Annotated in this window: 54 protein-coding genes and 2 tRNA genes; 21 read left to right on the forward strand and 35 right to left on the reverse strand. The window is 71.9% G+C overall.

All coding sequences use genetic code 11. The features are described from left to right. Window positions 1-123: 123 nt before the first annotated feature. The 16 genes from C4T42_RS10265 to C4T42_RS10340 form a co-directional block, all read right to left on the reverse strand. Complete coding sequence (locus C4T42_RS10265) at window positions 124-1,797, reverse strand: ribonuclease J (RefSeq protein WP_012319023.1); 1,674 nt, start codon at window positions 1,795-1,797, stop codon at window positions 124-126. A gap of 16 nt (window positions 1,798-1,813) precedes the next feature. Continuing rightward, on the reverse strand, window positions 1,814-2,617 hold the full coding sequence (locus C4T42_RS10270; RefSeq protein WP_020092245.1) for a biotin--[acetyl-CoA-carboxylase] ligase: 804 nt from the start codon (window positions 2,615-2,617) through the stop codon (window positions 1,814-1,816). A gap of 7 nt (window positions 2,618-2,624) precedes the next feature. Beyond that, a complete protein-coding gene (gene nuoN / locus C4T42_RS10275; protein WP_020092244.1) occupies window positions 2,625-4,070 on the reverse strand; it encodes an NADH-quinone oxidoreductase subunit NuoN in 1,446 nt (481 codons plus the stop codon). A 10-nt stretch (window positions 4,071-4,080) separates the two neighbouring features. Next, window positions 4,081-5,601: an NADH-quinone oxidoreductase subunit M gene (locus C4T42_RS10280; protein ID WP_020092243.1), complete on the reverse strand. Its 1,521-nt coding sequence runs from the start codon at window positions 5,599-5,601 to the stop codon at window positions 4,081-4,083. A 1-nt stretch (window position 5,602) separates the two neighbouring features. Continuing rightward, a complete protein-coding gene (nuoL, locus tag C4T42_RS10285; protein ID WP_020092242.1) occupies window positions 5,603-7,726 on the reverse strand; it encodes an NADH-quinone oxidoreductase subunit L in 2,124 nt (707 codons plus the stop codon). Window positions 7,727-7,808: 82 nt separating this feature from the next. Then, on the reverse strand, window positions 7,809-8,114 hold the full coding sequence (gene nuoK, locus C4T42_RS10290) for an NADH-quinone oxidoreductase subunit NuoK (RefSeq protein ID WP_010686008.1): 306 nt from the start codon (window positions 8,112-8,114) through the stop codon (window positions 7,809-7,811). Window positions 8,115-8,148: 34 nt separating this feature from the next. Then, window positions 8,149-8,769, reverse strand: coding sequence for an NADH-quinone oxidoreductase subunit J (locus tag C4T42_RS10295; protein ID WP_020092241.1), 621 nt, complete (start codon window positions 8,767-8,769; stop codon window positions 8,149-8,151). Between the two features lie 222 nt (window positions 8,770-8,991). Then, window positions 8,992-9,480, reverse strand: coding sequence for an NADH-quinone oxidoreductase subunit NuoI (nuoI, locus tag C4T42_RS10300; protein ID WP_007560744.1), 489 nt, complete (start codon window positions 9,478-9,480; stop codon window positions 8,992-8,994). 27 nt (window positions 9,481-9,507) lie between these two features. Next, on the reverse strand, window positions 9,508-10,530 hold the full coding sequence (gene nuoH / locus C4T42_RS10305) for an NADH-quinone oxidoreductase subunit NuoH (RefSeq protein ID WP_020092240.1): 1,023 nt from the start codon (window positions 10,528-10,530) through the stop codon (window positions 9,508-9,510). A 13-nt stretch (window positions 10,531-10,543) separates the two neighbouring features. Continuing rightward, window positions 10,544-12,625, reverse strand: a complete 2,082-nt coding sequence (nuoG, locus tag C4T42_RS10310; protein ID WP_020092239.1) for an NADH-quinone oxidoreductase subunit NuoG — start codon at window positions 12,623-12,625, stop codon at window positions 10,544-10,546. A gap of 192 nt (window positions 12,626-12,817) precedes the next feature. Beyond that, a complete protein-coding gene (gene nuoF / locus C4T42_RS10315) occupies window positions 12,818-14,119 on the reverse strand; it encodes an NADH-quinone oxidoreductase subunit NuoF (protein ID WP_012319032.1) in 1,302 nt (433 codons plus the stop codon). Between the two features lie 9 nt (window positions 14,120-14,128). After that, entirely contained in the window at window positions 14,129-15,490 is a 1,362-nt protein-coding gene (gene nuoE, locus C4T42_RS10320; protein WP_103985079.1) for an NADH-quinone oxidoreductase subunit NuoE, read from the reverse strand. Window positions 15,491-15,500: 10 nt separating this feature from the next. Next, on the reverse strand, window positions 15,501-16,691 hold the full coding sequence (locus tag C4T42_RS10325) for an NADH-quinone oxidoreductase subunit D (RefSeq protein ID WP_020092237.1): 1,191 nt from the start codon (window positions 16,689-16,691) through the stop codon (window positions 15,501-15,503). Window positions 16,692-16,707: 16 nt separating this feature from the next. Continuing rightward, window positions 16,708-17,355, reverse strand: a complete 648-nt coding sequence (locus tag C4T42_RS10330) for an NADH-quinone oxidoreductase subunit C (protein WP_020092236.1) — start codon at window positions 17,353-17,355, stop codon at window positions 16,708-16,710. Window positions 17,356-17,364: 9 nt separating this feature from the next. After that, window positions 17,365-17,952, reverse strand: a complete 588-nt coding sequence (locus C4T42_RS10335; RefSeq protein WP_010686017.1) for an NADH-quinone oxidoreductase subunit B — start codon at window positions 17,950-17,952, stop codon at window positions 17,365-17,367. A 42-nt stretch (window positions 17,953-17,994) separates the two neighbouring features. Beyond that, window positions 17,995-18,360: an NADH-quinone oxidoreductase subunit A gene (locus C4T42_RS10340; RefSeq protein ID WP_007560754.1), complete on the reverse strand. Its 366-nt coding sequence runs from the start codon at window positions 18,358-18,360 to the stop codon at window positions 17,995-17,997. Between the two features lie 384 nt (window positions 18,361-18,744). Between C4T42_RS10340 and C4T42_RS10345 the strand changes: the two genes are divergently transcribed. Next, window positions 18,745-18,821 (forward strand) — tRNA-Asp (locus tag C4T42_RS10345). Between the two features lie 101 nt (window positions 18,822-18,922). On the opposite strand, the gene C4T42_RS10350 is transcribed toward C4T42_RS10345, so the two are convergent. After that, entirely contained in the window at window positions 18,923-19,825 is a 903-nt protein-coding gene (locus C4T42_RS10350; RefSeq protein ID WP_020092234.1) for an EamA family transporter, read from the reverse strand. A gap of 40 nt (window positions 19,826-19,865) precedes the next feature. Next, entirely contained in the window at window positions 19,866-20,189 is a 324-nt protein-coding gene (locus C4T42_RS10355) for a DUF1127 domain-containing protein (RefSeq protein ID WP_020092233.1), read from the reverse strand. A 114-nt stretch (window positions 20,190-20,303) separates the two neighbouring features. On the opposite strand from C4T42_RS10355, the gene C4T42_RS10360 reads away from it, so the two are divergent. Further along, window positions 20,304-21,695 (forward strand): PLP-dependent aminotransferase family protein, encoded by a 1,392-nt coding sequence (locus C4T42_RS10360; RefSeq protein WP_020092232.1) that lies wholly within the window; start codon window positions 20,304-20,306, stop codon window positions 21,693-21,695. 9 nt (window positions 21,696-21,704) lie between these two features. Here C4T42_RS10360 and C4T42_RS10365 read toward each other — a convergent pair whose 3' ends face one another. Both C4T42_RS10365 and C4T42_RS10370 read right to left on the reverse strand, forming a co-directional pair. Then, window positions 21,705-23,030, reverse strand: coding sequence for an ATP-binding protein (locus C4T42_RS10365; protein WP_103985080.1), 1,326 nt, complete (start codon window positions 23,028-23,030; stop codon window positions 21,705-21,707). Then, window positions 23,030-23,695: a response regulator transcription factor gene (locus tag C4T42_RS10370; RefSeq protein WP_020092230.1), complete on the reverse strand. Its 666-nt coding sequence runs from the start codon at window positions 23,693-23,695 to the stop codon at window positions 23,030-23,032. Before C4T42_RS10370 ends, C4T42_RS10365 begins: the two co-directional genes overlap by 1 nt. A gap of 291 nt (window positions 23,696-23,986) precedes the next feature. Between C4T42_RS10370 and C4T42_RS10375 the strand changes: the two genes are divergently transcribed. The 5 genes from C4T42_RS10375 (at window position 23,987) to C4T42_RS10395 (ending at window position 28,557) form a co-directional block, all read left to right on the forward strand. Further along, window positions 23,987-24,673 carry a DNA-binding protein gene (locus C4T42_RS10375; protein WP_020092229.1) on the forward strand — a complete coding sequence of 229 codons (687 nt, stop codon included), beginning with the start codon at window positions 23,987-23,989 and terminating at the stop codon, window positions 24,671-24,673. 21 nt (window positions 24,674-24,694) lie between these two features. Further along, window positions 24,695-25,063 (forward strand): hypothetical protein, encoded by a 369-nt coding sequence (locus C4T42_RS10380; RefSeq protein WP_234082875.1) that lies wholly within the window; start codon window positions 24,695-24,697, stop codon window positions 25,061-25,063. 79 nt (window positions 25,064-25,142) lie between these two features. Then, the gene (locus C4T42_RS10385; RefSeq protein WP_020092227.1) at window positions 25,143-26,894 is read left to right on the forward strand and encodes an ABC transporter ATP-binding protein; all 1,752 of its coding nucleotides are present in this window, start codon (window positions 25,143-25,145) and stop codon (window positions 26,892-26,894) included. A 76-nt stretch (window positions 26,895-26,970) separates the two neighbouring features. Next, window positions 26,971-27,846, forward strand: coding sequence for an aldose 1-epimerase family protein (locus C4T42_RS10390; RefSeq protein ID WP_020092226.1), 876 nt, complete (start codon window positions 26,971-26,973; stop codon window positions 27,844-27,846). 3 nt (window positions 27,847-27,849) lie between these two features. Further along, on the forward strand, window positions 27,850-28,557 hold the full coding sequence (locus tag C4T42_RS10395) for a uroporphyrinogen-III synthase (protein WP_020092225.1): 708 nt from the start codon (window positions 27,850-27,852) through the stop codon (window positions 28,555-28,557). On the opposite strand, the gene C4T42_RS32380 is transcribed toward C4T42_RS10395, so the two are convergent. Next, the gene (locus C4T42_RS32380) at window positions 28,554-29,132 is read right to left on the reverse strand and encodes a hypothetical protein (protein WP_234082874.1); all 579 of its coding nucleotides are present in this window, start codon (window positions 29,130-29,132) and stop codon (window positions 28,554-28,556) included. The genes C4T42_RS10395 and C4T42_RS32380 overlap by 4 nt on opposite strands. Before the next feature lie 127 nt (window positions 29,133-29,259). Between C4T42_RS32380 and C4T42_RS10400 the strand changes: the two genes are divergently transcribed. The 7 genes from C4T42_RS10400 (at window position 29,260) to C4T42_RS10430 (ending at window position 35,580) form a co-directional block, all read left to right on the forward strand. After that, window positions 29,260-30,861 (forward strand): translation initiation factor 2, encoded by a 1,602-nt coding sequence (locus C4T42_RS10400; protein WP_234082872.1) that lies wholly within the window; start codon window positions 29,260-29,262, stop codon window positions 30,859-30,861. Window positions 30,862-30,986: 125 nt separating this feature from the next. Further along, complete coding sequence (locus tag C4T42_RS10405) at window positions 30,987-32,651, forward strand: heme biosynthesis HemY N-terminal domain-containing protein (RefSeq protein ID WP_020092222.1); 1,665 nt, start codon at window positions 30,987-30,989, stop codon at window positions 32,649-32,651. Window positions 32,652-32,877: 226 nt separating this feature from the next. Next, window positions 32,878-33,312 (forward strand): NUDIX hydrolase, encoded by a 435-nt coding sequence (locus C4T42_RS10410; protein ID WP_020092221.1) that lies wholly within the window; start codon window positions 32,878-32,880, stop codon window positions 33,310-33,312. Window positions 33,313-33,414: 102 nt separating this feature from the next. Continuing rightward, window positions 33,415-33,489 (forward strand) — tRNA-Thr (locus C4T42_RS10415). Between the two features lie 123 nt (window positions 33,490-33,612). Continuing rightward, window positions 33,613-33,894 (forward strand): hypothetical protein, encoded by a 282-nt coding sequence (locus C4T42_RS10420; RefSeq protein WP_020092220.1) that lies wholly within the window; start codon window positions 33,613-33,615, stop codon window positions 33,892-33,894. Between the two features lie 422 nt (window positions 33,895-34,316). Next, window positions 34,317-35,174, forward strand: a complete 858-nt coding sequence (locus C4T42_RS10425; protein ID WP_020092219.1) for a manganese catalase family protein — start codon at window positions 34,317-34,319, stop codon at window positions 35,172-35,174. Window positions 35,175-35,247: 73 nt separating this feature from the next. Continuing rightward, window positions 35,248-35,580 (forward strand): metal-sensitive transcriptional regulator, encoded by a 333-nt coding sequence (locus tag C4T42_RS10430; protein ID WP_244435425.1) that lies wholly within the window; start codon window positions 35,248-35,250, stop codon window positions 35,578-35,580. 36 nt (window positions 35,581-35,616) lie between these two features. On the opposite strand, the gene C4T42_RS10435 is transcribed toward C4T42_RS10430, so the two are convergent. Next, window positions 35,617-35,862: a hypothetical protein gene (locus C4T42_RS10435; RefSeq protein WP_020092217.1), complete on the reverse strand. Its 246-nt coding sequence runs from the start codon at window positions 35,860-35,862 to the stop codon at window positions 35,617-35,619. 299 nt (window positions 35,863-36,161) lie between these two features. Here C4T42_RS10435 and C4T42_RS10440 point away from each other — a divergent pair, with 299 nt between their 5' ends. Further along, entirely contained in the window at window positions 36,162-36,911 is a 750-nt protein-coding gene (locus C4T42_RS10440) for a sigma-70 family RNA polymerase sigma factor (RefSeq protein WP_020092216.1), read from the forward strand. A gap of 87 nt (window positions 36,912-36,998) precedes the next feature. Continuing rightward, window positions 36,999-37,394 (forward strand): TonB family protein, encoded by a 396-nt coding sequence (locus C4T42_RS10445; protein ID WP_020092215.1) that lies wholly within the window; start codon window positions 36,999-37,001, stop codon window positions 37,392-37,394. 60 nt (window positions 37,395-37,454) lie between these two features. On the opposite strand, the gene C4T42_RS10450 is transcribed toward C4T42_RS10445, so the two are convergent. Further along, window positions 37,455-37,622, reverse strand: coding sequence for a hypothetical protein (locus C4T42_RS10450; RefSeq protein WP_020092214.1), 168 nt, complete (start codon window positions 37,620-37,622; stop codon window positions 37,455-37,457). A 455-nt stretch (window positions 37,623-38,077) separates the two neighbouring features. On the opposite strand from C4T42_RS10450, the gene C4T42_RS10455 reads away from it, so the two are divergent. Continuing rightward, window positions 38,078-38,299 (forward strand): hypothetical protein, encoded by a 222-nt coding sequence (locus C4T42_RS10455; RefSeq protein WP_103985081.1) that lies wholly within the window; start codon window positions 38,078-38,080, stop codon window positions 38,297-38,299. 88 nt (window positions 38,300-38,387) lie between these two features. On the opposite strand, the gene C4T42_RS10460 is transcribed toward C4T42_RS10455, so the two are convergent. Beyond that, window positions 38,388-38,975: a TadE/TadG family type IV pilus assembly protein gene (locus tag C4T42_RS10460; RefSeq protein WP_020092212.1), complete on the reverse strand. Its 588-nt coding sequence runs from the start codon at window positions 38,973-38,975 to the stop codon at window positions 38,388-38,390. Further along, window positions 38,969-39,580 (reverse strand): TadE/TadG family type IV pilus assembly protein, encoded by a 612-nt coding sequence (locus C4T42_RS10465; RefSeq protein ID WP_020092211.1) that lies wholly within the window; start codon window positions 39,578-39,580, stop codon window positions 38,969-38,971. The genes C4T42_RS10460 and C4T42_RS10465 overlap by 7 nt, the downstream gene beginning before the upstream one ends. A 428-nt stretch (window positions 39,581-40,008) precedes the next feature. On the opposite strand from C4T42_RS10465, the gene C4T42_RS10470 reads away from it, so the two are divergent. The 3 genes from C4T42_RS10470 to C4T42_RS10480 all read left to right on the forward strand — a co-directional run bounded on the left by C4T42_RS10470 (window position 40,009) and on the right by C4T42_RS10480 (window position 45,300). Further along, window positions 40,009-41,400: a Tad domain-containing protein gene (locus C4T42_RS10470; protein ID WP_020092210.1), complete on the forward strand. Its 1,392-nt coding sequence runs from the start codon at window positions 40,009-40,011 to the stop codon at window positions 41,398-41,400. 53 nt (window positions 41,401-41,453) lie between these two features. Continuing rightward, a complete protein-coding gene (locus C4T42_RS10475) occupies window positions 41,454-42,491 on the forward strand; it encodes an HD domain-containing phosphohydrolase (protein WP_020092209.1) in 1,038 nt (345 codons plus the stop codon). 85 nt (window positions 42,492-42,576) lie between these two features. Then, window positions 42,577-45,300 (forward strand): ATP-binding protein, encoded by a 2,724-nt coding sequence (locus C4T42_RS10480; RefSeq protein WP_103985082.1) that lies wholly within the window; start codon window positions 42,577-42,579, stop codon window positions 45,298-45,300. Between the two features lie 261 nt (window positions 45,301-45,561). Here the strand turns inward: C4T42_RS10480 and C4T42_RS10485 are convergent, their stop codons facing one another. The 8 genes from C4T42_RS10485 to C4T42_RS10520 all read right to left on the reverse strand — a co-directional run bounded on the left by C4T42_RS10485 (window position 45,562) and on the right by C4T42_RS10520 (window position 52,382). Further along, window positions 45,562-46,806 carry a capsule biosynthesis protein gene (locus C4T42_RS10485; protein ID WP_103985083.1) on the reverse strand — a complete coding sequence of 415 codons (1,245 nt, stop codon included), beginning with the start codon at window positions 46,804-46,806 and terminating at the stop codon, window positions 45,562-45,564. 306 nt (window positions 46,807-47,112) lie between these two features. Further along, entirely contained in the window at window positions 47,113-47,307 is a 195-nt protein-coding gene (locus C4T42_RS10490) for a helix-hairpin-helix domain-containing protein (protein WP_020092206.1), read from the reverse strand. A gap of 67 nt (window positions 47,308-47,374) precedes the next feature. After that, window positions 47,375-47,833, reverse strand: coding sequence for a response regulator (locus C4T42_RS10495; RefSeq protein ID WP_020092205.1), 459 nt, complete (start codon window positions 47,831-47,833; stop codon window positions 47,375-47,377). Further along, the gene (locus C4T42_RS10500; protein WP_020092204.1) at window positions 47,830-48,954 is read right to left on the reverse strand and encodes an HWE histidine kinase domain-containing protein; all 1,125 of its coding nucleotides are present in this window, start codon (window positions 48,952-48,954) and stop codon (window positions 47,830-47,832) included. The genes C4T42_RS10495 and C4T42_RS10500 overlap by 4 nt, the downstream gene beginning before the upstream one ends. A 196-nt stretch (window positions 48,955-49,150) precedes the next feature. Beyond that, window positions 49,151-49,918, reverse strand: a complete 768-nt coding sequence (locus C4T42_RS10505) for an FkbM family methyltransferase (RefSeq protein ID WP_020092203.1) — start codon at window positions 49,916-49,918, stop codon at window positions 49,151-49,153. 129 nt (window positions 49,919-50,047) lie between these two features. Continuing rightward, window positions 50,048-50,545 (reverse strand): peptide deformylase, encoded by a 498-nt coding sequence (locus C4T42_RS10510; RefSeq protein WP_020092202.1) that lies wholly within the window; start codon window positions 50,543-50,545, stop codon window positions 50,048-50,050. Window positions 50,546-50,631: 86 nt separating this feature from the next. Further along, a complete protein-coding gene (locus C4T42_RS10515) occupies window positions 50,632-51,570 on the reverse strand; it encodes a sigma-70 family RNA polymerase sigma factor (RefSeq protein WP_020092201.1) in 939 nt (312 codons plus the stop codon). 62 nt (window positions 51,571-51,632) lie between these two features. Next, on the reverse strand, window positions 51,633-52,382 hold the full coding sequence (locus tag C4T42_RS10520; RefSeq protein ID WP_103985084.1) for an NAD(P)H-binding protein: 750 nt from the start codon (window positions 52,380-52,382) through the stop codon (window positions 51,633-51,635). Window positions 52,383-52,620: 238 nt separating this feature from the next. Between C4T42_RS10520 and C4T42_RS10525 the strand changes: the two genes are divergently transcribed. Beyond that, window positions 52,621-54,225 carry an ATP-binding cassette domain-containing protein gene (locus C4T42_RS10525; protein ID WP_103985085.1) on the forward strand — a complete coding sequence of 535 codons (1,605 nt, stop codon included), beginning with the start codon at window positions 52,621-52,623 and terminating at the stop codon, window positions 54,223-54,225. A gap of 77 nt (window positions 54,226-54,302) precedes the next feature. On the opposite strand, the gene C4T42_RS10530 is transcribed toward C4T42_RS10525, so the two are convergent. Continuing rightward, window positions 54,303-55,244, reverse strand: coding sequence for an adenylate/guanylate cyclase domain-containing protein (locus C4T42_RS10530; RefSeq protein WP_020092198.1), 942 nt, complete (start codon window positions 55,242-55,244; stop codon window positions 54,303-54,305). Between the two features lie 8 nt (window positions 55,245-55,252). Then, window positions 55,253-55,498 carry a hypothetical protein gene (locus tag C4T42_RS10535; protein ID WP_020092197.1) on the reverse strand — a complete coding sequence of 82 codons (246 nt, stop codon included), beginning with the start codon at window positions 55,496-55,498 and terminating at the stop codon, window positions 55,253-55,255. Between the last annotated feature and the right edge of the window lie 74 nt (window positions 55,499-55,572).

The raw sequence follows: 55,572 nt of genomic DNA on the forward strand, positions 1-55,572 counted from the left end.
TCCCCCTCACCCTGTCCCTCTCCCGTGCGCGAGAGGGAACCCGGGCCCTGTCCGGCAGCCGATCGGATGATCGGCTGCTTCGGCTCCGTCTAGATTACAGCCAACCGCTATCGGCAGCCAGCTTCACACCTCCACCACCTGCACGTGGCAGGCCGGCTTCTTGCCCCACACCTCGTTGACCGCGGTGCGCACCGCCCGGTCGACCGTCTTCTCGACGCTCTCCGAGTCCTTGAGCTTGCCCCGCGACATCCCCGACAGGGTGCGGGAGACCGCGTCCACCACGGTCTCGATCAGCGGCTCGCCGGACCGGCCGCGGTTCGGCAGGCCGATGATGTCCACCGCCGGCTCGCCGAGCACGACGCCGTCCTCGTCGATAGCGATCGCCACCGAGACCAGGCCGGCCTGCATCAGCTTGCGCCGCTCCGGGATCGCCCGGTCCTTCTCGTCGATCAGGACGTCGCCGTCCTTGAACAGGCGGCCGGCCTTCACGTGGTCGATCACCTCGGGCTTGCCGGGGCTCAGACGGATCAGGCTGCCGTTGCGGGCCTTGACCACGTTCTGCACGCCCTGCGCCCGCGCGAAGCGGGCGTGCTCGTCGAGGTGCAGGGCCTCGCCGTGGACCGGGATCGCGGTGCCCGGGCGGGTCCACCGGTACATCTCGACCATCTCGTCCCGGCGCGGGTGGCCGGAGACGTGGACGAGGTCGGTGCGGTCGGTGATCACCTCGACGCCCTGCTCGATCAGGTCGTTGATGATCGAGCCGACATCGCGCTCGTTGCCCGGGATGGCGCGCGAGGAGAAGATCACCTGGTCACCGGCGGTGAGGCTGATATCCGGGTGGTCGCGGCGGGAGACGCGGGCGAGCGCCGCCCGCGGCTCGCCCTGTGAGCCGGTGAGCAGCGCGACGACGCGCTCCCGCGGCAGGCTCTTCCACGAATCGGAGCGGCGGAACTCGGGCAGGCCGTCGAGGTAGCCGCACTCGCGGGCCACGTCGATCACCCGGTCCATGGCGCGGCCGACCGCGATGACCTCCCGCCCGCAGGCGGCCGCCGCCTCGGCGACCGCGCGGATGCGCGCCACGTTGGACGCGAAGGTCGTCACGGCGACCCGGTGCGGCGCGTCCGCGATCAGCGTCTTCAGCGTCTCGGCGACGGTCTTCTCGCTCGGCGAGAAGCCCTCGCGCACGACGTTGGTCGAGTCGCAGACGATGGCGAGGACGCCCTCGTCCCCGAGCGCCGTGAACGCCTCCGGCGACGTCACCGAGCCGGCCACCGGGGTCGGGTCGATCTTCCAGTCGCCAGTGTGGAGGACGAGGCCCGCCGCGGTGCGGATGGCGATGGCGTTCGATTCCGGGATGGAGTGCGAGACCGGCACGTACTCGAGCTCGAACGGCCCGACGGTCACGCGCCGCCCGGGCTTCACCTCCCGCAGCTCGACCTTCGGGGCGCCGGGCTCGGACAGGCGCCGGGTCTCCAGCAGGTTCTTGGCGAAGCGGGTCGCGTAGACCGGCGCCTTGAGCCGGGGCCACAGCTCCGAGATCGCCCCGATATGGTCCTCGTGCGCGTGGGTGATGAAGATCCCCAGCAGGTCCTTGCGCCGCTCCTCGATGAAGGAGAGGTCGGGGAACATCAGGTCGACGCCCGGCATCTGCTCCTCGCCGGCGAAGCCCATGCCGCAATCGACCATGATCCACTTCCGGCCCTTCTCCGGGCCGAACCCGTAGAGTGCCGCGTTCATCCCGATCTCGCCCACGCCGCCGAGCGGCAGGAAGACCAGCTCCTCCTGTCCCTTAACCATCTGTCGTCGTCCAAACTCAGGCCGCCGTCGCGGCCGATCCGAAATGCACCTCGCCCGCCGTCACGGTATGCCGGTTCCCGTCGGGGGCGAGGATCACGAGCCGCCCCCCCTCGTCGATCGTCTCGAACACGCCCCGCAGGATGTGACCGCCGCTGTGCACCGCGATCTCCGATCCGAGACCCGCGGCCCGCGCGAGCCAGGCCGCGCGCAGGTCAGCGAAATTCCGTCCCCGGTCCCAGGCGCGCGCCCGCGCGGCCACCCGGTCCGAGAGATGTTCCAGTAGCGCCTCGGCGCCGCACGCGTAACCCGCCGCCGCCAGGCTCGCCGCCCCGAAGCCCTCCGGCGCCGCCGCGACGTTCACGCCGAAGCCGATGACCGCGGCGCGCCGCCCGCCCGGGAGCGTCTCCGCCTCCAGGAGCAGGCCGGCGAGCTTCGCCCCGCCGAGCAGCACGTCGTTCGGCCATTTGAGCTGAAAAGATCGGGCCCCGGCGCCGGATCCGGTATCCGGCAGGGTGCCGCAGGCCGCCTCCAGCGCCTCGATCAGGGCGAGGCCGGCCACGAAGCCCAACTCGGCGAGGTGGTCCGGCGCGACCCCGGCGACCGGCCAGAGCACGCTCGCCGCGAGGTTGCCGGGGAGCGAGGACCAGCTGTTGCCCCGCCGACCGCGGCCCGCCTCCTGGCGGTGCGTCACCACCCAGAGCGGGCCTGTCTCGCCGGCGCGCGCGCGCGCCACGGCCTCCGTGTTGGTGGAGCCGAGGGTGTCGTGGACGTGCAGGCGGTGGCCCTCGGCGCGCGCCGAGGGCCCGAGTCGGTAGGTCAAGGCCGTCCTAGAACAGCGACTTCGCGGCCCGGCCGGCGGCGCCGACCAGCGGCCCGGGCAGCAGGAAGAACAGCACCACCACGACGCTCGACAGGGCGAGCACGATGCGCAGGCCCGGGGCCATCGCCTCGTACGGCTCCTTCGGCTCGTCGAAGTACATGATCCGCACGACGCGCAGGTAGTAGTAGGCGCCCACCACGCTGGTCACCACGCCGATCACCGCCAGCGTCACGAGACCCGCCTTGATGGCGGCGGCGAAGACGTAGAACTTCGCGAAGAACCCGGCGAGCGGCGGGATGCCGGCCAGCGAGAACATCATCGCGGCGAGGCAGAAGGCGAGCCACGGATGGGTCCGCGACAGGCCCGACAGGTCCTCGATCTTCTCGAACATCACGTCCCGGCGCCGGAGCGACAGGATGATCGCGAAGGTGCCGAGCGTCATCGCGAGGTAGATGATCATGTAGGTGACGAGCCCGCTGATCCCCTCCTCCGAGCCGGAGGCCAGGCCGATCAGCGCGTAGCCGATATTGCCGATCGACGAGTAGGCCATCAGGCGCTTGATCGAGGTCTGCCCGATCGCCGCGAACGAGCCGAGCGCCATCGACGCGATCGAGACGAAGATGAAGATCTGCTGCCAGATCGCCGTCACGTCCGGCATCGCGCCGATGAACACCCGCACGGTCATCGCCACGGCGGCCATCTTGGGCGCCGAGGCGAAGAAGGCCGTCACCGGGGTCGGCGAGCCCTCGTAGACGTCGGGCGTCCACATGTGGAACGGCACGGCCGCCAGCTTGAAGCACACGCCGGCCGCCAGGAACACGATGCCCAGCACGATGCCGAACCCGGCATTCTCGTTGAGCGCCGAGACGATGCCGGGGAACGAGACGGTGCCGGTGAAGCCGTAGACCAGCGAGGCGCCGTAGAGCAGCATGCCGGAGGAGAGCGCGCCGAGCACGAAGTACTTGAGGCCGGCCTCGGTGGACTTCACGTCGTCGCGGTGGAAGGCGGCGATCACGTAGGCGGCGAGCGACTGCAGCTCCAGGCCCAGGTAGAGCGCGATCAGGTCGTTGGCCGAGACCATGACCATCATGCCGATGGTGCAGAGCACGATCAGGACCGGGAACTCGAACCGGTCGATGCGCTCGCGCTTGAAGAAGTCGTGCGCCAGCAGGATCGTCGCCGCGGATCCGAGCAGCACCAGCGACTTCATCACCTTGGCGAAGGAATCGGACACGAACGCGCCCGACAGGGTCGTGACCCGGCCGTGCACCGGCTGCGAGATCACCACCGACAGGGCGACGAGGAGCAGGGCGAGGGCGCCGATGCTCACGGTCTCGGCGGAGCGGTCGCCGCGCCACGCGCCGTAGAGGATCAGGCCCATGACGCCGACGCCGAGGATCAGCTCGGGCATGAGCGGCGCCAGCGAGGGCAGGACGGAGTGGACGGTTGTCATGGTGTCCGCCTCAGCGCGGGATCGGCAGCGCCGCGGCGGCCGTCTGGGTGTTCGAGAGCGCGGTCTTGATGCTCGCCATCAGCGCGTCGGTCGAGGGCGCGAACACGTCGAGCACGGGGGCCGGGTGAACGCCGTAGTAGATCGTCAGGACGACCAGCGGCGCCAGGATGATCTTCTCGCGGGTGTCGAGATCCAGGATGCCCTGGAGATTCGGCTTCTCCAGCTTCCCGTAGATCACCCGGGCGTAGAGCCACAGGGCGTAGGCCGCCGACAGGATGATGCCGAAGGTCGAGAAGAACGCCACGTTCGGGTTCGCCTTGAAGGCGCCGAGCATGGCCAGGAACTCGCCGACGAAGCCCGAGGTGCCCGGCAGGCCGACATTGGCCATCGTGAACACCATCATGGCCACGGCGTAGAGCGGCATCCGCTTCACGAGGCCGCCATAGGCCGAGATCTCGCGGGTGTGCATCCGGTCGTAGACGACGCCGACGCAGAGGAAGAGCGCCCCCGACACGATGCCGTGGGAGATCATCAGGAACAGCGCGCCCTGGATGCCCTGCTCGTTCAGGGTGAACAGCCCCAGCGTCACGAAGCCCATATGGGCCACCGACGAGTAGGCGATCAGCTTCTTGATGTCGGTCTGCATCATCGCGGTGAGTGACGTGAAGATGATCGCGATCACCGACAGCGCGAACACGAAGGGCGCGAAGTCGTGGCTCGCCACCGGCAGCATCGGCAGCGAGATCCGGATGAAGCCGTAGCCGCCCATCTTCAGGAGGATGCCCGCCAGGATCACCGAGCCGGCGGTGGGCGCCTCCACGTGGGCGTCGGGCAGCCAGGTGTGGACCGGCCACATCGGCATCTTCACCGCGAAGGAGGCGAAGAAGGCGAGCCACAGCCAGGTCTGCATCTGCACCGGGAAGCGGTACTGCAGCAGGGTCGGGATGTCGGTGGTGCCGGCCTGCCAGTACATCGCCATCACGGCGAGCAGCATCAGCACCGAGCCGAGCAGGGTGTAGAGGAAGAACTTGAAGCTGGCGTAGACCCGGCGCGCGCCGCCCCAGATGCCGATGATCAGGAACATCGGGATCAGGCCGGCCTCGAAGAACAGGTAGAACAGCACCAGATCGAGGGCGGCGAAGACGCCGATCATCGTCGTCTCGAGGACGAGGAAGGCGACGAAGTACTCCTTCACCCGGAAGTGGATCGAGTGCCACGAGGCGCCGATGCAGAACGGCATCAGGAACGTGGTCAGCAGGATCAGCGGCATCGAGAAGCCGTCGACGCCGAGCTTGAATCGGATCGTCTCGGTGAGCCACGCGTGGCTCTCCACGAGCTGGAAGCTCGACGAGGCGGTGTCGTAGCGGCTCCACGCCACCAGGGAGAGCAGGAAGGTGACGATCGTGGTGGCGAGCGCGGCCCAGCGGCTGTTGCGCGCGACCGACTCCTCGTCGCCGTTCAGCGTGAGGATGAAGGCCGCGCCGCAGAGCGGCACGATCAGCAGGCCGGAGAGGATGCCGAGGCCGAGCATGTCAGTGTGCACCCTTGGGCAGGCCGGACATCAGGTACCAGCTGATCAGGCCGGCGACGCCGATGAGCATGACGAAGGCGTAGTGGTAGACGTAGCCGGTCTGGAGACGGACCACCCCGCGGGTCACGTCCACGACGCGCGCCGCGATCCCGTTCGGCCCGAGGCCGTCGATGATCCGGCCGTCGCCCTGCTTCCAGAGGAACAGGCCGAAATCCTTGGCCGGGCGGACGAAGATCCGGTCGTAGATCTCGTCGAAGTACCACTTGTTCAGCAGGAACCGGTACAGCGACGGCTGCTGCGCGGCGAGCGCGCCCGGCAGTTCCGGCCGGCGGATGTACATCCAGTAGGCCACGACGAAGCCGAGGATTAGCATGATCAGTGGCGAGTACGAGACCAGCGCCGGGACGTCGTGGATCTCGTGCATGATGTGGTTGTTCGGGCCGTGCGCCAGTGCGTGACCCCAGAATGCCTCCATCCCCTCGCCGATGAAGCGGTTGTGGAAGATGATCCCGGCGAACAGCGCGCCGAAGGCGAGGATCGCCAGCGGGATCGTCATCACCAGCGGGCTCTCGTGGGGCGTGTGGTCGCCGTGGTGGCCGTGCCCGTGGTGGTCGTCGGCGACGAGGTCGCTCTTGTGGGCCGGCTCGATGTCGTGGCCCTTGTCGTCGTGGGCGACGCCCTCGGTGTGCCCGGGCGCGCCGTCGGCCTCGTGGGCCATGGTCGCGTGGGCCGTAGTCGCGTGGGCGACCGCGGGCGCGTGGTGCTGATCGTGGGCGGCGTGGGCGCCCCAGCGGGCCGGGCCCTCGAAGGTCATGAAGAACAGGCGCCAGGAGTAGAACGAGGTGAAGAACGCCGCCACCACGGTGCACAGGAAGGCGAGCGTGTGCCCGGGGCGGGTCGAGGCGTAGGCCGCCTCGATGATCGCGTCCTTCGAGTAGTAGCCGGCCGTGTAGGGGAAGCCGATCAGCGCGAGCGAACCGATCGCCATCATGGCGCTGGTGTAGGGGATGTAGCGGCGCAGGCCGCCCATGTTCCGCATGTCCTGCTCGTGGTGCATCGCGTGGATGACCGAGCCGGCGCCGAGGAACAGCAGCGCCTTGAAGAAGGCGTGGGTGAACAGGTGGAACACGCCGGCCGCGTAGGCGCCGACGCCGAGCGCCACGAACATGTAGCCGAGCTGCGAGCAGGTCGAGTAGGCGATCACCCGCTTGATGTCGTTCTGCACGAGGCCGATCGTGGCCGCGAACAGGGACGTGATGCCGCCGATCACCGTCACGACGATCAGCGCGTTCGGCGCCTCCTCGAAGAGCGGCGACAGGCGGGCGACCATGAACACGCCGGCGGTGACCATCGTGGCGGCATGGATCAGCGCCGAGACCGGGGTCGGGCCCTCCATGGCGTCGGGCAGCCACGTGTGCAGCAGGAACTGCGCCGACTTGCCCATGGCGCCCATGAACAGCAGCAGGCAGGCCAGTGTCAGGGCGTTCCAGTCGTAGCCGAGGAGGTGGAAGCTCAGCGTCTTGATCGCGTCGACCTTGCCGAAGACGGCGTCGAACGCCACCGAGCCGGTCAGCACGAAGACCAGGAAGATGCCGAGCGAGAAGCCGAAATCGCCGACGCGGTTGACGATGAACGCCTTCATGGCGGCGGCGTTGGCCGAGGGCTTCTCGTACCAGAAGCCGATCAGCAGGTACGAGGCGAGGCCCACGCCCTCCCAGCCGAAGAACATCTGGACGAGGTTGTCGGCCGTCACCAGCATCAGCATGGCGAAGGTGAACAGCGACAGGTAGGCGAAGAAGCGCGGCCGGTGCGGATCCTCCTCCATGTAGCCCACGGAGTAGAGGTGCACGAGGGTCGAGACGGTGGTCACGACGACCAGCATCACCCGGGTCAGGGTGTCGACCTTGAAGGCCCAGTCGACCTGGAGGTCGCCGGCCGCGAACCAGGACGCCACCTGCACGCGCTCGGCCGGCCCGCCGTCGATGAACACGCCCCAGGCGATCAGCGCCGTGAAGGCGAGGAAGGACGTGGTGATGTACTCACAGGCCCGCGCCCCGATGTACCGGCCGAACAGGCCGGCGATCAGGAAGCCGATGAGCGGGAAGAAGACGATCGCGTGATACATCGCTCTCTTGCAGTCCGTCCTCCGGGCCGGCCGCGAAGCGGCGGCGTCCGGATGTCACTCGGGGCGCGCGAAGGGGAAGGCCCTAGCCCTTCATCATGCTGACGTCTTCCACCGCGATCGAGCCGCGGTTGCGGAAGAACACCACCAGGATGGCGAGGCCGATCGCCGATTCGGCGGCCGCGACGGTCAGCACGAACAGGGCGAAGACCTGTCCGGTGATGTCGTTCAGCTGCGTCGAGAAGGCGACGAGGTTGATGTTGACCGAGAGCAGGATCAGCTCGACCGACATCAGGATGACGATGATGTTCTTGCGGTTGATGAAGATGCCGAGCACGCCGAGCGTGAACAGGATCGCCGCGACGGTGAGGTAGTGGCTCAGGCCGATCATCGTTCGATTCCTCCGGCTCTCATCAGCGCGCGCATCAGACCTCGACACCTTGGCGCGAGGGGACCTTGCGGGTCTCGACCGCCATGGCCTGGGTGCGGGCGTTCTGGACCGCGATGTTCTGGCGCTTGACGCCCGGCCGGTCGCGCAGCGTCAGCACGATGGCGCCGATCATGGCGACCAGCAGGATCAGGCCGGCGAGCTGGAAGAAGTAGGCGTAGTCCGTGTAGATCACGCGGCCCAGCGCCTGGGCATTGGTGAGGTTCTCGGCCGAGGCGACGTTGCCGAGCGGGGCCTGGACGAGGCCCGGGTCGATGCTCCACGAGCCGACGACCAGCAGGATCTCGACCAAGAAGATCGCGCCGATCAGGGCGCCGATCGGGAGATACTGCTGGAAGCCCTGGCGCAGCTCGGCGAAATCGACGTCGAGCATCATCACCACGAACAGGAACAGCACCGCGACCGCGCCGACGTAGACGACCACGAGGATCATCGCGAGGAACTCGGCGCCCATCAGGACGAACAGTCCGGCGGCGTTCACGAAGGCGAGGATCAGGAACAGCACCGAGGCGACGGGATTGCGCGAGGCGATCACCATGAAGCCCGACGCGACCGTGATGCTCGCGAACAGATAGAAGAAGGCGGCTGCTGCGGTCATGCGCTGATCGGGATCGGCCGCCGGAGCGGCCCCTTCTGCCGTGCGTGGAGACGGTCCGCGGCGGGCGGCCCGTCTATAGAACCCGGTCGACGGGGGCACAACAGCGCCCCCGGCATGGCTCTAGAGCATCCCACCGGAACCGGGAACCGGTGCGACGCTCTAGGGCCTTGTTTTCGCGTCATCTTCTGCCGGGCACCGGCGACCGGTGCCCGGGACGACGGCTCAGCGATACGGCGCGTCCATCGCGATGTTGCGGGCGATCTCGCGCTCCCAGCGGTCACCGTTCAGCAGGAGCTTCTGCTTGTCGTAGAGGAGCTCCTCGCGGGTCTCCACCGAGAACTCGAAGTTCGGCCCTTCCACGATGGCGTCCACCGGGCAGGCCTCCTGGCACATGCCGCAGTAGATGCACTTCACCATGTCGATGTCGTAGCGCGTCGTGCGGCGGGTGCCGTCGTTGCGCCGGGGGCCCGCCTCGATGGTGATCGCCTGCGCCGGGCAGATCGCCTCGCAGAGCTTGCACGCGATGCAGCGCTCCTCGCCGTTCGGGTAGCGGCGCAGCGCGTGCTCGCCCCGGAAGCGCGGACCGCGATGGCCCATCTCGAAGGGGTAGTTGATCGTGGCCTTCGGCTTGAAGAAGTAGCGCATGCCGAGGATCATCCCGGACACGAACTCCTTCAGGAGGAGGCTCTTGGCGACCTGATCGAGCTTCATGCCCGGATCTCCGATGCGAAGGGGGGCTCAGGCGCCCGGCGCGAGGCCGGTCAGCTTGAGCACGAAGGCGACGACGACGACCGAGATCAGGGAGATCGGCAGGAAGACCTTCCAGCCGAGACGCATGAGCTGGTCGTAGCGGTAGCGGGGCACGATGGACTTCACCATCGCGAACAGGAAGAACAGGAAGCTGGCCTTCAGGGTGAACCAGATCACGCCCGGCACCCAGGTGAAGGGCGCGAACGGGATCGGGGACAGCCAGCCGCCCAGGAACAGGATGGTCCCGAGGGCGCACATGCTCATGATGGCGACGTACTCGCCGAGCATGAACAGCAGGTACGGCGTCGAGGAGTACTCGACCATGTAGCCGGCCACGAGCTCCGACTCCGCCTCCGGCAGGTCGAAGGGCGGGCGGTTGGTCTCGGCGAGCGCCGAGACGAAGAACACCACGAACATCGGGAACAGCCACAGCCAGTACCAGCCGAACAGGCCGAGGCTGGTGTCCTGCGCCATCACGATGCGCGAGAGGTTGAGCGAGCCGGCGCAGAGCAGCACGCAGATGATCACGAAGCCGAGCGAGACCTCGTAGGAGATCATCTGGGCCGCGGAGCGGAGGGCGCCGAGGAAGGCGTATTTCGAGTTCGACGCCCATCCGCCCATGATGACGCCGTACACGCCGAGCGACGAGATCGCGAAGATGTAGGTGATGCCGACATTGATGTCGGCGATCGCCCAGCCGTCCGCGAGCGGGATCACCGCCCAGCTCGACAGGGCGAGCATCGCGAAGACCAGCGGCGCCAGCAGGTAGATCGCCTTGTTGGCGCCCGCCGGGATCACCGGCTCCTTGATCACGAACTTGATCAGGTCGGCAAAGGACTGGAACAGGCCGAACGGCCCGACCACGTTCGGGCCGCGGCGGAGCTGCACCGCCGCCCAGATCTTGCGGTCGGCGAGCAGCGCGTAGGCGATGAAGACGAGGAGTGCCGAGAGCAGCACGAAGCTCTTCAGCACGATCAGGAGCACGGTCCCGAGGATTTCGAGCGGCGTCATCGGTCTTGAGCTCCTACTCGGCCGCCGCGAGGGGCTGCGCCTCGGCGGCGCGCTCCCGGGCGAGGCGCGAGCACTCCGCGAGGATCCGCGAGGCGCGGGCGATCGGGTTGGTGAGGTAGAAGTCGGTCACGGGCGACGCGAAGGCCGGACCGGTCGCGGTGCCGCCGAGGCCGGCGAGCCGGTCGACCGCCTCGGTCACGTTGCCCGGCTCGACGGCGCCGACCGCCGCCAGATGCGGGTGGGCGGCGTAGAGCGCGCGGCGCAGCGCGGTCAGCGAGTCGAACGGCAGGCGCTTGCCCAGCACGTCCGAGAGCGCGCGCAGGATCGCCCAGTCCTCGCGGGCGTCGCCCGGCGGGAAGGCGGCGCGGTTGCCCATCTGGACCCGGCCCTCGGTGTTCACCCAGGTCGCCGACTTCTCGCTGTAGGCGGCCCCCGGCAGGATCACGTCGGCGCGGGCGGCGCCGCGGTCGCCGTGGCTGCCCTGGTAGACCACGAAGGCGCCCGGGGCGACGTCGCGCTCGTCGGCGCCGAGGTTGAACAGGACGTCGAGCGCGCCCGGCTCCAGCATCTGCGTGAAGGTCAGGCCGCCCTCCCCCGGCACGAAGCCGAGATCGAGCGCGCCGACCCGGGCCGCGGCCGTGTGCAGCACGCCGAAGCCGTTCCCCTCGGCCGAGACCGCGCCGATCTCCTTCGCGAGGGAGGCGGCAGCGGCCAGGATGCCCGGCGCCGCATTGGCGCCGACGATGACGAGCGGCGCCTTCGCCTCCTTGAGGATCTCGAGGAAGCTGTGCTCGCCGCGGGCGAGCGCCGCGAGTGAGTCGGGGCCGGCGCCGATGTAGTGGCTCGGGTAGGTCAGGTCGACCGGCTCGCCGATCACGCCCACCGCCAGCGGGGCCATGCGCCAGCGCTTGCGGATACGGACGTTCAGCAGCGAGGCCTCGGTGCGCGGGTTGGCGCCGACGATCAGGATCGCGTCCGCCGCCTCGATGCCCGGGATGGTCGGGTTGAAGATGTAGGAGGCGCGGCCGAGCGCCGGGTCGAGGCCGGCATCGGTCTGGCGGCAGTCGAGGTTCGGCGAGCCGAGGCTCCTGACCAGCTCGCGGAGTGCGAAGATCTCCTCGACGCCCGCGAGGTCGCCGACGACCGCGCCGACGCGCTTCGGATCCGTGCCCTTCACCTTCGCGGCGATGGCCTGGAACGCCTCACCCCAGGAGGCGGGCCGCAGCCGGCCGTTCTCGCGCAGGTACGGCCGGTCGAGGCGCTGCATCCGCAGCCCGTCGATGTGGTAGCGGGTCTTGTCGGAGATCCACTCCTCGTTGATCTCCTCGCTGATCCGCGGCTCGATCTGCATGACCTCGCGGCCGCGTGTGTCGATGCGGATCGACGAGCCGACCGCGTCCATCACGTCGACCGACTCGGTCTTGTTCAGCTCCCACGGCCGGACGTTGTAGCTCTGCGGCCGGTGCACGAGGGCGCCCACCGGGCAGAGGTCGGCGACGTTGCCCTGCAGCTCCGAGGCCATCGACTGCTCGAGGTAGCTCGTGATCTCCATGTCCTCGCCGCGGCCGATGGCGCCGAGGTCGGGCACGCCCGCCACCTCGGCGAGGAAGCGCACGCAGCGGGTGCAGTGGATGCAGCGGTTCATCGCGGTCCGCACCAGCGGGCCGATATGCTTCTCCTCGACCGCCCGCTTGTTCTCCGTGTAGCGGGTCGAATCGACCCCGTAGGCCATGGCCTGGTCCTGCAGGTCGCAGTGGCCGCCCTGGTCGCAGATCGGGCAGTCGAGCGGGTGGTTGATGAGGAGGAACTCCATCACCCCCTCGCGGGCCTTCTTGGTGCCCTGCGAGCGCGTCAGCACCTCAGGCGGCTCGCCGTTCGGGCCGGGGCGGCAATCCTTCACCGCGTAGGCGCAGGAGGCCACCGGCTTCGGCGCGCCCTTCAGCTCGACGAGGCACATGCGGCAATTGCCGGCGATCGACAGGCGCTCGTGGAAGCAGAAGCGCGGGATCTCGGCCCCCGCGGCCTCGCAGGCCTGGAGCAGCGTGTAATCGGCGGGGACGTCGACCTCGGTGCCGTCGACGAGGATTTTTGTCATCGGATCGTCTCGTAAACTGGCCCAAACGCGCGAGGCCGGATCCCACCCACGCCCTCATCCTGAGGTGCGAGGCGCAGCCGAGCCTCGAAGGAGATGTCCAGCCCGCCTCGCGATCTCTGGAGGACTCCTTCGAGGCCCGCTGACGCAGGCACCTCAGGATGAGGCTGTGGGTTGGACACCGGCATAGCGCCCTTACTCGGCGGCCATCGGCACAGGCTCGCTGTGCGGGTTGGCGGTGTAGCGGTCGATGCGCTTCTCGATCTCGGGGCGGAAGTGCCGGATCAGGCCCTGGATCGGCCAGGCCGCCGCGTCGCCCAGCGCGCAGATCGTGTGCCCCTCGATCTGCTTGGTGACCTCGAACAGCATGTCGATCTCGCGCTTCTGCGCGCGGCCCTCGGTCATGCGCTGCATGACGCGCCACATCCAGCCGGTGCCCTCGCGGCAGGGCGTGCACTGGCCGCAGGATTCGTGCTTGTAGAAGTACGAGATCCGGGTGATCGCCGCGACGATGTCGGTGGACTTGTCGAGCACGATCACCGCCGCGGTGCCGAGGCCGGAGCCCAGGTTGCGCAGGGTGTCGAAGTCCATCTTGGCGTCGACGATCTGCTCGGCCGGCACCAGCGGCACCGACGAGCCGCCCGGGATCGAGCACAGCAGGTTGTCCCAGCCGCCGCGCATGCCGCCGCAATGGCGGTCGATGAGCTCGCGGAAGGTGATGCCGAGCTCCTCCTCGACGTTGCACGGCTTGTTGACGTGCCCGGAGACGCAGAAGAGCTTGGTGCCGGTGTTGTTCTTGCCGCCGAGGCCGGCGAACCACGCGCCGCCCCGGCGCAGGATCGTGCCGGCGACCGCGATCGACTCGACGTTGTTCACGGTCGTGGGGCAGCCGTAGAGGCCCATATTGGCCGGGAACGGCGGCTTCAGCCGCGGCATGCCCTTCTTGCCCTCGAGGCTCTCGATGAGCGCCGTCTCCTCGCCGCAGATATAGGCGCCGGCGCCGTGGTGGACGTAGATGTCGAACGGGTAGTCGTGGACGTTCGACTGGCCGACGAGGCGGGCCGCGTAGGCCTCGTCCACGGCCTTCTGGAGGGCGTGCTTCTCGGCGACGTACTCACCGCGGATGTAGATGTAGCAGGCATGCGCGTTCATCGCGAAGCAGGCCAGCATGCAGCCCTCGATCAGGAGATGCGGGTCGTGCCGCATGATCTCCCGGTCCTTGCAGGTGCCCGGCTCCGACTCGTCGGCGTTGACCACGAGGTAGTGCGGGCGCCCGTCTGACTTCTTGGGCATGAACGACCATTTGAGGCCGGTGGGGAAGCCCGCGCCGCCGCGGCCGCGCAGGCCCGAGGCCTTCATCTCCTCGATGATCCAGTCGCGGCCCTGCTCCAGCAGGAACTTGGTCCCGTCCCACGCGCCGCGCTTCTTGGCGGCCTCCAGGCCCGGCGAGTGCAGGCCGTAGAGGTTGGTGAAGATGCGATCCTGATCCGACAGCATGTCAGGTCCTCACTGAGCCGGCGCCGACAGGGCCTTGGCCTGCCCCACCCAGTTCTCCCGGTCGATGCGACCCGGGAACGCGAGGTAGGTGCCGACCCAGGCGATCTCGTCGCGGGACCAGGCGGCGATCTGGTCGAAATGGTAGATGCCGAGCCCGTTCAGGCGCTGGCTGTTACCCGGGCCGATGCCCTTGATGCGCGTCAGCTCGTCCGGCTTGCCGGCGCGGGCGGCCTCCAGCCCCGGCGGCCGCTTGCCCACGGCGTCGGCCTTCTGCTCGGGGCTCGCGTCCTTCGGCAGGGCCGCGAGCGCGCCGGCGATGCGCGCCTCCTCGGTCTCGGCCGCCACCTCGCCCTCGCTGGCGCCGGAGGCCTCCGGCTGCTGCGGGACGGCGTCGCGGTTCGGCACCGCCTGGTGGCCCTGCTCGCCGGCGGCGGGCTCGCCCTCGGCGACGCGCTTGGCCGGCGTGTCGAGCACGTCCGCGTCGCCCGGCCGGGCGGCGCCGTGCTTGGCGGTGGAGCGGCCGCGCTCGGCCGCGTCGGCGCGATCCTCGGGCTTCACCGGGCTCTCGCCGTTGGCGGCGCGCTGGGCCGGAGCGTCGCTCACGGGACGCTCGACCGGGCGGCCGGCGTCGGGCCGGGCCGGCTTCGGGTTCTCGGCGGCCTGCTGCGTGCTGGACGCGGCTTCACCGGTCTGGGCGGCCGGTTCCTCCGCCTTGCCGGCCTCCTCGAAGCGCTTGCGCCACGCGCCGACCCGCGAGCCGTCGAACAGCGTCGGGTCGGTGAGGGTGTTCACGGCGTCCCGGGGCTCGGACGAGACGCGCCCGGTCTGCGAGCCGACCTTCACGGGCCGGCCGGCGGCGAGGTCGTCCATCAGCTGGCCGAGGGACTCGGGCGTCAGGTCCTCGTAGTAATCCTGGTTGATCTGCACCATCGGCGCGTTGCAGCAGGCGCCGAGGCACTCGACCTCGAGCCACGAGAAATTGCCGTCGGCCGAGACGTGTCCGGCCGGGCCCAGACGGGCCTGGAGCATCTCCTTGAGGCCCCGCGCGCCGCAGGAATCGCACGGGACCGTGCCGCAGACCTGGATCCAGAAGCGGCCCACGGGCTCGAGGGCGAACATCGTGTAGAAGGTCGCGACCTCCAGCACGCGGATGTTCGGCATGCCGAGCTCGACCGCCACCGCCTCGATGGCCGCCCGCGGCAGCCAGCCGCCGTTCTGCTCCTGCGCCCGCCACAGGAGCGAGATCACCGCCGAGGCCTGGCGGCCTTCGGGGTACTTGGCGATCTGGGTCTTGGCCCACTCGGCATTCTCAGGGGAGAACGCGAAGCTCTCGGGCTGCTCCGAGGCCGGGGCGAGTCTGCGGTTTGCCATCGCTTCTGTCTTACCGATCCACTTCGCCGAACACGATGTCGAGCGTGCCGAGCACGCAGGACACGTCGGCTAAGAGGTGCCCGCGGCACATCCAGTCCATCGCCTGCAGGTGCGCGAAGCCCGGCGCGCGGATCTTGCAGCGATACGGCTTGTTGGTCCCGTCGGACACCAGGTACACGCCGAACTCGCCCTTCGGCGCCTCGACCGCGGCGTAGACCTCGCCCTCGGGCACGTGGAAGCCCTCGGTGTAGAGCTTGAAGTGGTGGATGAGCGCCTCCATCGAGCGCTTCATCTCCCGGCGCGGCGGCGGCGCGAACTTGCCGTCGACGGAGGCGATCGGACCCTGGCCGGCGGGCTCGCGCAGCTTGGCGACGCACTGCTTCATGATGCGCACGGATTCGCGCATCTCCTCCATGCGGATCACCTGGCGATCGTAGGTGTCGCCGTTCTTCCCGACGGGGATGTCGAACTCCATCTCCTCGTAGCACTCGTAGGGCTGCGCCTTGCGCAGGTCCCACGGGATGCCCGAGCCGCGCACCATCACGCCCGAGAAGCCCCACTCCATCGCCTCGTCGACCGACACGATGCCGATATCGACGTTGCGCTGCTTGAAGATGCGGTTGGCCATGACGAGGTCGTCGAGGTCCTGGACGACCTGCAGGAACGGGTCGCAGAACGCGTCGATGTCGTCGATGAGCTTCGGCGGCAGATCCTGGTGGACGCCGCCGGGCCGGAAGTAGTTGGCGTGGAGCCGGGCGCCGGAGGCCCGCTCGTAGAAGATCATCAGCTTCTCGCGCTCCTCGAAGCCCCAGAGCGGGGGCGTGAGGGCGCCGACGTCCATCGCCTGCGTGGTGACGTTGAGCAGGTGCGACAGCAGGCGGCCGATCTCGCAGAACAGCACGCGGATCAGCTGCGCGCGGCGCGGCACCTCGATCCCGGCGAGCTTCTCGATCGCCAGGCAGAAGGCGTGCTCCTGGTTCATCGGCGACACGTAGTCGAGCCGGTCGAAATAGGGCGTCGCCTGCAGGTAGGTCTTGTACTCGATCAGCTTCTCGGTGCCGCGGTGGAGCAGCCCGATATGCGGGTCGACCCGCTCGACCACCTCGCCGTCGAGTTCCAGCACGAGGCGCAGCACGCCGTGCGCCGCCGGGTGCTGCGGGCCGAAGTTGATCGCGAAGTTGCGGATGTTGTGTTCGGTCACGGACGCTCTCCGCGGCTCAAGGCGACGTCTTCTCGTCGCCGGGGAGCACGTAGTCGGTGCCTTCCCACGGGGACAAGAAGTCGAAGTTCCGGAATTCCTGCGTCAGCTGCACCGGCTCGTAGACGACCCGCGCCTGGTCCTGGTCGTAGCGGACCTCGACGAAGCCGGTGAGCGGGAAGTCCTTGCGCAGGGGGTGCCCCTCGAAGCCGTAATCGGTGAGCAGGCGGCGCAGGTCGGGATGGCCCGAGAACAGGATCCCGTAGAGGTCGTAGGTCTCGCGCTCGTACCAGTTGGCCGCCGGGAAGACCTCGATCACGGAGGGGACCGGCGTCACCTCGTCGGTCTGCACCTTCACCCGGATGCGCAGGTTATGGCGCAGGGAGAGCAGGTGGTAGACCACGTCGAAGCGCTTCTCGCGCTGCGGGTAGTCCACGCCGCATATGTCGATGAAGTTGCGGAACGCGCAGGCCGGATCGTCGCGCAGGTAGGTCAGCGCGTAGACGATGTCGGAGGCCTGGACCACCAGCGTCAACTCGCCGAACGCGACGGTGTGGGACACCACCGCCGGGCCGAGGGCGCCGAGGACGCGCTCGGCCAGGGCCGAGACGGCGTCGTCGCCGTAGGCCGGCTGGGTGTGGGGCAGGATCGAGATGCCGTTCGTCATGGCCGCTCCTCAGCGCTCGATCGTGCCGGTCCGGCGGATCTTCTTCTGCAGCAGCAGCACGCCGTAGAGCAGCGCCTCGGCGGTGGGCGGGCAGCCGGGCACGTAGATGTCCACCGGCACCACCCGGTCGCAGCCGCGCACCACCGAGTAGGAGTAGTGGTAGTAGCCGCCGCCGTTGGCGCAGGAGCCCATGGAGATGACGTAGCGGGGCTCCGGCATCTGGTCGTAGACCTTGCGCAGAGCCGGGGCCATCTTGTTGGTGAGCGTGCCGGCGACGATCATCACGTCGGACTGGCGCGGCGAGCCGCGGGGGGCGAAGCCGAATCGCTCGCAATCGTAGCGCGGCATCGACATCTGCATCATCTCGACCGCGCAGCAGGCGAGACCGAAGGTCATCCACATCAGCGAGCCCGTGCGGGCCCAGTTGATCAGCTCGTCCGTGGTGGTGAGCAGGAAGCCCCGGTCGGCCAGCTCGTCGCTGATCGACAGGAAGGTCGGGTCGTCCGCGCCGATCGGGCGGCCTGTGTTGGGATCGATGATCCCCTTCGGCTGGGGCGCGATCGCGGGGGCGCGGTTGGTGTCGGTGATCAGGGCCATCGGCGACTCAAGAATTCGGTGCGGGCGGCGAGCGGCGGGAGATCAATCCCATTCGAGGGCGCCCTTGCGCCACTCGTAGACGAAACCGACGGTCAGCACGCCCAGGAAGACGATCATCGACCAGAAGCCGAACCAGCCCAGATCCCCGAAGGTGATCGCCCAGGGGAAGAGGAACGCGACCTCGAGGTCGAAGATGATGAACAGGATGGCGACGAGGTAGAAGCGCACGTCGAACTTCATGCGGGCGTCGTCGAACGCGTTGAAGCCGCACTCGTAGGCCGAGAGCTTCTCGGGATCGGGGCTCTTGAAGGCCACCAGGAAGGGGACGACCAGCAGCGCCGTGGCGATGAACAGCGCCACGCCGATGAACACGATGAGCGGCAGGTAATCCGCCAACAATCCGGTCATGCCAGGGCCTCGCGAGACGAGTGAAACCGCGGTGCGACGCCGACCCGGATCCGCCCGTGGAATTGTTCTTATGCCAGGATGCGCGCGGCCGGAGGCTTAGTCGAGCCGCCGGCCCGTGACAATGGCTTGTCGCGTCGCACAAAGCGCGCTGTCAGCCGTCCTGTCGGTCGTCCTGTCGGTCATGTCCGAGATGGGCTTGCGCGGCGCCGGCGCAACACGACGGAAGCGCGCAGGCCCGAGTCGGGGGGGCTGGTATGCCTGCGGCGGCGGTCGCGGATCGAGGCGGATGCGAATCCGTGCGGGACGCGCTTGACAGGGCACCGGGCGCCCCATAAACCCCGCCCCGTCGCCGGGCGAAACGCCCCTTCGAAGCGACCACGCCGTGCGGGCGTAGCTCAGTTGGTTAGAGTGCCGGCCTGTCACGCCGGAGGTCGCGGGTTCGAGCCCCGTCGCCCGCGCCACGTCCCCCTCGATATCACCATCAGAATTCGTCTCGCGGTGCACCGTGCCGACGCGCAGTCGCGCGCGCCCGAGCGGGACGGGTGATGGCTCGACCGTGCGGTCAGGCCACCTTCGACGATTCGGGGGAAGGACCTGGTGGAGCGACCGCGCCCGGCCGCGTCCCGCGCAGGCTGAGGGCGATTCCCGTCAGGATCAGGCCTCCCCCGGTCAGGATGTCGGCGCTCAGCGGTTCGCCCAGGACGAGATGCGTGCTCAGGATGCCGGCCACCGGCACCAGCAGGGCGAAGGGCGTCACGGCAGCCGCCGGGTAGCGGGTCAGGAGCCCGTTCCAGAGGCCGAAGGCGAGGAGCGTCGTCGGGTAGGCCTGGAACGCGACCGATCCGATCGCCCCCCAGCTCGGATGCGCCAGCGCCGTGAGCGCCCCGGGCCCCTCGACGATCAGCGACAGGATGAGCAGGGGCGGCGTGGTGGCGAGGCTGCTCCAGACCATCAGCGCCAGGCGGTCGACCCGGCCGATCCGCTTCGCGACGACGTTCGCGCTGGCCCAGGACAGGGCCGCGCCGACGACGAGGATCAGCGGGCCGAGCGGGGCGCCCCCGCCCCGCCCGAGCGCCACCGCGGCGACGCCGAGGAGCGCGATGCTGCCGCCCAGGATCTGCCGTCGGCGCGGGCGCTCCCCCTGCAGCGCCCAGGCGAGCGCCACGGTGAACGGGACCTGGACTTGGATCAGGAGCGACGACAGCCCGGCCGGCATGCCGAGGCGGATCGCCGTCATGAGCAGCCCGAACTGGCCGACCCCGAGGGCGAGGCCGAACCCCGCCACCAGGGCGACGGGGGCCCGGGGCGGCCGGATCACCAGCGCCGCCGGCAGCGCCGCGAAGCCGAAGCGCAGGGCGCACAGCATCAGCGGCGGCACCGTCTCCAGGCCGACCTTGATGGCCACGAAGGCCAGCCCGAGGATCGTGACCACCAGGATTGCGGCGAGCCCGTCGCGCAGCGTCATGCGCGCACCCTACGCCGCACGCCGCCGCGTCACCACCGCATCACCAAGGCCGCACGGCCGCCCGAGCGTGGCGTCGCTCGTCGCGCCGGCCGACCAGCAGGTGGATCGCGTCGACCGTGCCGGGCACGCAGGCATCGGCCACGTCCTGCCGCGTCAGGCCGATATCCTTCAGTTCCCGGTCCGACAGGGTCGACAGGCGCTGGAGCACGCGGCGGTTCATCGCCGCCCGCGTCAGGCCCGCGCGCACCTCGGCGGCGACCGTCAGCACGGGCCCGGCCATCCGGGCGAGCCATCCGCCGCGCGATCTGATCCGGGATCCGATCCGGGTTTCCAGGGCGGCGGTCTCTGTCAGGCACTGAGTCATGGATCCCCTCCTCCATCGTTCCGGGGCGTCGCGATCCTGGCGGGCGGGGGCTGGCGGCGACAGGAACACTTCGGTACGGTTCGGAAGAATTGTCCGGACGAATGAGCAGTACGGATGACGGTCGAAGTCAGAAGCCCAGGGACGCGCGTCGAGGCCGTGGTCGGCGAGATCCGCGAGCGGATCGCGGCGCGGCGGCTGGTCCCGGGCGTGCGGATCCCCTCGGTCCGGGCCTTCGCGGAGACGATGGGCGTCTCGAAATCCACCGTCGTGGAGGCCTACGAGCGCCTCGCCGCCGAGGGCGCCGTGGTGCCGCGGCCGGGCTCGGGCTTCTACGTCGCCGGCAAGACCCGGCCGCTCTCGCTCCAGGCGATGGGGCCGCGGCTCGACCGGATCGTCGACCCGCTCTGGATCACCCGTCAGGCGCAGCAGGCCGGCTCCGACCAGCTGAAGCCCGGGGCCGGCTGGCTGCCCGATTCCTGGATGCCCCACGAGGCGATCCGCCGGGGCCTGCGCCGGGTGGCCCGGGCCGACCTCGCCGAGATGACCAACTATGACCGGCCCCTGGGCTACGAGCCCCTGCGCCACCAGATCGCCCGCAAGGTCGGCGAGAAGGGCGTCGGCGCCGAGCCCGACCAGATCGTGCTGGTCGAATCGGCTACGCAGGCGCTGGACCTCGTCTGCCGGTTCCTGCTCCAGCCCGGCGACACCGTGCTGGTCGACGATCCCTGCTACTTCAACTTCCTGGCGCTGCTGCGCGCGCAGCGCGTGGCGGTGGTCGGCGTGCCGATCACGCCGGAGGGGCCGGACCTGCAGGCGCTCGCGACCCTGCTGGAGCAGCACCGGCCGCGCTTCTACCTGACCAACGCCGCCCTCCAGAACCCGACCGGGGCGAGCCTCGCGCCGACCGTTGCGCACCGGCTCCTCAAGCTGTGCGAGGCGCACGACACGCTCATCGTCGAGGACGAGATCTTCGGCGACCTCGAGCCCGAGGCCGCCCCGCGGCTCGCCGGCTTCGACGGACTGGAGCGCGTGATCCAGATCGGCAGCTTCTCCAAGACCCTGTCGGCGGCCGCGCGCTGCGGCTGGATCGCGCTCCGGGCCGACTGGGTCGAGCCGCTGGTCGATCTCAAGCTCGCCCTCAGCCTCGGCAACGGCCACATCACGGCCGCGCTGGTGCACGCGCTGATCACCGAGGGCGCCTACCGGCGGCACCTCGCCGAGACCCGCCGCCGGCTCGCCGGCGCGATGGTGCAGGCCTCCGCGGAGCTGCGCGCCTGCGGCCTCGAGACCTGGGCGCAGCCCCGGGGCGGCTTCTTCCTGTGGATGCGGCTGCCCGACGGGCGCGACGGGGCCGACGTCGCCCGCCGGGCGCTGGCACGCGGCATGGTGCTGGCGCCCGGGACCTCGTTCAGCCTGTCGGATGCGTGGAACGGCTACATGCGCTTCAACGTGGCCCACTGCGCCGATCCGCGGATCCGGCCGATCCTCCGGGAGGCGCTGGGCTGAGGGGCACGGTCAGGCCGGCAGCCGCAGCTCCGCCCGCAGGCCGCCGAGATCCGACCGCCCGAGGCTCAGGCCGCCGCCGTACAGCTCGGCGAGCTCCAGGGTGATCGGCAGCCCGAAGCCGTGGCCCGGCACGCCCTCGTCGAGGCGCCGGCCCCGGGCCATGACGGCGGAGGCCGCCGCCGAGTCGAGGCCGGGCCCGTCATCCTCCACGACTACGGCCACCGCGCCGTCGCGCGCCGACGCCGAGACCCGCACGCGGCCGCGGCACCAGCGGCAGGCATTGTCCACGAGGTTGCCGAGCATCTCGTCGAGATCCTGGCCCTCGCAGGAGACCGACAGGGTCTCCGGGACGTCGAGGTCGATCGCCGCGCCCTTCTCGGCGTGGATCCGCGTCAGCGCCGCGCGCAGGTCCGACAGCCGGGGCGCCAGGGCCGTGCGGCCCCGGGCCGAGCCCGCCAGGGCCGCGGCCCGGGCGCGCCGGAGGTGATGGCGCACCCGCCGGTCCATGTCGTCCACCTGCCGGCGCAGGGCGCCGTCCGGGTCGCGGGCGGGCTCGGCGAGGGCCATCGACAGGGTGGCGAGCGGCGTCTTGAGGGCGTGGGCGAGGTTGGCGACGTGGCCGCGGGCGCGCTCCAGGTTCTGCGCATTCTGGTCGAGGAGCGCGTTGAGCTCCGCCACCATCGGCGCGATCTCGGCCGGCTGGTCCGCCGGCACGCGCTCGTGCCGCCCTGCCCGGACCGACGCGAGGTCCGCGCGCAGGCGCGTCAGCGGCGCGAGGCCCAGGCGCACTTGGAAGGCCAGGCCCGCGAGCAGGCACAGGCCGAGGATGCCGAGCGCCAGGGCGAGGCTCGTCAGCGCCTCGCGCAGCGGCCCGCGCAGCTCCCCCTCCGGCGCCGCCACCACGATCGTCGCCGGCTCGGGCCCGGGCACGGTCAGCACGCGGGCGACGAGGGGCTCGCCGCGCGGCCCCGTGCCCGAGGCCGGATGCGGCCGGCCCGGATCGTCGTCCGGTCCGGGATCGGACAGGCGGATGTCCCCGCCCCGCAGGGAGCCGGATCGGATCGTCTCGGCGCCGCGGCGCACCTCCCAGGCCCAGCCGGGGCCGGGCCGGTCGAAGGGCGGCGCGTCGAGACCCTGCGGGAGGATCCCGGCCTCGAGCCCGGCCCGCAGGGCGACGATCTGCGCGTCGAGCCGGCCGTCGAGCTGCCCGCGCACGAAGCGGTGCAGGATCACACCGATGGCGAGGCCCGCCACCACCAGGGCCGCCAGCACCAGCACCAGGGCCGACGCGAGCAGCCGTGTGCGGAGCGAGCGGCGCCGCGCCGTCGCCGCCATCAGGCGGGCTCCGCGTGCAGGCGGTAGCCGTGGCCGCGCACGCTCTCGATCCGCGCAGGCGCGATCTTCCGGCGCAGGCGCGTGATGATCACCTCGACGGAGTTCGAATCGACGTCGGCGTCGCCCTCGTAGACCCGCTCGATCAGGTGCGGGCGCGGCACCACGGTCTCGCGGTTCAGCATCAGGCAGGACAGGACCCGCCATTCCAGGCCGGTGAGCTTGAGCGGCAGGCCCTCGTGCTCGAAGGCGCCGAGACCCGGATCGAAGCTGAGGGGACCGCAGGTGATCCGGCTCGCGCCCCCGCCCTGGGACCGGCGCACGAGGGCGCGGAGGCGGATCACCAGCTCCTCCACGCGCACCGGCTTCACGAGGTAGTCGTCCGCCCCCGCCTTGAAGGCCGCGACCTTGTCGCTCCAGCCGTCCCGGGCGGTGAGCACCAGCACCGGCAGGGTCCGGCCGGCCCCGCGCCAGGCCCGCAGCACCGAGACGCCGTCGCCCTTCGGCAGGCCGAGATCGAGCACGACGGCGTCGTAGCCCTCGGTCTCGCCGAGATGCTGGGCGTCCTCGCCGGTGGCGGCGTGGTCGAGCACGAAGTTCTCGGCGCGCAGGACCTTGGCGACCTCCGCCGCGAGGGCGGCGTCGTCCTCCACCAGCAGGATCTTCACCGGTCTCACCTCCCCGTCTGGACCGCGGCGGCCGGCCGGTTTCGCCCGCTGCCGCCGGCACTTAGGGCCGTGGTCTCACGTCGGCTCCCGGGACGGCCGCCCGGGCGCCGACCTGTCGGCCCGCATCAACGCCCGCTGCCAAGCCTCTGAACCCGCACGGGTTCCACACGGAGCGCTCTAGGGCGGCGCGTTTAACCGGGCCTGAACCGCGCGGTTCAGACCGGATTGCCGGCGCCTCCCTAGGAAGGGGCATCGGATCGAGCGGATCCGGACCCTCCAGAGGATGAGATCATGAGCGACGACAAGACCATCGACGGGACCGCGCGGGAAGTCCGCGAGACCGAGGCCGCCAAGCCGGCGTCGCGGGCGGTGCCGCGGCGGACCTGGGTGGTGGGCGCGGTGGCGCTGCCGCTTGCCCTGGGCGCCGTCGGCCTGTCCCTGGCGCAGGGAACGCCGTTCCAGCCGACGCCGGTCGCGCCGGTGGCGATCCAGGCCCTGGCCCCCTCCGGCGCGACCGCCATCAAGGGTGAGGTCGCGGAGATCTTCGGCAACAAGTTCGTGGTGCAGGACGGGACCGGGCGGGCCCTCGTGGAGACGGGCCGCGAGGGCGAGGGCGGCGGCCTCGTCGCCAAGGGCGAGACCGTGACGGTGCAGGGTCGCTTCGAGACCGGCTTCCTGCGCGCCCGGGTCCTGACCCACGGGGACGGGCGCACGCTGCTGCTCGGGCCGGCCGGCGGCCCTCCGACCGGCAGCCTGGACTGGGCCAAGGACCGGCTCGGTCTCGGGCCGAAGCCCGACATGGCCGCCCTGACCGCCTCGCTCCAGGCGGCGGGCTACGGCGACGTGCGGGTCACGGGCCGCGGGCCGCGCCATCTCGAGGTGGCCGCGAAGGACCGGGACGGCCGCGAGCACCAGCTCCATGTCGGCTTCGACGGCCAGGTGCGGGAGCGCCCGGCGCCGGGGCTGCCGCCGCTCTGAGCCGTGCCCGGGCGGGCCCGCGTGCAACCCTTCCGCGCCTGCCGCGTCCTCCTGTCTCTCGCCGGACAGGAGGTGCGCGCCGTGGAGCCGATGAAGCCGATGGAACCCATGGAGCCCATGGAGCCGATGAAACCGATGAAGGGCGCGGAGCCCTGGTGGCCGAAGGATCTCGGCGAGCCCGCGACCAGCGGCGCGCAAAACGGGATGAGGTACGCGTTCTTCCCGGACAAGCGCCGCCTCCTCGTCGACCGCGACGGGCAGGTCTCGACCTACGACAGCGGCGACCACCGGATCGGCGGCGTCGCGCAGGCGGACGGGGCGGCCCAGACCCTGACCTTCACCGGCCAGGACGGCGAGGTCGACCTGGGCTCCCTGAAGAAGCTCGACTGAGCCCGGCGTGGACAGGCCGGGACGGCGCGCTTAAGCCCGGCCCAACCATGCGAGCCGTCCCGCCAGACCCCGCGATGCCATGCGCGCGCTGATCGACCTCGTCCGCGCCATGCGGTCGGCCGACCGGCGCCGGCTCGCCCTGATCGCCCTCGGCCTCGCGGCGGCGGCGCTGCTCGAGGTGGTGGGCGTCGCCTCGGTGATCCCGTTCCTGACGCTGGTCGGGGACCCGTCGGCGGCGACCCGGATCCCCTACCTGGCCCAGGCCCGGAGCGCCCTCGGACTGACCGACGAGCGCGGCTTCCTGCTGGTGACCGGCGGGGCCGCGCTCGCGGCGATCCTCGTCACCGCGCTGGTGAATGCCGGGCTGACCTACGCGCAGCTCCGGTTCACGCACCTGGCCGGCTACAGCCTCAGCCGGCGGCTGCTGTTCCGCTACCTCGACCGGGAGCGGCTGTTCTTCGCGAAAGCCAACAGCGCCGAGCTCGCCAAGAACGTGCTGTCCGAGACCGACCGGCTGGTGATCGGCGCGCTGACCCCCGCCACGGTGCTCGCCTCGCGGGCGAGCTCGGCGCTCGCGGTGATCGCGTTCCTGCTGGCCTACGCGCCGCAGCTCGCGCTGATCCTGGGGGGCGGCTTCGGCGGCCTCTATGTCGGGATCTACCTGGTGATGCGCGCCCGGCTGGCCCGGCTGGGCGGCCGCACCGTCGCCGACAACGAGGCCCGCTTCCGGATCGTGCAGGAGACCTTCGGGGCGCTCACCGAGCTGAAGCTCTACGGGCGCGCGGAGGCGTTCGCGTCGCGGTTCGACGCCCCGGCCCGGGCCTACGCCCTCGCCACCGCGGCGAGCCAGCTCACCGGCCAGATGCCGCGCTTCGTCATCGAGGCCCTGGCCTTCGGCGGGGTGATCGTGGTGGTGCTGTTCGCGCTCGCCCAGGGGCTCGACGTCGCCGGCATCCTGCCGCTGCTCGGCCTGTTCGCCTTCGCGGGCTACCGCATGCTGCCGGCCTTCCAGAACATCTTCACCTCGGTGGCGCTGATGCGCTTCACCCTGCCGGCGGTGCGGGTGATCGTCGACGAGCTCGCCGACGAGCGCGAGCCCCGGCCCCGCACCGCGGAGCGTCTGCCCTTCGCGCGGGCGATCCGGCTCGAGAGCCTCGGCTTCGACTACGGCACCGGCCGTCCGGCCCTCGCGGGGATCGACCTGACGATCCCGGTCAACGCCACGGTCGGCCTCGCCGGGCGCACCGGCTCGGGCAAGTCGACGCTCGCGGGCCTGATCCTCGGCGTGCTGGGCCCGACCGCCGGGCGGATCACCGTGGACGGCCGGCCCCTCGATGCCGGCACCCTGCCCGCGTGGCAGAACCGGATCGGCTACGTCCCGCAGGAGGTGTTCCTGGTGGACGGGACCGTGGCGGAGAACATCGCGCTGGGCCTCGACGCGCCGGACCTCGCCGCCGTCGAGCGGGCGGCGCGGCTCGCCGGCGCCCACGACTTCGTCGCCGCCCTGCCGCACGGCTACGCCGAGCGGGTCGGCGAGCGCGGGGCGCGGCTGTCCGGCGGCCAGCGCCAGCGCGTCGGCATCGCCCGGGCACTCTACCACGACCCGGACGTCATCGTCTTCGACGAAGCGACCTCGGCCCTCGACGACGAGACGCAGGCGGCCGTGATGCGGGCGCTGCGCGCCCTCTCGGGCCGGCGGACGCTGATCCTGATCGCCCACCGCCTCTCGACCCTGGAGGGCGCCGACGCGGTCCACGTCCTGGAGGCCGGCCGGATCGTCGCTTCCGGGCCGCCCGAGGCGGTCCTGCCGGGGCTCGGAACGGCGGCCTGAGCAACCGCGCGCCGGGGCCTTGCGTCCGGCCCCGCCTCCGTTACCTCGGCTCACCGAGGCAGACCGGGAGAGCACCGTGACCACGCGCATCGAGCTGACCGCACCGGACGGCACCACCGCGACGCTCGCGACCGACGGGGCCGAGCCGGTCTCGTGGCGGGTCGGCGGGACCGAGTATCTCTGGAGCGGCGATCCCGAGCACTGGAACCGCCACGCACCCTGGCTCTTCCCGGTGGTCGGCGCCTCGGCGGGCGGGCACGTGACGGTCGGGTCCGAGCGCTACCCGATGGCCCAGCACGGCTTCGCCCGGGACCTGCCCTTCGCGGTGGTCGACCGGAGCGCCGACGCGGTGACCCTGCGCCTGACCGACGGGCCCGAGACGCGGGCGCACTACCCGTTCGCGTTCCGGCTCGACATCGCCGCGCGGGTCCGCCCGGCGGGGCTCGACCTCGACGTGACCGTCGCCAATCCCGGCGCCGTCCCCCTGCCCTACGCCCTCGGCTTCCACCCGGCCTTCCCGTGGCCCTTCGCGGGCGGCACCCGCGCCCGCGACGGCGGCTACGCGGTCGCCTTCGAGGAGGCGGAGCGGCCCTTCGCCCCGCAGGTCGGCCCGGGCGGCCTGCTGCTGCGCGACGAGCAGCCGATCCCCCTCGCCGGGGACACGCTGCCCCTCGATCCGGCGCTCTTCACCGAGGCCTTCGTGTTCCGGAACGCCCGCAGCCGCTGGATGCGCTTCACCGGCCCCGGACGATCGATCCGCATGGAGATGGCGGATTTCCCCCACCTGGCGGTCTGGACCAAGCCGACCGCACCCTTCCTGTCGCTGGAGTGCTGGACCGGCTACGCCGACTGGTCGGACTTCGCGGGCGACCTCGCCGCGCGCGATTCGCAGCGTCTGCTCGCCCCGGGCGCCGCGGCGCGCCACGGCGTCCGCCTGACGCTGGAGACCTAGCCCTTGCGGATCTGGGTGGCGCGGCCCGAGCCGGGAGCGACGCGGACCGGGGCGGCCCTGGCCGAACTCGGCCATGTGCCGCTCGTGGCGCCCGTCCTGGCCGTGCGGCCGACCGCGGCGGCCCCGCCCATGAGACCCTTCGCCGCGCTGCTGCTGACCAGCGCCAACGCGGTTCCGGCGATCCGCGACGCCCCGGCCCTGCGCAGACTCCCGGTCTTCGCCGTCGGCGCTCGGACGGCCGCCCTGGCTCGCGCGGCCGGTCTCGGCCCCGTCCGGGAGGGGCCCGGCGACGCCGCGGGCCTCGCCGGCCTGGTGGCGGCGACGCTGCCGCCCGGCCAGCCACTCCTCCACGCGACGGGAGCCGAGCGCAAGCCGGAACCGGCGGCGACGCTCACGGCCGCCGGATTCCGGGTCACGGCCTTCGTGGCGTACCGGGCCGAACCGCTGGACCGCCTGCCGCCGGCGGTCGGCCGCGAACTCGCCGAGAACCGCCTCGAGGCGGCCCTTCACTATTCCCGGCGCAGCGCTGCCGTCGCCCTTGCCCTCGCGGATGGATCGGAGCACGGCGGAGCTTTCCGCCGGCTGAGGCATTACTGCCTATCGCCGGATGTTGCGGCACCCCTGGAAGCGGCCGGTGTTCCGGTCCATTTCGTCGCGGCACGCCCGCGCGAAGCGGACCTGCTCGGCGCCCTGACAGGGCGACCGGGCTAACCGCGCGGTGACAGGGAGGCCGGGCCGCCGTATCTCGCCCTCGCGCCCGGCGCCGCCGCGGTGCTAGGGGGGCGCGGCGACGCCGAAGAGTTGGAGGACTTGCCCGTGACGCCACCACCCAGCGACGCCGACAAGCCCGGCCCCGGCGGCTGGAAGCCGGACGCCGCGCCCGGCAAGCCCGGGCAGTCCAGCCCGCCCGGTGGCGCGTCCCGACCGGCCGCGACGTCGGCGTCCACAGCCTCCACGTCGGCCTCGACGTCCGCTTCCACGTCGGCCTCGATGTCGGCCTCCACCTCTTCCACCGCCGCCGGCGGCGTGCGGGGGCCGCAGGGATCCGCGTCCGGAATGCCGCCCAGGCCGGCGACCGACCCGGTCGTGACCGCCAAGCCCGGCACGACCGATCCGAAGGCCGACGCCGGCAAGCCGGTCTCCGGGGCCGACAGCCTGAAGCCGTCGACCGGCCCGGCCGCCCAGTCGGCCGGTGCGAAGCCCGATCCCGTGACGGCGGGCGCCGCGTCGTCGGCCTCCGACGGCAGGACCGGAGCGTCCCCCGCGTCGTCGTCGACGGCCTCCACCGCCGCGTCCGGGACGTCCGGCGCGAAGATCGATCCGAAGGCCGCGCAGCCCGGAACCGGCCCGCAGGGCGGTCCCCGTCCGGGGGGAGGCGCACCCGGCGCCGCGGGCCCGGCAGCGGCCAGCGCGGTGACGGCCGGCCCGATCATCGACCTGAAGGCCAAGCGCATCCCGGATCCGCCGGCCGCCGGCAAGGAGCCGGGCAAGGACGCTTCCAAGGACGCTTCCAGGGATACTTCCAAGGACGCCTCCAGGGACGGCAAGGAGCCGCCGAAAGGCCCGATCCCCGCGGTGGCCGCCGTCGATCCCGGCAGGAGCGCCGCCGCGCCCGCCGGCCGGGCACGGGCCGGGTTCGGCTCGCTCGCGGCCGCGGGGCTGCTCGGCGGCGTGATCGGCGCCGGCCTGCTGTTCGGCGCCGAGAAGGCCGGGATCGGTCCCGACCCGCGCCTGAGCGCCCTGGACCAGAGGCTCTCCGGCCAGCTCGCGTCCCTCGACAAGCGTCTCGACGGGCTGGCCCCGCGCGACGCCGTGACGGCGCTCGACAAGCGCGTCGCCGCCGCCGAGGCGAGCGCCAAGCAGGCCCTGGACAAGTCCGGTGCGGCGCCCGCGTCCACCGCCGACGGGCAAGCGGCCGGTCAGGCCTCCGGTCAGGCCCCCGCGGTGCCGCCGGATCTCGTCGCCCGCCTCGACAGCCTCGACCAGCGCGTCGCGGCCCTGCAGGAGGAGCCGGGTCAGGAGCCCGGTCGCGACCAGCCGGCCGATTCGAAGCTCGGCGTGGTCCAGGACAACGCGAAGCAGATCGCCGACCTCGAGACCCGCCTGAAGGCGGTGGAGGATGGCGGCGCCAACAAGGGCGCGGCCGAGGAGGCCGCCCGGAAGGTCGCGGCGCTGCAGAGCGAGGTGGAGCAGAAGACCAAGGCGAACGCCGAGGCCGACGCGGCCCTGGGGCAGCGCCTCGACGCGCTGCAGCAGGCCGTCGACGCGCGGGTGAAGGCCGCGACCGAGGCGGTCCAGGCGGCGACCCAGGCGAGCCGCACCGCCGCCGAGGCCGGACAGGCCCAGGCCGCGGAGGCCGCGAAGGCGGTCGACCGGCGGCTGCAGGAGCAGGCCGACCAGATCGCCGCTCTGGACAAGAGCGTCGCGCAGCGCGCCGAGGCCAGCACCGTCCAGGCGGCGCTCCGGGTCGTCGTCGCCGACCGCGTGGCGGCCGCCCTGGAATCCGGGACGAGCTACGCCGAGCCGCTCGCGACCCTGCGCAAGCTCGATCCGGGGACCGACGCGCAGGCCAAGGCCCTCGCGCCCTTCGCGGACGGCGGCGCGCCCTCGGCGGCCGATCTCGCCGACACGTTCCGGCCGATCGCCGAGCGGATCGCGGCCAAGCGGCAGGCGCAGCGGGCCAAGAGCGCGGCCGAGACCGGCGATTTCCGCACCAAGCTCCTCAGCATGGCCGACGGTCTCGTGCAGATCCGCAAGGCCGACGCGCCCGCCCCCGAGGCCGCGGACGATCCGGAGAGCAAGGTCCAGGCGGCCCTCGACCGCGGCGACCTGTCGGCGGCCTCGGCGGCCTTCGCGGCGCTCCCGGCCGAGGCGCGGGACCAGGCCGGGGATTTCGGCGCCAAGCTCAAGGCCCGGGCCGAGGCCGAGCAGGCCGTGCGCGCGCTGCTCGACGGCGCCTTCAAGGCCCTGCCGGTCGGCGCCGCCCAGCCGGCCCAGGCCGCCCCCGGGCGCTAGGCCGGTGAGGGCCCCGATCCGCGCGCTGCGCGGCCGCACCATCTCCGAGCGGGCGCGCAGGCGCCCCGCTCCTCCCGCACCCCGCGACGGCCGCCAGCCGGCCGCCGACAGGAGATACTGACCCCATGTGGCGCGCCCTCGCCTTCCTGGCCCTGCTCGCACTCGCCGCCTTCGGGGCGGTCTGGATCGCCGACAGGCCCGGCACCGTCACCGTCGTCTGGAACGGCTACCAGATCGGCACCAGCCTCGCGGTCGCCCTCGTCGGCGTGATCGCGGCGGCGATCGTCCTGGGCGTCCTCTGGGCGATCGTGCGCGGTGTCATCGGCCTGCCCGAGGCCCTGGTCCGCGGCTCGGCCGAGCGGCGCCGGGCCAAGGGCCTCTCGGCCCTCTCCCGCGGCATGGTGGCGGTGGGCTCGGGCGATCCCCTGGCGGCCCGCCGCTTCGCGGGCGACGCCGAGCGGCTCCTCGGCACCGAGCCGCTGACCCTGCTGCTGAAGGCGCAGGCGGCGCAGATCTCCGGCGACCGGGACGCGGCCGAGAGCGCCTTCCAGCGCATGGTCGACGATCCCGAGACCCGGGTCCTGGGCCTGCGCGGCCTGTTCGTCGAGGCCCGGCGCCGCGAGGACGAGACGGCCGCCCGCGCCTACGCCACCGAGGCCGCCCGCCTCGCCCCGAGCGTGACCTGGGCCAACGAGGCCCTTCTGGAGGCGCAGAGCGCCGACGGCGACTGGGCAGCCGCCCTGGAGACGATCGAGCGCCGCTCGTCCCTCGGACTGATCGACAAGGCCGCGGCCCGACGCCAGCGGGCGGTGCTCCTCACCGCCATCGCCGGCGAGCGCGAGGCCGGCGAGCCGGAAATCGCCGCGGAGCGGGCCCTGCAGGCGGTCAAGCTCGCCCCCGACCTCGTGCCGGCGGCCTGCATCGCCGGCCGCCTCCTCGCCCGTCGCGGCGACGTCAAGAAGGCCGCCCGGATCGTCGAGGCGGCCTGGAAGGCCAATCCCCATCCCGACCTCGCGAAGGTCTATCTGGGCCTGCGTCCCGGCGATTCGGTCCGCGACCGCCTCGCCCGCGCCGAAGTCCTGGCGAAGCTGTCGGTCTGGGACCCCGAATCCCGCCTCGCCCTGGGCCAGGCCGCCCTCGACGCGCGGGACTACAAGCGGGCCCGCGAGGCCGTGAAGCCCCTGCTCTCCGACCGTCCGACCGCCCGGGCCTGCCTGATGATGGCGGCCATCGAGGAGGCCGAGCACGGGGCCGCTTCCGGTCAGGCCCGCGAGTGGCTGGCCCGGGCCGCCCGCGCCCCGCGCGACCGCGTGTGGATCGCCGACGGCATCGCCACCGATACCTGGGCGCCGGTCTCGCCGGTGACCGGGCGCCTCGACGCCTTCGCGTGGCGCGAGCCCCCGAACACGCTCGGTGCCGCGCCCGCGGTGGAGCCGGAGGCGGACGCCGCCGGCCCGGCCCTCGTGCCGGCGGCCCCGAACGCCGCGGCGCCGGGCGCCAGACCGCTCGCCTCATCGGTCCCCGTGTCGCCTCCGACCGTGTCCCCCGCCGCCGCGACTGCTCCGGTCCCGTCGCCGACACCCGCGTCGACCTCCGCGTCGGCCCAGGCCGCGTCCTCGGCCTCGGTCGCGTCCGCGGCGTCGACCTCCACCGGCCCGATCCCGACCGTCCTTCCGGCGAAGGCGAGCGCCTCGAAGGCGGCCGGTGCCGACCCGGTCTCGGCCGGGATGGCGTCCGCGGCGCTGCCGCCTTCCGGCTCGGGTGAGCGGCCGGTTCGTCGGATCGGGTGACCGGTTTCACGGCGCGCCGGCCGTCCGAGCGCGAGATGACAGGAGCGCCGCGGGGTCACGAACATGCCGGGGCGTTCGACTATTGCAAGTTGAATGAGCCGGCGCGCCGTGTAGCTTGTCGTGAGCTGCCGACCGAGGATCCGATCATCCCCCAGCCCGCTCACAGCCCGCGCGCGCCGTCGATCCGGTCGGATCGGAGGGGCGTCCCACGTCGCCGGGTGCGCCCGTGACCGTCCTCGAGGAGGACGGCGAGCCGCGGCGGCAGGTCGGGGCCCTGCCGTTCCGGCACGGGCGGGACGGCAAGACCAAGATCCTGCTGGTGACCTCCCGGGAGAGCCGCCGCTGGGTCATCCCCAAGGGATGGCCGATGAAGGGTCGCAAGCCGTTCGAGGCGGCCGCGCGGGAGGCCTACGAGGAGGCCGGCCTGCGCGGTGCGGTCGGCAAGCGGCCGATCGGGCTGTACCTCTACCAGAAGCGTCTGAGGAACCTCGACACCGTCCTGTGCCAGGTGAAGGTGTTTCCGCTGGAGGTGCGCAAGCAGCTCAAGCATTTCCCGGAGGCGCGCCAGCGGGAACTCCGATGGTTTACCCCGTCGGACGCCGCCGAGGCCGTGTCCGAGCCCGGGCTCGCCGCCCTGATCCGGGCCGCATCGCGCACCTAAAACGGCGCGGAAGCGCAACACGGCGTTGCCAACCCGGCGGCGATCCGTTATGGCCCCACTCGGCCGGACGGAGACGCCCTCGCGGGAGCGCCCCGGTCACCTGCTGCGGTAGCTCAGTGGTAGAGCACTTCATTGGTAATGAAGAGGTCGAGAGTTCAATCCTCTCTCGCAGCACCAGAAACCTTCCCGATCTCGCAATCAGTTCGGACGATGCTAACGGTTCCCTAGCGGAACCCGTCGCAGACTGAGGATCGCGTCGGCTGCCCGGCCGACACCATCCGCTGAAGGGGACGCGCGGACGTGAACTCGACAGCCCTGTTCACCATGCTGGGCCTCGTCATCGGATGGGCGGTCCTGGCCGGCGCGGCCCTGATCACCGGGCGGGTCGCCACCTTCGCGTTCCTGATCCTGACGCTGATCGCCCTCTACCTCTACGTGCCGTGGGTGCGGCTGCGGGCGAGCGGGATCGACGGGTCCAGCCGGCCGGTCCGGTTCTGGACCAACGTCGCCATGCTGGCCGTCAGCCTCGCCGCCTGCCTCGCCTTCGGGATCATGCTCGCCCGGCGCACCGGGCTCCTGTAGGCGCCCGTAGAGCGGCGCGTTCCGCGGCCGCGCCGCGCGCGCCCGGCGATCCCGAGAGAGCTGTCCCCTGTCCGACCACCGAGCGCCCTCACGCGGCGCATCGCGGGCAGAGAAAGGGGCCGCTGATCCGGTCATTCGCGGCGCCCCCTTAACATGGGTGAGGCGCCCTTAACTTACATTGTGTAATTTTGGCCGGTTAGGCGCGGCCCTGATCGTGGATTTTCACGACAATACCCTGGGGCGACGCGGGAAAATTCGTTCGGTCAAATATTGATCGTTATAAAATTCGCGAAAGATCGAACCGTGGTCCCGAGGCGGGGTTGGACAGGGTGCGAGGCGCGATGCTCCCACGGAGTACCGGGCCGACGGCCGATCGTACGGTGGGCTTGAGCACGCCGTGCCTCTCGCGAGGGACAGACATCATGTACTATCACGACAAGCGGCTTCAGTACCCGGTCAAGGTCGACAGCCCCGACCCGATCTACGCCCGCATGCTCCAGCAGGCGATTGGCGGCATCGAGGGCGAGATCCGGGTCGCCTTCCAGTACTTCTTCCAGGCCTGGGGGAACCGCGCCCCGACGACCAAGTACCGCGACATGCTGCTCAATACGGCCACCGAGGAGATCGGCCATATCGAGATGCTCGCGACTGCGGTGGCGCTGAACCTCGAGAACGCCCCTACCAAGGTCCAGGAGGCCGGGGCGGCCGACGCGATCGTCGGTGCCGTGATGGGCGGCGAGAACCCGCGCCACATCGCCGAGGGCATGCTGCACAAGACGCTGCTGTCGACCGGCATGGCCGCCTTCCCGGGTAATTCCGACGGCCAGTCCTTCGACATGAGCCACATCTACGCCAGCGGCAACATCGCGGCCGACATGTACTGCAACGTCGCCGCCGAGAGCACCGGGCGCGTCCTGGCGGTGCGGCTCTACAACGCCACCAACGATGCGGGCATGCGCGACATGTGGAGCTTCCTCATCGCCCGGGACACGATGCACCAGCAGCAATGGCTGGCGGTGATCGAGGAACTCGGCGGCCACGCCGGAACGCTGCCGATCCCGAACTCCTTCCCGCAGGAGAAGGAGAACCAGAAGTTCAACTACAACTTCTTCTCGACGTCGGCGGACGGTTCGCCGCCGCCGGCCGGGCGCTGGACCCAGGGCCCGTCGCTCGACGGCAAGGGCGAGTTCAGCGTCGTCCAGAACCAGCCGATGGGCGAGGAGCCGGTGCTCGGCCCGGCTCGGCCCGACAGCGGTGCCGAGAGCCAGCAGATCGGCTGATCCGCCGGCCGGGACGGCTCACCCGAGGTCGCGGCGCTCCGGTGCGCCACGACCCGCGCGCGGACGGGAACAGGTGGCTCGCAGGACGGTGACACGCGGCACGCTCGTCGACGGTCGTGTCTGCCTCGCCCGGACCGACGCGGAGCGCGCCCCGCTGGTCCGGCGACTGGCGCGGATCGAGGGTCAGGTTCGAGGATTGCGGGCGATGGTCGAGGCCGACAGGCACTGCCTCGACGAGATCCAGCAGATCCGGGCCGCCACCGCGGCATTGCGCGAGGTCGGCCTCCTGATCATCGACCAGCACGTCGCCGCGGGGCTCCGCCTCGCGGCGCGCGATCCGGACCGGGAGGCGGTCATGGCGGACCTCCTCCGGGTTCTGCGGGCGGCCATGGCGGAGGCCGGATAGGCCGGGGCGCCGGCCCGCACCCCCCGGCGCCCACGCTCAGTGCTTGGTCAGCGTCTCGACGACGGTGCCCGGCCCGATGCGCGCCGAGAAACGGGCCAGCCGGCTGCGGCTGGGCTCCTCGAGACCGCCGGCATGCGCGAAGGTCGTCAGGGCGATGCCGACGAGGAACCGGGCCTCCTCGACGGTCACGGCCCGGCCGCTCAGGGTGCTGGCCGCGCCCCGAACGGCGAGGACGGCCTCTTGGAAGGCGGGATCGTCCTCGAGATCCGAGAGCCGGGTCATGGGCACGATCCCGCGGTCGAGAGCGTCCTGCGGCCGCCCCGCTCGGGGCGGGCATTCGCAGCAGCGAGATCTTCGCGTGCGCTGCCGCAGATACGGCCGTGCGGCGAACAGTTTTCCGGTGCGTATGACGTCATCGAACTCCCTCTTTCCGTCGACATCTCTGTCGCGATTGTCGCGGATGCCAGCATATATTGATCCGAAGATGTGCCCATCCGCTGATCTATGTTGCGGCGGATGCGGCGTATTCAGCGATTAATGGCGCCACGCGATTTTTCGTACCCTTCAGGTGATCGGCTATCATGCTCGAACTCTCGCTCGACGCTGATACAATCGACGCGCAGGGCCCCCGGCTCCCCGACAGCGTGCAGTATCACCTCGGCCATCTGCTCGCGGCGACCTACGCGCAGGACAACGTCGAGCCGACCATCGCGGATCGCTTCGCCGAACTGCTGAGGCTGCTCGACGGCGCCTTCGGCCGGGCGCAGGACGGGCGCGAGAAGGCGTTCCAGGCCTCGCTCCTCTCTCTGGTGCCGAACCTGCAGCGCTTCGCCCGCTCGCTCCTGCGCAGCCATGTCGGTGCCGACGACCTCCTGCAGAACACGCTCCTCCGGGCCTGGCGCTCGCGCGCGAGCTTCGCGCCGGGCACGAACCTTGAAGCGTGGCTGTTCACCATCATGCGCAACCAGTTCTACAACGAGCACCGCAAGCGTGGGCGCGAGGTGCAGGACGAGGACGGCGCGCAGGCGGAGCGGATGGTCTCGCTGCCCGAGCAGGGCGGCCATCTCGACCTGAGCGACGTCCAGGCCGCCCTCGACCGCCTGGCGCCGCCGATGCGGCAGGCGCTGGTGCTCGTGGCGATCGAGAACCTCACTTACGAGGAGACCGCCGCCGTCATGCAGTGCCGCATCGGCACGGTGAAGAGCCGGGTCTGGCGGGCCCGGACGCAGCTCGCCGAGATGCTGGGCTACACCGGCCTCGAGGTCGGCAGCGACGACATCATGCTGGCCGCCGCGGGACCGAAGGGCCGGAAATCCACCGCTGTCTCGTGACGGCGGACGGCGGACGGGGTCGCTAGGGACCCGCCTCTGCGCGTAGGGTCGATCCCCGATCCCGGGCTCGAGGAGCCGCCGTTCCCCATGTCGCCGCTCCCCATGCTGCCGCGCGCCCTGATCGCCGCTGCCGTCGTGTTCGGCCTCGCCCTTTCGTCGGCGGCGGTGGCGGCGCGGACCGCACCGGGACCCGCAGCGCGTGCCTGGCTCTCCGACCTCGTCACGCGGATCGATGCCGCGGACCGCGCCGGGACGCGGCCGGGACCGGGCCGTGGCCGCGGAACCGTGGTCGTCCACGTGCAGATCGCCGCGGACGGTGCGGTTCAGGGCGCGGAGATCGAGGAGAGCTCGGGCTCGGCGAAGCTCGATCAACGGGCGCTCCGCGCCGTGCAGGGGATCAGTCCGGCGCCCGCGCCGCCCGCCGCACTCCTGGGTGTGGACGGGATCGTCGATCTCAGCATCCCGGTCGCGCTCGGCCACTGAGCCCGCGCCGAGTATGCGTCTGCCGGCCGGACCCCAATCCCGGCGGCGTCGCCGGACCGGTCAGCGGCTCGGGCCGGTATCGGTGCTGATATAGGCCCCGACGAGATAGCCGGCCTGGAGAGCGGTGAGGTAGGCGAAGAGCAGCAGCACCTTCTCGGCGTCGAACTGAGCCCAGACGAAGATCGAGAGGGCCAGCCACCCGAGGGTGACCAGCATCGAGCTGGCCATCAGAACCGATGCCCGATACCGCCAGCCCTCCCATATGCCCACCGCGAAAAGCAGGGCCGCAACCAGCAACGGGCCGTCTCCTTCCGCGCGAACAGATAAAGTTTTACGCGCTAAACCTCTGGTATTTCGAAGATTTTCGACCGCGCGCCCGACATTCGGGGGGGAGTTTTAATTTTGCATTAACTCGGCCCGCCCGCTGGGGCCGTCCGTCATAGGACGACCCGGTCACGGTCCAAGTCCAGCAACGTCTCCACTCCGCGCCGGCCGCTCGGCGGGCCGGGGATGCAGAATGCGAGCCAGGAAGACGGCGGCGCCGACCGGCAGTTTCACCGGCGATCCATCATTGACAATATCGATAATAGAAATCGATTGCATCTGTTTGGATCATGTTGCTCTGCAGCGTAGATATCCCCTCGAAGCCGGGCACGCCCCGGACAACGAGAGGACTTCAGATCATGACCGTTCGCACCATCGTTCTCGCCGCCCTCGCTGCCGTTCCGATGATCGTGGCCGCTCGCGCCGACGAGAGCATCGCGCTGACCCCGCCGCTCTATCGCGAGCAGGCGCGTCCAACGGCCGCCGTGCGGCCGGCCTCCGAGCTGGCCACGACGCCGCGTCTCGTCCCGGCGAGCCCGGCCTCGCGCCGGGTCGTCGCCACCGCGGTCCCGGCCCGCTGAGGCGGGGCGTGTCCGCGATCCGGCGTCACCGGGTCATCCGGTGGCGCCGGCCGCAAAGCCGGGCCGGTACGAAGCGTCAGCCTAGCCGTCAGGCCGGGCAGGGTTTTCCCCCCGGCAGAACCACCTCGCTCTGCCCGTTGTAGATCTCGCCGCCGCGCACCGGCCAGATCTTCTTGTACCGGAAGGTCCACCGCGTCAGGTTCGAGAGGACCGGGAAGATCGGGTGGTAGGTCATCGTGACTTCCGACACGACGAAGCGGTCGCCGTTCCGGGTCATCCCGGCGGGCGGTGCGCCGAGCGAGGAGCCCGCCGTGCGGGCCTGTCCGTTGGACTCGGCGCTCGAGCAGACCTTGGTCGCCGCCGAGCTGCCGTCGCTGTAGGTGCCCGCCGCCGTGAGCACGATGCTCGCCCGGCTCACGTCGTAGGGGTTGGAGATCGCGCTCGTCGCGGCGAAGACCGGCTTGAGGTCGGCGTAGCTGCCGCGCGAGATCAGGTCCGCCATCGTGGCCGCCGCGTTGTCGAGCCGCTTCCCGATCATGTAGGCGCGGGGCAGCTCGATCGACCCCATCAGGATCAGCAGCAGGATCGGGGCGATCACGCTGAACTCGATCGCGCTCACGCCCTCCCGGTCGCCGATCAGGCGGATCAGGTGGGCGCGCAGGCGACCGCTCAGCACGGCTTGGGCTCGTAATCCTCGGCCCGGAAGATCTCGGTCGTGACCAGCAGCTGAGTCTTGTCGGCCATGATCCGGCCGGTGAAATCCAGCATCTGGAACAGCCGCATCACCGGCACGGCGACCCGGACCGTGACGGTGTCGCCGCCCTGCGGGCACTCGAAGCGCTGGCCGAAGCCCGGCGTCCAGGTCTTCGTGGTCTTGTCGAACGGCTCCGCCGGCTGCGAGGTCGAGAACGAGGGCGTCCGGGAGACGTCGAGGCGCAGGTCGGCGCAGGGGAACAGCGCCGAGGGGCCGGTGCAGACGATCCTGCGGAGGCGCTCGCTCGGATCGCCGCCGTCGGAGCCGTCCTGGAAGGTGCCGGTTCGCAGCTGCCGGACACTCCGGTCGACCGCGATGTCCAGCGTCTGCTGCTCGATCGCGATGACGCCGGATTCCGCCACGACGCCCAGGAGGGCCAGGAACGGCGCGGCCAGGAGCGCGAACTCCACCGCGGAGGCGCCGGTCCGGTGGCCGGCGAACCGTCGGACGCGTCCGGCCGTGCCGGCGCGGCCCTCGGTCCCGCCCGGACGGCGGACGGTCGCGACGCGCCGAAAGATGCCCATCATGCCAAACGAACTCTGCAGGTTCGTGCCTGCGGCCGTCCGGCCGTAGAGGCGCGGACGAAAATAACCCTATGATGAGGCCGTTTAAAAACGGTTCAAATCTGGGTAGAAATTGCGGGTTCAGCAAGATTTTGCGGCCGCGACATGTGATGAGGACGCGAATTCACCCTGAGGTTGTGTGCTGTTGTGTTCATTCGGCGGCCGGCCGGTGAGGCGATCAGTCGTCGAGACGGTGCTGGGCATTGTGCGGCCGCATATAGAAGTTGTTCACAGCTAAAGGCGGCTCTATCGCGTGGCGATAGCTTCGCGGTGCTCGGACGCCACGGATTTTTAGGAGCTGTGCCTTAGACCAACGGTTCGGTGGCCGGTGCCGCCGCAGCCGCCGATCCGGTCCCGCCCTGGGAGACGCGTCCATTTCCCTGTTCTGGAGAGTGCTCCGCGCCGGCCCGCGGGCCCTGACCGACCGGTCCGGCTCGGTCGCCCTGACTTTCGGCCTGAGCGCCGTGGTGCTGCTCGGCCTGACCGGGGGCGGCATCGATTACGCCCGCCTCGCCTCGCGGCGCAGCCAGCTCCAGAACGCGGCCGATGCCGGAGTCCTCGCGGCCGGCAACTACCTCAAGCTCGCCGTCTCGACCTCGGCGGCGGCCAAGAGCATCGTGGTCGACACGGTCCACGCCCAGGCGGCGCCGCGGCCCGAGAGCCCCTACGCTCTCCGCGTCGACGTGGCGGACGACAAGACCAGCGTCGCCACGACGGTCGACGAGACCGTCAAGCTCGCCTTCGGCGGCTTCGTCGGAGTGCCCACCGTCAAGGTCTCGGTCCGCTCGACGGTCCGCGTCGTCGGCAAGATGCGCCTGTGCCTGCTGACGCTGGACCCGCTCGCCGCCGGCGCGTTCGAGCTGGAGAAGAGCGCCGAGGTGACCGCCCAGGATTGCTCGCTCTACAGCAACTCGCAGAGCCCGCGCGGCATGGTCGGCAAGGACAGCGCCTATGCCCGGGCGCAGACAATCTGCACGGCGGGCGGCTTCGACGGCGCCCGCGCGAATTTCGCGCCGCCGCCGCAGACGGGCTGCCCGCCGATCCAGGACCCCCTGAGGGACCGGGCGGCGCCGCCGGTCGGCGCGTGCACGGCGATCCCGTCCTCGGCGAACAGCAAGCGCGACACCTCCGGCAACCTCGTCGACCAGAGCGCCACCCTCGATCCGGGCACCTATTGCGGCGGCCTGTACATCACCAAGAACGCCTCCGTGACGCTGCGCGCCGGCATTTACGTGATGAAAGACGGCCCGCTCATCGTCGACAAGAATGCCGTCATGACGGGAACCGACGTCGCCTTCTACTTCACCGGCAACAAGGGCGGTCTGCTCTTCGACAAGAAGACCACGGTCAGCCTGTCGGCGCCGACCACCGGCCCCATGGCCGGCCTGCTGATGATGGAAGAGCGCTCGGTCAGCGATCCCGTCGACCCCGCGGCGATCCTCGCCGGCCTGGTGGACCAGACCGTCACGCCGCTGCTGCCTGCGCCGCCGCCACCGCCGCCGACCCCGCCGCCGCTGGCCGCGACCAAGCCCATGCGGACCTACCGCATCATCAGCGACAACGCGCGAACCATGCTGGGGACGCTCTACCTGCCGGCCGGCCGCGTGGTGATCGACGCCGACAAGCCCGTCGCCGACCAGTCGGCCTACACGGTGATCGTGGCCCAGCAGGTCAACCTGTACCAGGGCCCGAACCTTTATCTGAACGCGAATTACGACGGGACCAGCGTGCCGGTGCCGAAGGGGGTCGGACCCCTCTCGGGCAAGCTGCTGCTGTCCCAGTAGAGAGGACGCGATGCGGATCCTGCGTCGACTACTCGTCGCCTGGGAGTGACACGGTGCTCGCGCTGATCCTCGACGATTCCGAGATGAACAACCTGCTGATCATGCAGGCGCTCAAGCCCGTGGCCGACTGCGAGCCGGTCGCCTTCACGTGTCCCGTGACGGCGCTCGACTTCCTGCGGGCGCATGTCGACCGGATCGGGGTCGTCGTCACCGACTACGACATGCCCGGCCTGACGGGCCTCGAGGTGATCGCGGCGGCGCGGGCGGTCCCGGGCTTCGCGCACGTGCCGATCGTGATGGTGACGAGCCTCGACCAGCGCAGCCTGCGCCACGAGGCCCTGCGCGCGGGCGCGACCGACTTCCTCGGCAAGCCCTGCGATCCCGTGGAGATCCAGGCCCGCATCACCAACCTGATGAAGATCAGCGCGGCCCACCGGCAGGAGCAGGACCGGGCCGCGTGGCTCGCCCGCGAGGTCGCGGCGGCGGTCGCCGTCATCGAGGCGCGGGAGCGCGAGATCATCGCCCTGCTGATGCGGGCCGCCGAGCACCGCGACACCGATACCGGCGACCACATCGCCCGGGTGGCGGGCTACGTGGGCGTCATCGCCCGGAACCTCGGCTTCGGCCCGGAGGAGATCCGGATCCTGAAGCTCGCCTCCACGATGCACGACGTCGGCAAGATCGGCGTGCCCGACGCGATCCTGCTCAAGCCCGGACCGCTCTCCGCCGAGGAGCGCGCCGAGATGGAGAAGCACGCCGAGCGCGGCCGGCGGATCCTGGAGGGCAGCACCTCCGACGTCGTGCGGCTCGCCGCCGAGATCGCCGAGAGCCACCACGAGCGCTGGGACGGCACCGGCTACCCGAAGGGCCTGCGCGGCGAGGGGATCCCGCTCTCGGGCCGCATCGTGGCTGTGGCGGACGTGTTCGACGCCCTGGTGACCGAGCGGCCCTACAAGGCGGCCTGGCCGCTCGAGCGGGCGCGGGCCTTCGTGGCGGACCAAGCCGGCCGCCACTTCGACCCGCGCTGCGTCGAGGCGTTCCTCGCGGGCTGGGACGCGGTGGCGCGGACCTGCCTGCGCGCCGCCGCCTGATCCGCTCCCCGGTACCGTCGCCCTACCGCCCCTCCCCGTCCCTCCCCGCGATCGGGCCCGACCGGGCCACCTGAAGGAGCCGAGCGTGCATCTCGCGTGGCTGAGGCCGAGGCGCTCCCTGGCGGGCCGGCTGGCTCTGGCGGTGACCGGCGCCGTCACGGCGGCGCTCGTCCTGGCGGCGGCCCTGTCGGTCTGGCGCGAGGTCGCCCGCTACGCCGCCGACAAGCAGGCGGCGCTGGAAGCCGTCGCGCAGGTCTTCGCGCATGGCGGCGCCCGGGCCACCGCGGCGGGCGACGCCGACGGGGCGGACGCGTCGCTGCGGGCGATCGGCAAGGTGCCGTCCATCGTCTACGGGGCGATCGAGCGTCCGGACGGGTCCGTGCTCGCCGAGCAGGGGATCGGCCTGCGCCTGACCCGGGACGCCGCCCAGGACGGCGCGGACCTGTCGCTCCTGCACCTGCTCGCCACCCGCAGCCTCCAGGCGACCGCGCCGATCGTGGAGAACGGGGTCCCGGTCGGCCGGGTCGTGCTGATCGGCGAGACCGACGACATCCTCGGCCATCTCTGGGCCGCCGCGCAGAACGCCGCGCTGGCGGCGCTGCTCGCCGTCGCGATCGGCGTCGGCGTGTCGCTCTACCTGCAGCGCAGCGTCACGCGCCCGCTCGCCGCCCTCGCCCGCACCATGGAGGCGGTCCGCCTGCGCCACGACTACGCGCAGCGCGCGCCCGTGGGCGGCGACGACGAGGTCGGCGCGCTGGCGCGGACCTTCAACGACCTGCTCTCAGCGGTGAACGAGCGCGATCACCGCCTCGCCGCTCACAGCGCCCACCTCGAGGCGGAGGTCAGCGCCCGGACGGCCGACCTGAGCGAGGCCAAGCAGGCCGCCGACGCCGCCAACGTCGCCAAGTCGGCCTTCCTGGCCACGATGAGCCACGAGATCCGGACCCCGATGAACGGCGTCCTGGTCATGGCCGAGCTGCTGGCGGGGTCCGACCTGCCGGCGCGCCAGCGCCGCTACGCCGAGGTCATCGCCCGGTCCGGCCGGTCGCTCCTAGCGATCATCAACGACATCCTCGACTTCGCGAAGGTCGAGGCGGGCAAGCTCGAGCTCGAGCGCGTGCCCGTGAGCCCCGCCGAACTCGCCGACACCGCGGTGACGCTCTTCGCCGAGCGGGCCCGGACGGCCGGGCTCGACCTCGCGGCCGAGGTCGGGCCGGAGGTGCCGCGGGCGATCCTCGGCGACCCGGTCCGCCTCGGACAGGTGCTGAGCAACTTCGTGTCGAACGCGCTGAAGTTCACCCAGGCTGGCCACGTCGCCGTCCGGATGACGGTCGATGCCGCCGACGGGTGCCTCGTGATCGCCGTCTCCGACACCGGGATCGGCATCCCGCAGGACAAGCTGGCGACGATCTTCTCGGCCTTCTCGCAGGCCGACCAGTCGACGACCCGCCGGTTCGGCGGCACCGGCCTCGGGCTCTCGATCGCCCAGCAGATCGTCGCCGCGATGGGCGGCACCGTGGCGGTGACGAGCCGCGTCGGCGCCGGCTCGACCTTCTCGGCGCGCATCCCCGTCACGGTCGCCGAGCCGGCCCGCCCGGTCCGGCGCCGCGACGCGGTGCCGGCCGCGATCGCGCTCGACACGGCCGGTCCCGCCACCCGCGCCGCCCTCGCGGCCGGCCTGCGCGCGGCCGGCTTCGCGCCGGTCGCGCCGGGGAGCGCCGCCGACCACTGGATCGGCGACGCGGCCGCCCTCGTGGCGGCGGGCCGCCGGCCGGACCGGGCCGTGCGGGTGCTCGCGGTCGCGGGACCGGGCGACGGCGCGGCCGACGCGGCGCTCCGCGCCGGTCTCGCCGACGCGGTGCTGCGCTGGCCGGTGACCCGGGCGGAGTGGCAGCCCGTCCTGGCGGCGCTGGCCGCGGGCGACACCCTCGCCGCGGCCGCCTCCCCGCCCTCGCCCGCCGGCACGGACGAGGCACTCCCGCGATTCCCGGCCGCGCGGGTGCTCGTCGCCGACGACAGCGCGGTCAACCGCGAGGTGGCCCTCGAGGCGCTGGCCCGCTGCGGCGTGACCGATGTGGTGACCGTCGAGGACGGGGCCGCGGCAGTGGCGACCGCCGAGACGCAACGCTTCGACCTGATCCTGATGGATGGCAGCATGCCGGTCCTGGACGGCTTCGCGGCCGCGCGGCGGATCCGGCAGCGCGAGGCGGCCACCGGCGGGCGCGTCCCGATCGTCGCCCTCACGGCGCACGTCCTCGGCGAGGCCGCCGACGCCGCGGCGGCGGCCGGCATGGACGGGACGCTCCTGAAGCCCTTCACGCTGCGGCAGCTCGCCGACCTGCTGCAGGCGCAGGTCCCGGCGCTCCGCGTCGCGCCGGCTGCCGCCGCGGCGCATACCGTGACGCCGGCCCCGGTCGCTCCGCTCGCCGCGCCGGCCGTCGCGAACGCCGCCGACGACCTCATCGACGCCGAGGTGATCGACGGGCTGCTCGGCCTCGGAGATGGCGCCTTCCTCGACCGCGTCCTCGACCTGTATCGGGCGCAGGGTCCGGTGGCGCTCGCCGGTCTGAGAGCCGCCCTCGCCGCCTCTGACCAGCCGGCGATCGCCCGGGCCGCGCACAGCCTCAAGTCGATGAGCGCGAATGTCGGCGCGCGCGGCCTCGTGGCGCGGCTGCGCGTCATCGAGGAGGACGCGCGGAACGCGGCCTGCGCCGAGCGGGCGGACGCGTGCGACGCCCTGGACAGCCTGCTCGCCGCGACGATCCGCGGCCTCGAGGAGCGGACGCGGTCCCGGGCGGCGGCCGCCTAGGATCTTCGCGGGCGGCCCCGGAGTCCGTCGGCCCGGCCTATTAAGGCGTTCAGGAAAAGTATTCCATCGGGAGACCGCCCGATTTCGCAGACCTGCCCTGCGATTCGGCATCTGGCATGCCAGCAGGGCCCGCCGTACGGTTGCGCTTCCTCCCAAGCACTCCCTCAGCCCGCCCGGTTCGCCGCGGCGGGCTTTTTCGTCGGCGCTGCCGGCGGGCCGCGGACCGTCCCGACCGCGTCCGCGCGCCGACCCGGCTCGGGATCAGGTGATGAGCATGCGGCGGGTGAACATCGCGGCCGCGAACAGCACGGCGGCGCCGGCGGTGATGATGCTCGTCATCAGGATGCGGCGCGGCTCGGTCGAGGATCCGGCCTTGATGGGCTCGACGATCGGCACCAGGGCCACGACCTGCTGCTGGGCCACGATGCGGGCCCGGTCATAGGCCAGCTGCACGTCGCGGTGATACTTCTCGGCATTCTCGCGCTCGTGCTCGAGATCCTCGAACCGCGTGAGCGCGTCCGAGAGGCGCCGCTTCTCGGTCGGCGCGGTGCCGGCCAGCTGCTGCTGGACCCGCGCGATGTTCGCGTCGAGATCGCCGATCTGCTGCTTCAGGTCGACGATGCTGCGGGATTGCGGGCCGAGGTCCCGCTGGAGCACCGCCAGCTGGACGGCGAGCTTGGTGCGCGTCTCCCGCAGTTCCGAGACCGACTTGATGGTGGCGGTGTTCGACTTGATGACGTCGAGCACGCCCTCGCGGTTGCGCAGCTCGTTCAGGGCGGCGTTGGCCTTGGCCTCGCGCTCCTCCGCGAGCTTCAGGACGCGCGTGCTCACGTCGAGGGCGTCCTTCCGGGACGGCAGGCTGAGGTCGTTCAGCATCCGCTCCGTATCCGTCATGACCGCCTTGGTGATGGCGAGCGACTCGTCGGGATCGAAGGCCTCGACGGTCAGCGACATGATGCCGGACGCCGATTCGACGTCGACGTCGACCCGGCGGCGCCAGTACCGCAGGAACTTCTCGACCGGCTTCTCCGGGTTGAAGCGGGAGAACATGTCGATGTCGTCCCGACCGAACCACGCGCGGATCGGGAGTTCCGCCGCGACCGCTTCGACCATGGGCCGGCTGTGGATGTACTCCTGCGCGATGAGCGTTTCCTGGGCGACGGTCGCCTTGATCACACCGGCATTCGTGCCGACCGTGTCGGGCGTCGCCTTGTCGGCGGTGCCGATGGTCGGCCGGATCGCGAACCGCGCCTCGGTGACGTAGCGGTCGGAGGCGATCAGCCCGTAGTAGATCCCGGCGGCCAGGGTCGGCAGGACGAAGCAGACGACGAACAGGAGCGGCAGCCAGGGGTCGCTTTTGACGTGGCTCTGGTACGAGCGCACGCCCTTCTTGGTGTCGGGCAGGCCCGGGAGGCGCGCGAACTGCCGCAGCGACTGCGCGATCACCTTGTTCCGCTCGATGCCTTTCAGAGGCCGGCCCTGGGCTTTCTCGACCTGCATGTCCATCGTTGCTTCTCGAAGCTCGGGCTTGCGCGGGCGTCGTCGACCCGCGCGGCTTTCACGCCGCTCGCGCAGCCCATCACACGGACAGGCGGCGAAAGCATGTCAGCCGCGCCGTGCCCCCTCCCCCGTGCGGGAGGGCGTTGGGGAGCGGCAGGACGCTTCGAGGTGGAGCGCGCCGTGGAGCCGCTGGGTCCGGATGTGCCTCGTCCGGACGGACCTGATCCCCGACCGGGCGCTCCGCGAGAGCAGACCTCTCCCGACGGATCTCGGGCCTGACCGAGATCCGCGCCGGACCGGTCGGGACCGGCGCTAAGGACTGTCCGCGATCGTGACCTGATCGGCGACACCGTCGGTCTTGCCGCTGAGGCCCGGCACCTCGTCGAGCTGCCGCAGGCTGGTGAACCGGCCGCGCTCCTCCCGGTAGCGCACGATCTCGAAGCCGTGGCCCTTGAGTGCCGGAACGCTGTCCAGTTCCTCGGCCGTCGCCGTGTTGAGATCGATCACGGTGGTGCCCTTCCGCGCCGGTCGGCGCCGTACTCGGTCGCTCCGGTCCCGCGCCGGCCCGGGCGCCTCAGCGGATCGGATCGGCGCGGAACTGCCCGTGGGCGGGCTCGGACGCCCGACAGCGGCAGGCGGGTGGCAGGCCGGTCGGGCCCGTGCGGTTCGGCCCCTCACGGCTCAACAGGCGCAGCAGAACATGCTCGAGCGGCGCCGCCTGGTAGGGCTTCTGGAGCACCGGAACCGCCTGATAGGCGGCGTCCAGGCCGTGCTGCCCGTACCCGGTGGCGAACAGGAACGGCGTATCGCGCGCCAGCAGCAGGTCGGCGACCGGGTAGCTGCGCGCCTCGCCGAGATTCACGTCGAGCACCGCCAGATCGAACGCCTCGGTCCGGGCATGGGCCAGGGCCTGCTCGAGGCGCATCGCCACCACGACCTCGCAGCCCAGGTCGAGCAGCATGTCCTCGGCGAGCATGGCGACGAGGCTCTCGTCCTCGACCAGCAGGACCCGGCGTCCGGCGAGCGGCGTCATGGCGCGCGCGGCCCTTCGACCGCCTCCTGGCCGATCCAGCCGAGCTGGGTCAGCGGGATCCGCATCTGGCAGGTCGCGCCCGCCGGCGCGAAGGTGATCGCCGCGCTGCCGTCGAACTCCAGCGGCAATTGCCGCTCGATGAGCCGTGAGCCGAACCCCTTCCGGGTCGGGGGCGTGACTGGCGGGCCACCCCGCTCCTCCCAGAGCAGGTCGAGCTGCTGACGGCCGTCATCGCGATCGTGAAGGGACCAGGTCACCGCGACCCCGCCCTCGGGCGTCGACAGGGCGCCGTACTTCGCCGCGTTGGTCATCAACTCGTGGAGGGCCATTGCCAGCGTCACTGCCACCTTAGGGTGCAGTCGCGCGTCCGGCCCTTGTAACCGGAAGCGGCCGGCATCGACCTCTGCCAAAAGGTGGGGGGCGAGCGCCCGCTCGACCACGCCGCGCAGGCTGGCGCTCTCCCAATTGTCCTCGACCAGCACGTTGTGGGCGTTGGACAGGGCCGCCATCCGGGCGTCGAAGACGGCGCGCGTCGTCTGGTCCGTCTGCCCGCGGAAGGTCTGCGCGGCGATCGACTGCACCGTGGCGAGAGTGTTCTTCACCCGGTGATTGAGCTCGTTGATCAGCAGGCGTTGGCGCTCGGCGGCCGCCTTCTCCTCGCTGATGTCGCGGACCTCGATGATCGTCCCGATGATGTTGGTCGCGTCGTCGCGGATCGGGCTGGCAGTGAACGCCACGGGGAAGAAGTGCCCGTCCCTGTGCACGAACACCTCCTCGCCGCGCTCCTGATTGTTCTCCGGGAAGGCGCGGTCGATCGCGCACTCCTCCAGCGGGAAGGGCCTTCCGTCCGGGTAGGTGTGGTGGACGATGTCGTGCAGCGGGCAATCGCGGGCGAGGACTTCCCGCAGCGTCCAGCCGGTCAACTGCTCGGCGGCGCGGTTCATGTAGATGCAGTGCTGGCGGTCATCCATCAGGAAGATGGACACCGAGGCGTTGTCGAGGACCGCGTTGAGGCGACGCTCGCTCTCGAAGAGCTGGCCCGACCCACGCCGCAGGCTCGCCAGCGGCGCGCTGGCGGCGGACGAGGATTGAAACGGCTGCCGCGAGTTCGGCACGGTCACGACCCTTCACGCGGGTTGATCTGAGATACCCTGCGCGCGATCCTGGTGGACCTTCGGGACTGGGCACGGTGGGTGGCTGGCCGCGCCGGACGGCCTAGAGGTGGGAGCGTGCAACGCACCATGCGGAGCCGTTGTTCCGCCGCGCGGACGGTCCGGCCGCGCCGTTCCGCCCGGGTCCATATCACGCGGGTCCGGATCACGCGGGTCCGGGCTCCGGGCGGCGCGCGAACAGGGCGGCCCAGTCGGCTCGACGCTCCTGCGGGACGAGGAAGAAATCCCACGTCACGTAGTCGCTGACCGCGAGCCACGTGCTCGCATCGTCGATCAGGTTTCCGGTGATGTCCGCGCAGATGTAGCCGTGGCTCTCGGCGAACCGGTAGAGTGAATCCTGCGCGTGCCCGTAGGCGGAGTAGCCGGCCCAGCCGTACTCCACGCTGACGATCGGGCGGCATCGCCGGAGGAGCTGGGCCGCGCCGCTCAGGGCGTTCAACTCCCCGCCCTCGATGTCCATCTTGATGTAGGCCACCGCGGGGACGTGACTGAGGGCGGTATCGAGCCTCTCCGTCCTGACCTTGATGGTCTTGGACGTGATGGCGGGACTGCTGAAGTAGCGGGCGAGGAGCCCGCTCTCGCCGGGCACGCTCGCGACCGTGAAATCGGTGCGCCCCGCCGCGTCGGAGAGGGCGACGTCGTGCAGCTCGACCTCGGGTCGTCGGCCGAAACGCCCCACCAGATCCTTCATCAGGAACGGGATCGGCTCGAAGGCGTGGACCTTGCCGGTCGGGCCGACGATGTCGACGAACGCGACGAGGTGGAGCCCGGTATGGGCGCCGACGTCGACGACGACATCCCCCGGAGCGAGGAAGCGGCTGTAGCCCTGCCGCAGGATGCGCTCGTAGTCCGGGACCTGACCGGCGTCATGAACCGCCCTGAAGGCGTTGGCGGCGGCCACGGCAGGATGCATGCGCAGGGTCCGTTCAGAGGGGACGAGTCCGGAGGGTCGGCGAGGTCGCGCCCATGGTAGCCCGCCCGGCGCCGGCTCTGCCAGCGCGCCGCGGCGGGGTGCCGACGCCCGCCGCGAGCCCCGACCGGATCAGGCGGGCCGGCCCTTCCCGAACCGCTTCAGCAGTCGCTCGCGCTTCAGGCGCGACAGGCGGGCGATCCAGAACACGCCGTCGAGCTGGTCGATCTCGTGCTGGAGGACCGCGGCCGGGAAGCCCTCGGTCTCCTCCTCGTGGGCGGACCCGTCGAGGTCGCGGTAGCTCAGGCGGATGCGGGCGGCCCGGGTGATCCGCTCGCGCACCCCCGGCATGCTGACGCTGCCCTCATCGTGGGCCTCCGTGTCGGGGGACGCCCAGGACACGACGGGGTTCACGTAGACGCGGGCGCTCTCGTCCGGCGACATCCGCACCACCACGAGGCGCGCGGCCACGCCGATATGCGGGGCCGTCAGGCCGATGGCGCTCTCGGCCATGAGCGTGTCCCGGACGTCGTCGGCGAGGGCCCGCAGGGCCGCGTCGAACGCGTCGACCGGTTCGGCCGGGCGCGTCAGGCGGGGATCGGGAAACAGGACGAGCGGGCGCGCCGGCATGGTTGATCAGTCCGCGTGGGTCGTTTCACCAGCGGCGCCGCGAGGGCCCGCCGCGCGCCATGCAAGCCGCGCCGCGGGGCGGATCGTCAAGACCGGCGCGCCGCAGGCCCGGCCGCGTCGCCGGGTCCCGGGCCGGCCGCGACGGCGCGCGCGACGTGGTGGAGCTTGTCGGGATTGCGCGTGATGTAGATGGCGTCGACCCGGCCGTTCTCGATCGCGAGGGCCGTCGTCTGCAGGAGGCCGCCGCGCTCGCGGGTGACATAGCCCGGAAGCCCGTCGATCCACACGAACCCGACCAGCGCCGCCCGGCCGTCGCCCCACTTGCGCCGCGCGCCCGCGTAGAGCCGGAGCAGGCGCTCGAGCCCCCGGATCGGGTTGACGAAGGCGAGCACCCTGCCGCCCCCGTCCGAAGAGAGCGTCACGCGGTCGGCGAGCAGCGTCCGCAGCCCCGCGACATCGCCGCTCGCGGAGGCCTCGAAGAACGCCCGGGCGACGCGCTCGCCCTCGTCGCGGGTCACGGGAAAGCGCGGGCGCGCGGCCCGGACGTTCCGGCGCGCGCGCGCCGCGAGCTGGCGCACGGCCGGCGCCGTTCGCCCGAGCGTCTCCGCGACGTCGCCGAGCGGCAGGCCGAACACGTCGTGGAGCAGGAAGGCCGCGCGTTCCAAGGGAGACAGCCGCTCGAGCGCGAGCATCAGCGTCAGCGTGAGGTCGTCCTCGTCCACGCCGTCCGCCCCCGGCTCGACCAGCGGCTCGATCAGCGGTTCCGGCAGCCAGGGGCCGACATAGCTCTCCCTGCGCGCGCGCGCCGACTTGATCTGGTCGAGGCAGAGGCGCGTCACGACGCGCGCGAGGAACCGGTCGGGCGCCGCGACCCCGCTCCGGTCCGCCGCGACCCAGCGCAGCCACGCGTCCTGCACGACGTCCTCGGCCTCGCTGCGCGAGCCGAGCATGCGGTAGGCGATGCGCAGGAGCCGGGGACGGTGGGCCTCGAAGGCGGCGGTCCCGTCCCCGCGCCCCGGCGGCATGACCGGACCGGAGGCCTGATCGCGTCGGGGCGGAGCCCGCCCGCGGGGAAGGTCGGGTCCCGTCATGCCGTCGTGAGCCAGGTCTCGAAGCGCGTATCCCCGAGGCGGGCCGCGGCCGCGTCGTCGGGGACCAGGGAGCCTCGCGCCAGCGCGGCACCGAAGTAGCGGGCCGCGGCGTCGACCGTCACCGCGCAGCCGTCGCCGGCGGCCGCCGCGCGCCGGGCGACGAACGCCCGGAACGGCAGCCGCTCCGGCCCCGCGACGTCGATCGTCCCGTCGACCGGCGCGCCGACCGCCACCGCGGCGAGCGCCGCGGCCACGTCCGCCGCCGCGATGGGCTGGAAATCCGCGTCCGGCACGAGGATCCGCTCCCCGACCGCGAAGGCTTCGGCGATCGTCGCGACGAACTCGAAGAACTGGGTGGCGCGGACGATGGTGTAGGGAAGGCCCGACGCCGCGATCAGCCGCTCCTGCGCGACCTTCGCCCGGAAGTAGCCGTTGCCGTCCGCGCGGTCCGCGCCGACGATCGAGAGGGCGACGTGGTGCTTGACGCCCGCCTGCCGGCCGGCGGCGAGGAGGTTGCGGCTCGAGCGCTCGAAGAAGTCGCGCACCGCCGCCTCCTCGAAGGAGGGCGCGTTCGCCACATCGACCACGGTGTCGGCGCCGACGAGAACCTGGGCCAAGCCGGCGCCGGTCACGGCGTCGACGCCCGTGCTCGGGGAGGCGGGGACGGCCTCATGGCCCGCGCGCTTCAGCTCGGCCGTCAGATGCCGGCCGATCAAGCCGCTGCCGCCGATCACCACGATCTTCATGACGTCTGTCTCCCGCGCGGACCGGGCCGAGGGGCACCCTGCCGCTCCGGCGTCCCGGTCGGCGACAGGACGATGCAGCATCCCGGTTTGTGACATCCCGCCGCAAAAAGCGACGGCCGCGGCGTTGCGAGAGGCCGCGACCGGCGCTACGGAGGCCCCCCCGCCGGAGCCGAGACGCCGATGAGACTGACCCTGACTGCAACGCCGCCCCGCCTTGTCGCCAGGACCGTCTCTCCGCATGCCAGCACAGCTCGCCCTCCTGAACCTCGCGTGGACCGCGCCTGACGGGCGCGCCGTCCTCTCCGGCATCACCGCCAGCTTCGGGCAGGAGCGGACCGGCATCGTCGGCCGCAACGGGGCCGGCAAGAGCACGCTCCTGAACCTCCTGGCCGGCCGCCTCGCGCCGACGGGCGGCAGCATCCACCGCGACGGCACGGTCGCCCTGCTGCGCCAGTTCGCGGCCCCGACCGCCGACGAGACCGTCGCCGACCTGTTCGGCGCGACGGCGGGCTTGGCGCTGCTCCGCCGCGCGGAGGCCGGTGCGGCGGAGGCCGACGAGCTCGCCGTCGCCGACTGGACGCTCGCGGAGCGCCTGACGGGAGCGCTGGCGCGGATGGGCGTGGCGGTGGACCCCGACACGCCGCTCCGGCGCCTCTCCGGCGGGCAGCGCGCCCGCGCGGCGCTGGCGGCGGCGATCTTCGCCGCGCCGGATTTCCTGCTCCTCGACGAGCCGACCAACGACCTCGATCGCGACGGGCGGCGGGCGGTCCTGGAACTTCTGCAGGGATGGCGCGCCGGCGCGATCGTGGTCAGCCACGACCGGGCCCTGCTCGACGCGATGGACGCGATCGTGGACCTCGCGCCGGCGGAGGCGACCCGCTACCGGGGCAATTTCGACGCCTTCCGGCAGGCCAAGGCGACGCGTCTCGCCGCGGCCGAGCACGACCTCGCGGTCGCCGAGAAGCGGACGACGGACCTCGCCCGCCGGGCGCAGGAGCGCGTCGAGCGCCAGCAGCGCCGCGACGCGGCCGGGCACCGCCGCTCCGCGAAGGGCGACCTGCCCCGGATCCTGGCCGGGGCTCGCCGGGACAACGCGGAGCGGACGGCGGGCGGGAGCGCGCGCCTCACCGAGCGCCAGCGCGCCGGCGCCGAGGCCGATCTGGCGGAGGCCCGGGACCGGATCGCGGCGGTGAAGCCGGCCGCGATCGCGCTCCCGCCGAGCGGGCTCCACGCCGACCGGCGCGTCCTCGCGCTCACCGACGTGACGGTCGGCTACCGGCCGGGTCAGCCGGTCCTGCGGGACGTGTCCCTCGCGGTCACGGGTCCGGAGCGCGTCGCCCTCCGCGGGCGGAACGGCTCGGGCAAGTCGACCCTGCTCGCGCTGGTCGCCGGCCGCCTCAGCCCGTGGTCGGGCCGCGTCTCGGTCGGGGTGCGCGCCGCGCTGCTCGACCAGCGCCTCGACCTCCTCGATCGCGACCGGACCGTGGCGGAGAACTTCGCGCGTCTCAACCCGGAGGAGGACGCGAACGGGTGCCGGGCGGCGCTGGCGCGGTTCCAGTTCCGGGCGGCGGCCGCGGACCGCCCCGTCGCGGCGCTGAGCGGCGGCGAGCGGGTCCGGACCGCCCTCGCCTGCGTGCTCGGCAACCGCGCGCCCCCGCCCCTCCTGATCCTCGACGAGCCGACCAACCACCTCGACCTGGACGCGGTCGAGGCTCTCGAGGCCGGGTTGGCGGCCTATGACGGCGCGCTCCTCGTCGTCAGCCACGACGCGGCCTTCCTGGACGCGTTGGGGATCACCCGGCGCGTCGACCTCGACGACCTCGCCGACCGGCCCCGCGCCTGAGGGTGGCATCCGGAACGGCGGCGGGACGGGACGCAGTCGCCGCCCCCTACCCCGCCGGGTCTTCAGGAGGCGTCGGTTCAGTCCGCACGCGTCCCGGCCGGATCGAGCCGGAGGGTGAACAGGCGCAGGACGGTGCGGCCGCCGCGCACGGGCCCGACAGCCACGATCCGCGCCCCGCCGGACGGCGCCGCCCGGACGACCGCCTCGGAGGCGAGGCAGTCGCAGGGCAGCGCGCGGGTCATCTGTTCCAGCCGACGGGCCACGTTGACGGTGTCGCCGACTGCCGTGAACTCGACCCGCTCCGCCCCGATGACGCCGATGAAGACCGGGCCGCGATGCAGCCCGATGCCGACCCGCACCGGTGGCAGGCCGGCCTGTCCGCGCTCCCGGCTCCAGGTCGCCATCGCGGCCGCGAGCGCGCGGGCCGCCGCGACGGCGCGACCGGCATCCCCGGGCGCTGCGTCCGGCACGCCGAACACCGCCATCACCTCGTCGCCGACGAACTTGTCGACGAAGCCGCCCGCCGCCTCGATCGCCCGCGCGGCACGGGACCGGAACGCGGCGAGGAACGCCGCGACCTCGCCGGGCGCCATGCCCTCGCAGAGGCGGGTGAAGCCGCGGATGTCGGCGAAGAGCACCGTCGCCTCCTGCTCCCAGCCGGGGCGCCGGGCGGCGCGATCCGTCTCGGCGACCCATCGGGCGACCGTCGGCGCGGTCAGGCGCGCGAGGTTGTTCCGCTGCCGCGTCGCGGCGCACGCGGCGCCGCGCAGGCGGTGCACCCGCAGCGAGAGCCATGCCAGGGCGAGCCCGCCGAGCCCGACCGTGACGGGCTCGGGCGTCGTCGTGGCCGCGAGCGCCAGGAGCAGCGGCAGCGGCGCCGCGGCGAGGAGCCGGCCGCGCCCCGCCGCCGCGACGGCGAGGTGTCGGCGGAGGGGAACGGCCCGCGCCCGTCGCCCGACACCGCCAGCGAGCCCGGAACAGGCGTCCGCCGTGTCCGCGCGGGGCTCCCGCAGCGCCATCGCGGGCATCAGCAGCGCGAGCAGACGCGGGCGATGATGCGCTGCGCCCGGGAATGCTCCCGCTCCACGGCGGGGGAGCGGAGGTCTAGATCCGTCCGGAACGGGCGTGCCCGGGCGATCGCCGCGACGCTCGGGACGTCGGGCTGCGCGAAGCGCGGGACCGGCTGCGCCGGCGCGGCGGTCGGGGCCGCCAGGACTGTCAGCATCGTCCCGAGCGCGGTGGCTGCGGCGGCCCGTGTGCGGTGTGAGATCATGATCTCGTGCTCCTCGTGGTGGAGCGTCCGAAGTAAAAATCCGATCTTTCACCGCGATTTCGGCGGATCGGAAA

Origin of the sequence: Methylobacterium sp. 190mf, from assembly GCF_900107945.1 — a bacterium.
In the GTDB taxonomy this organism is placed as follows: Bacteria; Pseudomonadota; Alphaproteobacteria; order Rhizobiales; family Beijerinckiaceae; genus Methylobacterium.

Bases quoted from the DNA above. Each gene is read 5' to 3' on its own strand.
- C4T42_RS10265 (WP_012319023.1), bottom strand. From the start codon at position 1,797: ATGGTTAAGGGACAGGAGGAGCTGGTCTTCCTGCCGCTCGGCGGCGTG.
- nuoN (WP_020092244.1), bottom strand. From the start codon at position 4,070: ATGACAACCGTCCACTCCGTCCTGCCCTCGCTGGCGCCGCTCATGCCC.
- C4T42_RS10280 (WP_020092243.1), bottom strand. From the start codon at position 5,601: ATGCTCGGCCTCGGCATCCTCTCCGGCCTGCTGATCGTGCCGCTCTGC.
- nuoL (WP_020092242.1), bottom strand. From the start codon at position 7,726: ATGTATCACGCGATCGTCTTCTTCCCGCTCATCGGCTTCCTGATCGCC.
- nuoK (WP_010686008.1), bottom strand. From the start codon at position 8,114: ATGATCGGCCTGAGCCACTACCTCACCGTCGCGGCGATCCTGTTCACG.
- C4T42_RS10295 (WP_020092241.1), bottom strand. From the start codon at position 8,769: ATGACCGCAGCAGCCGCCTTCTTCTATCTGTTCGCGAGCATCACGGTC.
- nuoI (WP_007560744.1), bottom strand. From the start codon at position 9,480: ATGAAGCTCGATCAGGTCGCCAAGAGCCTCCTCCTGAAGGAGTTCGTG.
- nuoH (WP_020092240.1), bottom strand. From the start codon at position 10,530: ATGACGCCGCTCGAAATCCTCGGGACCGTGCTCCTGATCGTGCTGAAG.
- nuoG (WP_020092239.1), bottom strand. From the start codon at position 12,625: ATGACAAAAATCCTCGTCGACGGCACCGAGGTCGACGTCCCCGCCGAT.
- nuoF (WP_012319032.1), bottom strand. From the start codon at position 14,119: ATGCTGTCGGATCAGGATCGCATCTTCACCAACCTCTACGGCCTGCAC.
- nuoE (WP_103985079.1), bottom strand. From the start codon at position 15,490: ATGGCAAACCGCAGACTCGCCCCGGCCTCGGAGCAGCCCGAGAGCTTC.
- C4T42_RS10330 (WP_020092236.1), bottom strand. From the start codon at position 17,355: ATGACGAACGGCATCTCGATCCTGCCCCACACCCAGCCGGCCTACGGC.
- C4T42_RS10335 (WP_010686017.1), bottom strand. From the start codon at position 17,952: ATGGCCCTGATCACCGACACCAACCGCGCCCCCGCGATCGCGCCCCAG.
- C4T42_RS10340 (WP_007560754.1), bottom strand. From the start codon at position 18,360: ATGACCGGATTGTTGGCGGATTACCTGCCGCTCATCGTGTTCATCGGC.
- C4T42_RS10350 (WP_020092234.1), bottom strand. From the start codon at position 19,825: ATGACGCTGCGCGACGGGCTCGCCGCAATCCTGGTGGTCACGATCCTC.
- C4T42_RS10355 (WP_020092233.1), bottom strand. From the start codon at position 20,189: ATGACTCAGTGCCTGACAGAGACCGCCGCCCTGGAAACCCGGATCGGA.
- C4T42_RS10360 (WP_020092232.1), top strand. From the start codon at position 20,304: ATGACGGTCGAAGTCAGAAGCCCAGGGACGCGCGTCGAGGCCGTGGTC.
- C4T42_RS10365 (WP_103985080.1), bottom strand. From the start codon at position 23,030: ATGGCGGCGACGGCGCGGCGCCGCTCGCTCCGCACACGGCTGCTCGCG.
- C4T42_RS10375 (WP_020092229.1), top strand. From the start codon at position 23,987: ATGAGCGACGACAAGACCATCGACGGGACCGCGCGGGAAGTCCGCGAG.
- C4T42_RS10385 (WP_020092227.1), top strand. From the start codon at position 25,143: ATGCGCGCGCTGATCGACCTCGTCCGCGCCATGCGGTCGGCCGACCGG.
- C4T42_RS10405 (WP_020092222.1), top strand. From the start codon at position 30,987: ATGTGGCGCGCCCTCGCCTTCCTGGCCCTGCTCGCACTCGCCGCCTTC.
- C4T42_RS10425 (WP_020092219.1), top strand. From the start codon at position 34,317: ATGTACTATCACGACAAGCGGCTTCAGTACCCGGTCAAGGTCGACAGC.
- C4T42_RS10435 (WP_020092217.1), bottom strand. From the start codon at position 35,862: ATGACCCGGCTCTCGGATCTCGAGGACGATCCCGCCTTCCAAGAGGCC.
- C4T42_RS10440 (WP_020092216.1), top strand. From the start codon at position 36,162: ATGCTCGAACTCTCGCTCGACGCTGATACAATCGACGCGCAGGGCCCC.
- C4T42_RS10445 (WP_020092215.1), top strand. From the start codon at position 36,999: ATGTCGCCGCTCCCCATGCTGCCGCGCGCCCTGATCGCCGCTGCCGTC.
- C4T42_RS10450 (WP_020092214.1), bottom strand. From the start codon at position 37,622: ATGGCCAGCTCGATGCTGGTCACCCTCGGGTGGCTGGCCCTCTCGATC.
- C4T42_RS10455 (WP_103985081.1), top strand. From the start codon at position 38,078: ATGACCGTTCGCACCATCGTTCTCGCCGCCCTCGCTGCCGTTCCGATG.
- C4T42_RS10465 (WP_020092211.1), bottom strand. From the start codon at position 39,580: ATGATGGGCATCTTTCGGCGCGTCGCGACCGTCCGCCGTCCGGGCGGG.
- C4T42_RS10485 (WP_103985083.1), bottom strand. From the start codon at position 46,806: ATGGACATGCAGGTCGAGAAAGCCCAGGGCCGGCCTCTGAAAGGCATC.
- C4T42_RS10495 (WP_020092205.1), bottom strand. From the start codon at position 47,833: ATGACGCCGCTCGCCGGACGCCGGGTCCTGCTGGTCGAGGACGAGAGC.
- C4T42_RS10505 (WP_020092203.1), bottom strand. From the start codon at position 49,918: ATGCATCCTGCCGTGGCCGCCGCCAACGCCTTCAGGGCGGTTCATGAC.
- C4T42_RS10510 (WP_020092202.1), bottom strand. From the start codon at position 50,545: ATGCCGGCGCGCCCGCTCGTCCTGTTTCCCGATCCCCGCCTGACGCGC.
- C4T42_RS10515 (WP_020092201.1), bottom strand. From the start codon at position 51,570: ATGCCGCCGGGGCGCGGGGACGGGACCGCCGCCTTCGAGGCCCACCGT.
- C4T42_RS10520 (WP_103985084.1), bottom strand. From the start codon at position 52,382: ATGAAGATCGTGGTGATCGGCGGCAGCGGCTTGATCGGCCGGCATCTG.
- C4T42_RS10525 (WP_103985085.1), top strand. From the start codon at position 52,621: ATGCCAGCACAGCTCGCCCTCCTGAACCTCGCGTGGACCGCGCCTGAC.
- C4T42_RS10530 (WP_020092198.1), bottom strand. From the start codon at position 55,244: ATGGCGCTGCGGGAGCCCCGCGCGGACACGGCGGACGCCTGTTCCGGG.
- C4T42_RS10535 (WP_020092197.1), bottom strand. From the start codon at position 55,498: ATGATCTCACACCGCACACGGGCCGCCGCAGCCACCGCGCTCGGGACG.